Source organism: Shewanella sp. MF05913 (assembly GCF_059758095.1).
Genome location: NZ_JCAYNT010000011.1, coordinates 57672 through 115342, shown reverse-complemented (window position 1 = coordinate 115342; position 57671 = coordinate 57672). Strand labels below are relative to the sequence as shown.

Sequence of the window (57671 nt, the reverse complement as noted above, 5' to 3'; positions counted from 1 at the left end):
AAAAATGTCGCAGAAACGTTGAATTCAAACTTATTAAAGTCTAATTGCTTAATCACCTCCCAGCCAGATTGGGGCAGTGTGATGATCCGCTATCAAGGCCCTAAAATTGATCGTGAAAAACTGCTGCGTTATTTGATTTCTTTCCGTCAGCATAATGAATTTCACGAGCAGTGTGTTGAGCGTATTTTTGTCGACTTAAAAAAATACTGCCAGTGCACTAAGTTAACAGTGTATGCGCGTTACACTCGTCGCGGCGGTTTAGACATTAACCCATACCGCAGTGACTTTGAAAACCCGCCAGAATCTAACCGTCTCGCGAGACAGTAAAGACTAAAGCGCTAACGTAAAACGTTAAAAGCCAATCATCATCGATTGGCTTTTTTGTCTTTAAACCTAAGCATCTGCCAACAATTGTATCAGCGACAATTGATAAACCGTTAACGCACTATCGCTGCACTCAGCATTAGTCGACCCTAGCCCAATATCTTGTTTATTTACGCCTAAAGTGATGGCAAAACGATATTGCTGATCAAGCCGGCCCAGTTGCGTTTGCCATGTCATCGTATTGGCAATGTCTTCAATATCGGTAAAGTTAAGCTTAACCCCTTGATGTAAAAAAATAGATTGCTCATCCTTGCCCTGCAATTGCACATGCCCTTCATTCAACTCACTAAAATCAACGGCAAAGGATTTAAGTGACAAGGCTAAACCTAGCCCACGCGCTTTAATGTAAGACTCTTTTACCGCCCATAAATCAAAGAAACGTTGCCGCTGCTGCTCAATGGGTAACTGCAACAATGTGTCGGTTTCTGTTTGAGTAAAATAGTGATTTAAAATTGGTACAATATCGGTACTGCTGCGCTCACGCTCAATATCGACGCCAAAACACAGAGAGGGAAGAAGCTCAGATTGAGTGCTTTGGGTTAACTCAACACTACGCTCAGACGTAGGGTTAACGTTATGCTGACAGCTCGTAGCTTCAATCACACCAATCATTAACCACTGGCCACTGTGACTTAAATTAAAATGTAATCCCGTTTGCGCACATAAATCATGGCTTAATGCCGGTTTGCCTTTAGCACCATAAATAAACTGCCACTGTGCAGGCTCAACATCGCTGTGGCGCGATAATATTGCTCTTAGTGCCAGTCTAACTTGCAGGGCATTATTACGCGCCGACAGGCTTTTATAACGGGCAACTTTTGCCTCTTCATCATTGCTTAGCCAACCCAGGGCTAATCCAGAATCAAAGTCTACAGGGGCAAGTTCTGCATCAAGTGGCACAAAGTAAATATGCGGCTTTATGGATGATATGAATTGATTGATATCGGCAATAATGGGCATTAAAACAACAAGACTCGAATAGACAATAATAAGGTTAAATTACCGTAATATGGGCAACGCAGCGAGTAATTTGTCGATTAAGCACTTATTTTCATCATAGCGGTTGCCGATTACAGCCATTTAATCAACAATCAGCGCTACCGTCTTACAGGAAACAAACGATTCATGGGTAAATTCAGCGCCGTTATTGTCATCATGTTGTTTGCATTTAATTCGCACTCGGCCTTTGCCCAGTGGCACCAAAAGAGCTTCCATGTCATGGGAACCCTCGCCCATGTTGAATTTTGGTTAGATGATGGCGCAGTCCAAACAACAGCAGATAAACTCATAGTGGCGGTTGAACAAGAAATGCAACGCATTGATCAAACCATGAGCCCTTATATCGCCACCAGTGCACTGAGCGTGATTAACCGTGATGCGGCCAGCCGCCCTGTTATTGTTAGCCAGGAATTGTTTGATTTACTCACCGATGCGCACGACATTGCAGTATTAACCCATGGGACGTTTGACATCACCTATGCCTCTATCGGTTATCAATACGATTACCGCAAGCATCAAAAACCCAATCAAGCCGCAATCAAACAGGCGCTAACCGCCATTAATTATCAAACGGTTATCTTAGATAAACCTAGCTTATCCGTTAAATTTACCGATGCTGATGTTAAAATTGATTTAGGCGGGATCGCCAAAGGCCATGCGGTTAAAAACTGTATCGCCATTCTTAAAAATGCCGGCATTGAGCATGCACTCATTAGCGCTGGCGGCGACACCACGTTACTTGGCGATCGTATCGGTCGCCCGTGGTTTGTTGGCATTAAACACCCTCGCGCCGAAGAAAAAACCGCGGTGCAATTACCTCTTAGTAACGAATCGATATCCACATCTGGCGATTATGAGCGTTACTTCATCGAAGATGGCGTGCGTTATCATCACATCATTAATCCCAAAACTGGCGACTCCGCCCGCAATGTGGTGAGTGTATCGATTATTGGTAAAAACCCAACTTACGTAGACGCCCTCTCCACCGCCATTTTTGTGATGGGATTACAACAAGGTATGGCGCTAATCAATGAGTTACCTGAATACGAAGCCATCATTATCGATAACCAACAAACCCTGCATGTATCAACAGGGTTACAACAAGATTGATGATTAACAATCTTCTCGTCGTGGTGGCAAGCATTATGATGTTGCCAACATCATAATGACTGTTACAAAACCGATATCGGTCAGCTCACGGATTAGGATAGAAATAGCCTAATACGCATGAGTGTTTCAATTGACTGGCAAAGTGGTGCTAATTTAAATAGCGGCGCAGCATGACTGTTAAGTTTGCCCTTTATTAACATCAGGGCAGTACAACCGCTTCTAGCGGTAAATGAGCACATCGAAAGCAACGATAAGAGTGAGAATGTTGTACAAAAAACTAAGGCCAAAAAGCCTTCGGTGAGCAGAGTATTATCTTGACTCACCGGGAGCGTCCATATATGGCCATTTTTAATTGATTGTTAATTATAGAAAAGATCAACGGTTAGTGTTTAAAATGGCCAATATAGATACTCCTCATCTCTATTGTCATCAACGGGTGGTCGATTTTCTTCGGGAAAAGAACTATACCGATATTATTTTTGTAAAAGCGACAGATGACAAGCTAGGTATGGAGTACCAGCCTGATTTTGCTGTGAGTTAAATTGATACGGTTAATTTAGCCTACTTTCATTTATCCAAAGAGAGCAGAATACATGATGTCTTTGCCCTTTAAGGCTTTTTTATTATTTATGACGCGTTTATAAATAAAAATTGAATAGCCTCTATAAAAATTGATACAGCATAGGCAAGTTTCTTCACCATAGAATAGCGGTATTAAATAGAGTCAAAAGCCTGACAATAGGATTTTAACATGTCACCAAGAAAGATTAGAGATAAAGAAACCATCAATTTATCTGGGCAGGTAAACTTTTCAGATTTGTCCGTATTGAGCGGCTTCACAAAAATGGAACGCTTGTATTTAGAAGATACCGCCGTGGTCGATCTATCACCAATTGCGAACTGTCGACAATTAAAAGTACTTCGGTTAAGCCGATCTGCGGTGAAAGACCTTTCGCCTATTGAGCGATTAACAGAGCTAGAAGAACTACAACTACAGCAGACGGAGGTGGATGACATTTCACCCTTAACGTCGCTGGTGAAGCTAAAGAATTTAGAGGCGAGTTATTGCCTGATTACGAATATCGAAGCGCTTATTGATAAGCCTAATCTACAGAGGCTTAAATTAACGGCTTGTCCTATCAAGGATTTTACGCCATTAGCCAGATTAAACTCTTTAATGCTACTCGATTTGAGTCATACAGATTTCAACGATTGTCGCCTGTTATCAAGTCTTCTTGATTTAAGAAACCTTAACTTAGAACGAACTGAAATTTCTGATTTGAATGGGCTGTCCACACTCAAACTACTTTGGTGTTTAAAGTTAATAGGGACCCACATAACAGATTACAGCAGGTTGTCTGAGTTAACCCATTTAACCGAACTGACTATTGGCGAGTATCTGTCAAAAGAAGAATACGGTGCTTTGCGTGGAGTGTCGGTGACTGAGCTGAATTTGAATTGGAAAACATTGTCTGATGAAGGCGATATACAGGCATTTATTAATCAGAAAAACGAACGGACTGACTGAATGCTGATTGTCTGACACTTAACGCTTCACTAAGGGACTAAGTGTTGTGGAGACAATCATCGAATCATGAGTAATTGAAAGCTACTTTAGTCACGCTTGAATAAAGCGTGACTATTTAATCAACAAAAAAATCTAAAAACGCACTCTCTTTTTGTCCATAGCAACATCTTATCAATCATTATCGGCATAACTTAGAATCCATTCCCATACACTAGGAAAGTCATAGGTTGCTTGTTCATCTTGTAGGTCAGACAAACTCTGCAACAAATCAGTCGCCTCTGAAGCTCCGAACTCAGTAACAAATCGAGCTTCTTTATTGGTCGCACTCGCCATAGCCGCTTGATAGGTTTTCAACAATGCGACAAACATATTTATATTGTTAGCGACGGAAAACGGTGAAAACGTCCTATCGATACTATTGTGGTGATAAGCAATAATGTCACCCGTCGCAATATCCATACACACACGGGCAGGATACGTCTCAGGAAAAGGCGCAAAGGTACCAATAATAAAGAGCGCCCCATCAGGCCCAATTAAATCTTTTCGAAACTTAACAGACTCTACCGGTGGGTTCTGCACTTTAAATCCAAAGTCTTCCATACCGCTAAGCACCTCCAGATCGTTTATAAATTCAGGGGTTCTTAATACATCAGGCACCGAATAATAAACAGCACGGCAGGATGTCAGAACAAAATCTTGATTCACTTTAGCATCATACACTTCAAGCATGTCGCCATCATGGCTGTAGGCTATAGGTATAGAGTGATTGGAGGATAAGCGATAAATTTGACCTGTCATCAAATCAATTTCCACTAGAATCATCCCACTGTAACTGTCGGCCATCGAGCAGAACAGTCTCTTTCTATCTGGATCGGTAACAAAAGGCCCCGCAAACCAACCATCTAACAGAACACCATTAAATACCAGTTTAATTAATGCAATATCATCATGGAAAAAAAAGTGTTTACCAAGCTCTCCAGATATCTTTATATCAATGCCTCTGTCGTGGAGGTCTTGAAGTACTTTATCGGTGTAATTCCAGGGATTCTCCATCTTATGTAAAGAGATACATCGACTTGTTATGTAACTAATGTTGCCATTAATTGAATTAATATCAATTCCTAATCTACAGATAGATTCATCTCTCATTACTTTATGAACAGAGTATCTTTCATAACAGTGTTTCCATATTACTCTATGACGCTCTGTGGCAGAAAAAAAGTGATAATTTAACGTTAACAAACTGGCTAAAGTTTCAATATAAAAACCGTCTTCGTCTCTGTGTTCAAGGTAATAGCCCCAAGTACGATCATCATTTAAGTACTTGAAAAAAATCTGTTTCTTTAGTATTAGTAAGTCTTTATTATTAACGGTTTCTAGCCAGTTATAAATCAATTCGAAAACACCAATTGAATAAAGTGCACCACAAGAATTAATTGATTGATGGTAGAAATTTCTAAGGATTTTTTTACGGATAGACGGACTGCCATGAGCAATCATATTAACGAGAAAGGCTTTGTTTTCATCACTAAAATTAAGCTGGCAATCTTCTCTTGTAAGTAACTCATGAAACCAACGCTCTGCTATTTTAATCAGCTCTTCTTTACTAGAAGAAGAAAAGCGTAACTCTCCACTATGAATAACCTCTTCTGAAAGATTAAGGAAAGCGTACAGTTTCTTTTTTAAAGGGGTATTTTTTAATAGTGACGTCATTTCAAACCTTATAAAATGTCATTAAATAGAAAATTAAATGCTGTCTAATAACTACAAAAAAATTACGATATTTTACCATCTGTAATAGGATTTTTATCTTCTAATTTTAAACATAACATTAAAAAAATGATATCCACTAAATAAAATAACCGCGCGAAACTAAAGAATGACATTTAATCGATTTCACTATAAGCATTTGAAAAGGTAACAATTTAATGCAAATTCAGTACGTATCACATAAAAATATACATACTGATTTTATTTTTAACACTTTTAATTTTTTCACATGTGCAGCATGTGATAATTGGGGGTAATCTCCCACTTTGTTCAGGGGGACTCTGCCGCATCCATGAGCCAATAATATCTTCACATCTGTGCCGATACACAGCCAGCAACGCAGAAATAGAGCCTCGAGTACAAGCGCGGCTGTGACCGTCCATGACATGGACGTCATGGCCGAGCTTACAAGGATGTACTCGCAGCGTGTCACAGAAGCGTTTGCACTTGAGGTGATTTTGCCGAATCCATGCGAGCTAGCGATATATCAAAAAGTGTCTTTAATACGCCAGTACAAAATTCTGGCGCTGTCACACTCCCTACACTATCGGTTGAAACGCGGTTAGCGAGTCGAGCATAGTGGCATTACCTAACCCTTGCATTGGGGCTACGGAGGTAAATTGACCTTGTTCGCCGTGTAATGCCATGTAATTAAGCAGTACCGTTTCCACTAACAAATTCACGTTATTAGCAGACGGCGCAGACGCTGTATCGACTGACGCATCAGAGCGCATAAAGCCAATTTGTTGTTTTTGGGCCATTTGCGAAGTAGTGCCACCCATTAATTGGGGTTTACCAGACGGGTTATACACCAAAAAGAACGAGGCTCCGGTTGAAGAATTATCACCCGTCCATTCGCCTTTACCACGTCCTTCCATTGAGTCATCAATCCGGCCATTACTTGAAACTGAGCCATCACTAAACACATACAACATTAGCGGCATATTACGACGTGAAGCATACTCTAAGCAGGCTCCCATACAGCGCCCTGCTCGTAAATCGCGTAACTCACCGGTTGCACGCTCGCCTGTATGATAATCAAACCCGCCCATGGTGACCGTACCCGCGCCAGAAAAGCCATTCACCACTAGCTTCATAATCGATGCTGTTTTTTGAAACTCTGATTCAGAATCAAACTCGTTAATGCCAAATATGCCACCTGGCCCCACAATATCTGGGTCTAATAACGGATTTAGGGTTGAAGGGTCGCCAAAGCGATCTGCTAAATCAGCGCTTTTAACATAACCGCAATTAACTAAATCTTTAATCACATCACCTCGGGTCACCTGGGTATTCACCGCCGCCATTTTTTGCGCGCTAATGCGTTGAATACTCTCCATTACTGCCACAGCATCACGTTGCGACAATAAACTAAATAAGTCGCCCACATCTACCAAACCGGTGACATCAGACGGTCTGTCAATTTTGGTCGGTCGCATGCTTAAATCAATAAAACTGGTTGGCGCCATTGAGTTGCCGCCCGAGTCAGAATTACGCGAGCCCACCAACGGCATTAACGAGCCATTCGCGCCTGCTGCCGCAATAGCATACATAGGATTGTGTGGATTATTACCGGTGTCGTTGTCTGAGCGATTTGGGATCACTGCACCGTTAATTCTTGATGCCGTGTCTGATGAAACCTTTTCTAAAATACCGCGTAAAAACGCCGAGTCAGAATGAAATGCTAGGCCTAAATCGGTATTGATAAAATCAGACATGCCAACATTAGGATTAGCAATTGAGGGCGCCATATCACCCGGTAAACCTAACTTGTTGTAACCAGCTGTAGATAAAAAGTCTTGCTGACCACCCGCGCCGCCAACGAGCACATTTGAGCCCGCAATGTTAGCGCCACCCGCTAAATCAAAACTAATAAACGGAATTTTACCCGCACCTTGAACGCTAATGCCGCAAGAACCTCTTAATGCTTCAAGGTCTGGCGACAATGCCGCATGAGCATTGTTAGGATTAGCAAACATGCTAAACAAGGATAATCCCGCAACCGCCGCACCACCTTTGTATAAACCCGTTGAAATAAACTCTCGTCGAGTCATGGGTTTACGGTGGTCGGCAAACAACAATGGACTGTCTGGATGAAGATGCTTTGATTTAGTCATTGTTGGATCCTTTTTGTCTCTGTTTTACGGCAACAAATGCAGTGCTGTTCAGTGGTGCATGCATCAATTGAACAAAGCTCAATTGCGCGGTTGTTAATATATTTATCATCTGCGGCCCCTATTGCACTAGCATAACAGCACTGGCCAATACCGCAGCACAGGTTGATTTAGCAATGGTTCGAGTGCGCTCTGCATTACACGTACCACTGCACACCGACAAGCCGGTCACCAAACTGTCTAATTCTGCATACACATCGCTTTGGCTAGGTTGGTTACTCAATGACAATGGCATCAATTGATTGATTAATGGATTGAGCAAGTTACCTCTATCAGCCGCACTTAATGCCACACTTGGCACAGCCGTAAAATCAACATCAGGGAACCAATTACTGCGTATTGTATTATCCTCAATTGCCGAGTCGCAGTAAGCGATTGCTAATTGGGTGATGCCCATTTGCTGTGCTGAAATAAAGGTTTCAATGTTTTCAAGGCTGGGTAATTGACGCTTTACCAACTCATAAGTGGCAAACACCTTGGTTGATTGCTGCGCCACTCCGGTTAGCACACTCATACTGTGATTAATTTCAGCAAAATTACGCACACCCACTTGAGCAGATTCAGTAGTGGCAGGCACCTCTGCTGGGGTAACAAATACGCCAGGTAGCACCACATTACTGTGCTCACCTAATTGCTCAAAGGTTAAGAAAAACTCATCCTGATTAGCGCCTTTTTCAAGCGCGATAATGGTGCCAAGTGCAGAGATTGAAAACGGCTCTGCAAGTCCCTGCCCTGCCGATACCGACAAGTCGAGATTTGCGTAGGATTGGCCTTGTGCGCTCTCTTTACCATTAATACCAATACGTAAGCCTTTTACCTCAAAGCTGTCACTCACTGGCGTGCCGTCAATATTTACAATCGCAGCATTGCTGAATAAATAACTGTAATTGTCGAACTGACTAACCTCAAACATCACATAAGTATTGGGTAAATCGATGAGATGACTTATTGAGAACAGTAAAAAGAACTTTTCACCAACGCCCACTTCATAATTTTGCTGCACTTGTTCAGGCGCTAAAACCCGATTGTAAATAGCTAATAAGCGGACATCGCCCTGCCATACATGTTGATTAGACGCTTCACGGCCTAAAATTAGCGCAAAGCTGTCATCCCAATTTGCTAATGGGGCAATATCTTCATCAACCACATCAATCAGCTGACCGTTCACATAAATACTGCGGCCGTTAGTGGCGTTATAAGTCATCACCACATGCTGCAACGTCGCTTGCAATACTTCATCGGCATCGGGCGTACTTAAGGCCGGCTCACCATTGGTACTTGATGCTTCAGTTCTGAGCATAAAGTCATAATTATATTGGGTTTGCCCAAGGGTAAAGTTACGCGCGTCATCACCAGCTGAATAAGTGACGATGCGGGCAGGCCCTTCTTGAGTCACATTATTGGGCGTCACCCAGGCTTCTATTGAAAATTCACCCGTTGCGGTAATTAAATCGTGCAATTTTTTGCTATTGGCGGTGCTAGCCTGCGCTTTACCATTGGTAAATGACAATCCCCAACCGCCTAGCCAATCAACATCACCCGTGAGCGTTAAATTTGCCGCAGGTGAAATACCCGAGGTGTCATAGGCAATGGCGCCCTCACCGGTTTTGAATTGGTACAGCGCAATCACGTCAGTTTCAAAACGACCACCGCTTGATGCGGTAATACCATCAGTTAATCGTAACGATTTAGACACCACCATATCCGGTGAGATCTCATCGAGTTCAATGCCGTCGCTTAAAGCAGTAATCGCATCGCGCATTACAATACTGTCGTCTGAACAGTTGCTCCAACAGTTATGAAACTCCGAACCTAGGCGAACCACTAATCGTGATTGTGCTGGGGTATCTAAATTCATCAACCCTTTTGCGGCTTCATACGCTTGCTCGATATCGTTGCTGGCAAAAAAAGGTGATTGCGCCGCTTGCACGCCTTCGCTATGGCAAGAAACACAATATTGATTCACAACCGGATAAACATGCTGACTAAATAAACTGCTGTCATCGGGAAAGTTTTTGCTTGATCCAGGGTCTCTAATGACAGGTGCTGTTAGCTCAATAGTATTGGCTGTGCTCACGCGTTCGTCTGCCCATAACTTAATCCACTGAGTCATGGTTTCGCCACAAGCTGAATCACTGGCCAACCAACAGTTATGGCCACCTGCGACTTTACTGACTAAACGCGAAGCTTTTGGGTCGGTTAAGTCAACCAACGGGTTGGTAGCGGCATAAGCGTCGTTAACATCATTACGGCTGGCAAAATAAGGGGCTTGGTTACCTTCGGTATGACAAGCGCCGCATTTATCCTGAGTCGATATATTGTCCCACAACGACGTTTTGTACTTTTGAATATCGGCGGTTGCCGCGGCAGGGCCAGTATATACGTTAGAGGTTGGGGTTTGCTGAGCGGGTGGATTTTTTTCTACATCCCCACCGCCACAAGCACTTAAGCCAAACAATAATGAGACAATAATAAGGCGTTTAATCATTAAAAATTTCATGCCTATTCTCCCATACAATAGTTGCCAACTTCAGCGAACACTCGCTTAAGCTGGTAAGCATTCTGCTTAAAAGAGGTTGTTGTTGCACTAATTTGCGCAATATCGGCCTGGCTTTCTGCATCACGCAAACATACTGACTTAAAGACTTTTTTCACCTGACATTGTGCAAATGCATTACTGTTAGCCAGCTCTTGCCCTAGCGACTTGGCGCCACTACCCTGCCCAGATAAGCTGTTATCCCAACCCAGTTTTTGATTAGGCCCTTGGCGCCAATAGTTTTGCCAATTATCATTTGGTGTCACAAAACCATAAGGGAAGCTTGTTGAGTTGATATGGTATTTACCTTGTACACGAGAGCCCGTGTCGGGATCGGTTTGACCGCTTGTGTTATAAGCGATTGCTCCGCTTTCACCACTTGGGTCCTGATCGAGGTTAAATTCATACTCATAATAGGCAAATGCTTGAGCTAATGGGTCCATGCCGCTGTGACAACTTGAGCAGTTATTAATAAACAAACGACTATCACCACCAGGGCTTCGGCTCACATCCTGGCGAATACGGTCAGTTGAACGGGTATTGTCTTTAAGCGGTTCTAAATCGGTACATAAATGATTCATTAGGGTAAAGCGGAACATGGCGCGATTAGTGCCTAAATAAAAGAACTCTTTGGCCGCGGCGCGGCTGGTTAGCACGCCGGCGGTGGCTGACGAAGGTAAACCGTTGAGACTTGATTGCGTGGTGCGCTCAAGGCCATCTTTTAAATCAATAAATTGATCTTCTAATGCTTGGTAATGGGCATTATCATTACGGTTATAAGCAGGTAAATTTAAACTATTTTTGCCTACATACACCATATCCGCCTGTAAAATCTCTCTAAAATCAACATCATCTCTAACAGCCCCAATGACAGTGGCAGAATAGTCATTTAATGGCGCAAAAATATCTTGTTCAATATTGGTCCACGGCGTAGCAAATAACTTAAGTGTGGTTGAATAAAATGCTGGGGTTTCCATCGCCAGATAAGCGGCTTCTATTGGTTTGCCATCATCTAATAACGTCGCCATGCTCTGTAACGTCGCTTCTGAGGCAGCAACACCGGCAATACGGTCGTGTAATTGTTTTGCCTGCTCTAAACTCCCTGCTGCCGCATTCACAGACAACAAGCTCAACACGCCAATAGTCAATGCATTAACGACGTGTTTCAGCGGCATGATTGTTCTAAAATTAGATAATAAGCTCAAGCTTGTTATCGTACGAAGCCGATCCTTCATACTGTCTCCTTGTTCACACTTAACTGCCTTGCAGTAAACTGACGTTGCGGTGCCGCACTGCTTATTTGTTTTATCAACATTCTCTTTTAATGAGCAAATGTTGTTACCCTCACTTGGTTTGAGTGTTTTTTAAGCAGTGATGGTGGCGAATGGTGCTGATTAAATCATTCAACGGGCCATATTAAAAGTTTTTATTTTGTTAAATTTTTTGACACTCTCAGCCAATAACTTGGCGCCAAAAAAGTGCCTTGAACCGTCAAAAAAAAGTATTGGAACTATTTCACAAAAAGCCTTGAAACACTGAGCCTACAAGGCAATAATGTCAAGCCTAATCGGGATTGGCTAAAACTCTTACAATAATAATGATGGTTAAGGAAAACAAATGAGGCCGACCTCAGGCTATAACATAATGATGTTTACAGTTATTGCATTGTTACTAGGATGTAATACTGAAACAGCAATTAAAGATGAACAGCCTGATCCCGTGCTTGTGGAATATCCGGTGGCATATATTGAGCGCACTTTAGCCGCTGTCGATCAAACCCCAGCAGAATTTGACACTTTCAATCCAGCCCATTTTAATCCGGGCGCTCAGTTACTGATAAAACGTAATGCTTTCGCCGACTCACCAGCCACCAACTTAACGGCCAGTTTATTTGGTGAAGATAAGCTTATTGATATCCGTGATATCTCTGTGTCAGACGACGGCCAGCAATTGCTGATGGCCATTCGTGCGCCTGAAATTGACGATGCCGACGATGATGAGCAGCCCAAGTGGAATATTTGGCGTTATCGCGTTGCCGATGAAACCCTAGAACGCGTGATAACTAGCGATGTTACGGCTGAGCAAGGTGATGATTTAATGCCAAGCTTTTTGCCTGATGGCAGAATTATTTTTGCCTCAACTCGTCAGCGTTTATCGCGCGCCATTTTACTCGACGAAGGCAAACCGCAATACACGGCTTTAGATGAAAGCCGCGCCAATGAAACCTTCAATATCCATGTGATGGACCCAGACGGCAGTGGCATCAAACAGCTTACATTTAATTTAAGTCACGACTTTTATCCGCTAGTGCTACAAAGCGGTAAAATACTTTATAGCCGTTGGGACCGAATGGGCGCAGACCATGGGGTCAATTTGTACCGCATGAACCCAGATGGCAGCGAAAACGAACTGGTTTTTGGCTGGCATTCGCACCAACTGAGTGTCGATGGTCAAACTGAATCAATTGATTTTGTTAAACCGCAACAATTACCTAGCGGCGACATTTTGATGTTGCTCACCTCACAAGATGATAGCGTGATTCAAAAGCGTCCTGTGATGATTAACATTGATGACTATATTGATGCAGAGCAAGCCACTGCCACATCAGGTGCTCAGGACAATGCCATTACTGACGCCGTATTGTCTGACTTTCAATTTTCATTCTCAACAGCGTTATCCGAAACCGGTCGATTGAATCACCTGTTTCCGCTTCCCGACAGCAGCCAACGTTACTTAATGAGCTGGGATTTATGCCGGGTCGTGGTCAACGATGTTGTCCGTGCTTGCGGCCAGTTAACGGCTGAACAACTGGCCGATGAAAACCTGATTCAAGCTGAACCATTGTACGAACTCTGGTTACTTAATAATGCTAATAATACCCAACAATTAGTCGCGACAACGACCCAAGGTACTGTGCTAACAGAGTCGGTCGTGATACAACCTAGCGCGCAGCCTAAAAGCTTTATTGCCGATAAAGTGGTTGGTAATGAACTCGACTCACAACTCAGCCAGGAGCTAGCAGGCTCAATCCACATTCGCAGCGTGTATGACTTTGACGGCATTGACAGTACAACCAATAGTGGTGGGATAAGCCGTTTAAGTGACCCATCTCAAACGCCTGCGGCTAATTTACCTGCGCGTTTTTTACGCATTGTTCGCGGCGTGCCGATGCCACCTGATGAGGTGCGTGATATTCCCAACACTGATTTTGGCCGCAGTAATAACCAACTCATGCGCGAAATCATAGGTTATAGCCCTATTCAACCCGATGGCTCGGTGAAAATTAAAGTGCCAGCCAATGTGCCACTCGCCATCAGCGTATTAGATGCTAATGGCCAGCGTATCGGCGGTCGTCATCGTCAATGGATTACCTTAATTCCTGGTGAAACATTAGAGTGTGTCGGTTGCCATACCGCCAACAGTCAATTGCCTCACGGCCGACTAGATGCACAAACTGCCAGTATTAACTCAGGTGCGATTGGCGGCTCAGCCTACCCTAATGCCAGCAGTAATATTATTCCTGAGCAAGGGCAAACCATGGCCGAGGCCGATGAAATGGTCAATGGCCTTGCAGAATTAAATGCGGGTCTTTCCTATCTCGATATATGGACCAACCCAGTATTGTCTGCGGTCAATCCAAGCATTGATTACAACTACAGCAATTTAGCCACGCCAGCACCAAATGGCAGCCAATGTTTTGATAACTGGACCGCGTATTGCCGCATACAAATCAATTATGTCGAGCACATTCAACCTCTGTGGGATCTTGCAAGGCCTGTTGTCGACACAGCAACTCAAATGATCGTTGCCGATAACACTTGTACCCGTTGCCACAATATTGTCGATGCCGACGGCGCAGCTCAGGTGCCTGCAGGGCAATTGTCATTAGTCAGTTCAGCGTCTAGCGACGAGCCAGCCCATTTAACCTCATACCGCGAACTGCTGTTTAACGATGTTGAGCAAGAAGAAGTCGACGGCATTTTAATCGACAGGTTAATTGAAGTGCTCGATGCTGACGGCAACGTGGTGTATCAGGTCGACAGTAATGGCGAGCTTATTCTCGACGCAGATGGTAATCCTATTCCAGTGTTAACCACGGTCAATGTACCCGCCATTTTGTCGACTAACGGCGCTCGCTCAAGCAACACATTTTTTGAGGTGATGAACAACACCACTCACCAAAACATGTTGTCGGCAGATGAGCTCAAATTGCTCAACGAATGGCTAGACATTGGCGCTCAATATTACAACACGCCTTTTTACTCACAGGACTAACAAAGCAAGCGCCAACCCTCATCGTTGGCGCAATAGACTTTGCGATAGGGAATTATGCTGACTTATATACGCAACACCTGGCTGCTATTGGCACTTTTGTGCTTAAGCCCATTATTACAGGCTAACGACAACCCAAGTTTACGTATCGACGTACCTTTTGTTGAACTCAGATCTGGCCCGAGCGCGGGTTACCCTGTGGTATCGGTTATTGAAAAAAACGAGATGGTCAGCGTGTTACTTAAGCGCACGTCTTGGTTAAAAGTAAAAGATAAACGCGGTGTTGAAGGCTGGTTTCATCAAGATGATTTATTGGGCTTATCTCAAGACGGTCAAGCGATTAGCGCCATGCAAATCACTGAACAAGATGTCATAAACCGTCAATTCGACGTTGGGGTGATGTACGGCGACCTAGAAGGCGCTAACTTTTATAATTTATTTGCCGGTTATGCCTTTACTCCCGTCTTTAGCGCTGAGTTATCAGCGGGTAAAGCATTGGGTAGCATTTCAGACAGTGATGTATTTGAAGTGATGTTATTAAGTCACCCAATACCCGATTTACTTGTTGTGCCTTACATCGGCGTTGGCGCTGGGATCATTAATACCGAACCTCATAGTGTTTTAGCCGACACCGAATCACGTCGCAGCACGCTAATGAGCGCCGCTGCAGGCGTTAAATATCACCTTGCTCGTAACTTTATATTACGCGCCGAATACAAACTCTCGTTAGCCTTAACCGACCGAGATGAAAATGAAGAGATCCAAACATGGAAAATAGGATTCAGCGTATTTTTTTAATGCCGTTACTGACCGCCAGCACCTTGGCGTTTAGCGCATTAACCCCAAGCTCAGTTGCCTTTGCAGCAGATGACACACCAAACACTGTTAAAGCGGATGTAGAGCGCCGCGATGTGCTTGACGACCTGCTCGACACAGAAAATTTTGAAGTGGGTATTCAAGGCGGCATTTTGTCGATTGAAGACTTTGAGTCAAGCCCGTGGGTCAGCGCACATGTGGGTTATCACATCAGCGAACATTTTTATGTCAAAGCGCGTTACGCCCAGGCTAAAGCCGGTGAAACCAGTTTTGAAAAACTGGCCAATGCCGCGCCATTGTTAACTGACGACGAGCGTGAACTGACTTATTACGGTCTTAACATTGGCTATAACTTGTTACCTGGCGAAATATTTTTCAGTAAAGATACCGTTTTTAACAGTGTCTTTTCCGTTGAGTTAGGCGGCGGTAACACAGAATTTGCCGGTGACGAGCAATTTACCGTTAACTTAACCGCCAATTATCGCGTGTTTTTAACCGACTGGATAGCGTGGGATTTAAGCATGAGTGATTACCTGTTTAACACCGAGGTTACCGGCGAATCTAAAACCACCCATAACCTCAATTTTGCCACGGGTGTGTCGTTTTATTTTTAAGTGTTATTGATGCCAAATTAGTACACAAAAGAAAAACCCAAAAGGAAACTCAATGTTGTTCAGTCGATTTAGCGGTAAATGTCTTATTGCCTTAGGTGCATTGTTATTGTCGGTACAGATGTTGTCGATGCAAGCACACGCGCTCACTATTGGTGACGCGGCGCCCGACTTCACCTTAAAAAACCAGCAAGGCACTAACCTTAACTTAGCCGAACAGCGCGGTGAGATTATCTTAATCAACTTTTGGGCCTCCTGGTGCGGCCCTTGCCGTAAAGAGATGCCTGTGCTGCAAAAGTTACAAGACAAATATCAAGAGTTAGGCGTGCAAGTTTGGGGCGTCAACGTTGAGCAAGAAAACCAGGCCGGTAAAGATTTTCTTGCCGATCTTGATTTGAGCTTCTCAATCTTTTTTGACCAAACCAACTCCTTGTCTAAAACCTATCAGGTTGAAGCCATGCCCACCACAGTGATAATTGATCGTGATGGTAAGGTGCGTTTTGTGTTTCAAGGTTATCAAGACGGTTATGACAAAAAATACGCCGCGGCCATTAAACAGCTGATCAGAGAGTAAATCGATGATGACATTCACCTTATCACCTCGCCTCACCGCCTTATCGCTAAAGTGCATCGCACTGCTAAGCATTGTCGGCCTGAGCGGTTGTTCGAGCATGGGCATTGAGCCCTGGGTTAAACCCTACGAGCGTCAAAACCTGGCTGATCCAATTATGCGCATGAATCGTCACCCTAGTGCCAGCATGCATGTGGCGCACGTGCTTGAAGGCCGTGAATCAGCTCGTGGCGCTGAAGGCACCGGAGGAGGTGGTTGTGGTTGTAACTAATATACTCAATAAAAGCATCAAACTATTTGCGGCACTGTGCCTGAGCATTAGCGCCTTAACTGCGCAAGCCGCTGTGCTCGATCCGGACCGCGCCGATATGCTTTATCACAGCTACGAAGGTGGCGGAATGACCATTGATGGTCCGTCCGTCATGCTGCGAAAAAAAGCCTCAGAATCGGTCGCGATTACCGCCTACTATTATATGGACAGCATTTCATCCGCCTCTGTTGATGTGGTCAGCACCGCCAGTCCGTACACCGAAAAACGCCATGAAGGCCAGGTCGGGGTTGAATACCTGTACGACAAAACCTTAATGTCACTCAATTTACGCAAAAGCAATGAAGACGATTATTTAGCCCAATCTTTTAGCATTAATGTGTCGCAAGACACCTTTGGTGATTTAACCAATCTTAATTTGGGTTTATCTTACGGCGACAATGAGATTAAGCGTAATGGCGATGACATCTTTGAAGAACAAAGCGAGCAATATCGAATTCGCGCAGGCATTAATCAAATTTTAACCCGTAACCTCACAGCCAGTTTCAACGTTGAGGCCATTGCCGACAGTGGTTACTTAAATAATCCTTATCGCACCGTGCGTTATGTCGACAACAGCATTCCATCGGGTGTGGGGTATCAAGCCGAAGTCTATCCAGAAACCCGCAATTCGTTTGCGGCAAAATTATCGGCCAGTTACTTTTTACCTTACCGCGCTGCGCTGTTTTTTCACTACCGCCATTTTAACGACAGTTGGGAAATCACCGCCAGCGACGTTGAAGTAGGTTATCGTCATCCCATTGGTGACAGTTTAGAACTAGAGCTAAAAGTGCGTTATTACCAGCAAACTCAAGCTGAGTTTTACAGCGATTTATTCCCCTATCGTGACGCGCAAAATTATATGGCGCGCGACAAAGAGTTAAGTGACTTTAGCGACATAACCTATGGTTTAGGGATCACCTATATGCTGCCCGCGTCGTTGTCATTTGGCGATACCCGTTCAGAGGCATCCTTACAGTGGGATTATATCGACTTTCAGTACAATAATTTTAGGGACCCCACCGCAGACGGCGGAGTCGGTAGCGAACCTTTTTATGGCTTCTCTGCCAATGTGATCCGTGCCTTTGTTAGCGTGTACTTTTAATGTCTGTGTTTAACGTTATCGATAAAATATTGATCTTACAACGAAATTACCAAGGCCTTAACCCTATGACTACCGTGCGTAAATCTTGTGCATTTTTAACCCGCTTATTTGCTGTCACTGCACTGCTTACAGGCTTATTGTCTATACCAGTGCATGCTGAAGACGCTAATAAAGGCGCGCTGGCATCAGAGCTTGAAGACATTAAAAGCCAGGTGCTAAAGCTCAATCGCGATTTGTTTATTTTAGAAGAAGATTTACTGTTTCCGGCCAGCACTCAAATTGCGGTTTTTGTGTCAGTTGATGTAGGGCGTTTTCTTAAACTCGACAGTGTTGAGCTTAAAATTGACGACAATAATGTTAGCGGTTTTTTATATACCGAACGCCAACGTAAGGCCTTAGAACAAGGCGGCATTCAACGCATCTATTTGGGAAACATAAAAATGGGCCCGCACCTGCTTACCGCCATTTTTACCGGTAACGATGCAGAAGGTCGTACAGTACAACGCGCCATTACCCATAACTTCGATAAAACCGATGAAACCGTAATGATTGAGCTTAAAGTTGAAGACAGTGAATCAAGCTATCGCGCTGATATCAAAGTCGAACAGTGGGTGTTGTAAATCATAATGGTCGTTATCACTGCATTATTTAAGATTAGTCTTACTCAACTAAGCAATCAATTTGCACGAGGTTTAGCTTGTGTCGTTATGCTATCTGGCAGTTTGCTCATGTTCAATACAGCAGACGTACAGGCCGCAGAAACAGTAAGCCAATCAGCAAAAACCACAGATTTAGAAGACAAGTTTTATCGTCAAGCCTTGTACTTTTACTTCGCTGGTGATTATGGGTCTGCACTGAGGCAAATTAGTTTAAATCGTCAACGCCAAGGGGTTGATTCTGATCGCAGCCAACTGTTTGAGGCAGGCCTGCAGGTTGCGATTGGATTACACGACCAAGCAACACAAACCTTAACGCGTTTTGAGCAACGCCAAGCCAATGCGACGACCCATAACAGCAAAGCAAAATCGGCCACCTCCCCTGGAGAATTATTGCTAATTGCTTTACTGCAATTAACCGAGCAACAAATTGATCAAGGCGACGTTGAAACAGCTAAGCTGACCCTAGGCAGAATAACCACAGTATTGCCTGCCTATGTTGAGCAATATCATGTATTAAGCCAATTAGCTTATTGGCCCGACACGCCGCCGTTAACCGCCCAGGTACAGCAAAAAACCAATACAGAAGAAAACACTTTACCGACTAATTCATCTGCCGCTTACATTGCCTTAAACCAAGCGTTATTGCACATGGATCAACAACAATACAACGCAGCTCACCCCATATTAATTGAGCTTAAAGAACAGCAATGGCAGGCTCCTGAAGTTAACTTTTGGCAAAAACTGTTTAACCCTTTTGCACAGCCCGATATTTTTGACGCCAACGACGAGCTCAAACCTGAAGTGCAAGACGCCCTATTGCAACAGCAAGCAATTAACGACTACGCCAAATTACTACTGGCACAATTGTATGTAGCGAACCAACAATACGATTTAGCCTATAACGAATTAAGCGATTTTCCGCAGCAAAGTCCCTATGCCGAATCGGCATTGTTTTTGTTTGCTTATTCAGCCCAGCAGCAACAGCAATACGACATGTCATTTAAATTACTGGCGTTATTGCAACAACAATACCCCTATTCAAATTTAGCCTGGCAAGCCGCGTTGCTCAACGCCAAGCAAGTGAGCGAACAACAATCGTTAGCACAGGGCTTAACCTTGTATCAGCAAGCTGAGCAATTATATTTGCAAAAAATTGCTGAGATTAAACAATTCGGCGAGACCTTCAACGACAGCAAAAACATCATGGAGTTTGCCACTAAGGCTAACGATGAGCAAAACCCGTTATTAACACCAAAGTCAGATGTGCTAGCGCTTATCTTAACCCAGCGCTTTAACACCGACGCCCCTTGGCTTAAAAAAGCCTTACAAGATCCTTTGCTAACAAACGATTATCAAACCCTGCTTAGCCTTGAGTTACTCAGCGACAATGTCAACACTCAGCAAGCTAACAGCCAATGGCTTAAAGACACATTAACGTTAAACAGCCAGCGTCAAGCCAAGGTGATTGAACAACAAAAACAACTGGCTTATCACGATATGCTTCTAAGCTTAACAGCGCAAAAACAACGTATAGCGGAAGTGATCGCCCAGGCGGAAGTTGAACAAAACCCGCAGGTATTTGCCGATCCAAATCAACAACAGTGGTTAACACGGATCGACGCTAGCCAAACAACGCTTAATACATTGTCAAAACAACGCAATACAGATGATGAACAGCAACGACTTGATAGAGTAAAAGGCGTGTTGCAATGGCAGTTACAAGGCTCATTCCCACAGCGACTTTGGCAGCATAAGCAAAGCCTCAAACAATTAACTGAACAACTCGAATTACTTGAGCTGCAAGCTAGTCGGTTTAGTGACTTATCCACTAATAAACGTTTGTTGTCTGACTTTGACGTGCGCCAACAGCAAACACAAACCGACATCAACAAAATGACCTTTAATATCGAAGCGTTGAATCTCAAAACCAGCCGAGAAATCCGCGGCAAGATCAGTATATTTACCCAGCAACAGCAATATACTTTACAACAACTGCTTCTCACCACCCGCCATCAAATGGCCAATGTATTAGAGCAAATGTCGCAAGCTGACCGAGCACCAATAAATCCATCGTCTGCGGTTGATACAGCTTCACAAGGAGCGCACTAATGTCTGCCTCATCTAATGTATCAAGCGCACTCATTGTGATGAGTGGCATGCTGTTGTCGGGTTGCTTTAGCAGTGGTCAATCAGATTATACCCAGCAAGCTAAACGGGCCAGCTTGAGCGATTTAGCCAATAAAAGCACTAGCAAAAAAGTCGCCGCCGTTGAAATGAGTCAACAGCAACGAAGTGCCGCTTTGGCTGGGATTTATCAACAATTATTGACCTTAGAGCCCGATCCAGAAGTGCGTACTCATGTGGAATATCGCCTGGCGCAAATTAACACCGAATCCTTTGAAGCCCAATCTTATGCAGACTTAGATGATGAGCTAACGGATCCATCGCAAGCTGACAGCCAAGTATTGGCCCAACTGAGCCAAAACGATGCGGCATTACAGCAATTAATTGAGCAATACCAACAGCTATTACAGCGTTATCCGCAACGAGCAGAAAACGAGCACATTCAATATCAGTTAGCTAAAGCGCTGGATTTACAAGGTAAATTAGACGCCAGTTTGGCACAGGTTGAGTCGCTATTGCGCCAATACCCACAAACAGAGTATTTGGCCGAGCTCAACTTTAGGCGCGGTGAGATTTATTACAATTTACAAAATTACTCAGCGGCCATTCAAGCCTACAAACAGGTCTTAACCGCCAGTAGTAATCAAAAATACCAGCTTAATAGCCTGTACATGCTTGGTTGGTCTGAATTTAAGCTCAACCGACTTGCCAATGCCGATAACGCGTTTTTACAAGTGTTTGAAGCACTGGTTGCTAGCCAACAAAACAACCCCGATATAGCTAGATTAACGGCTGATAATTTTGCCTTTGAAAAACTGGGTAGCCGCGCGCAAAACTTAGCTATCGATACCCAAAGAGTGCTGAGTATTTCATTAAGCCAACAACTGCAATCTCAGTCATTAGTCACTTTGGTTAAAGACAATCAGTCACTGCCTTATATTGATTTATACCAGCATGTATTATTTGCTAATTTGGCCACTTTTTTGCTCAACAAAAAGCTCGACTACGATGCGGAGCTAACTTACCAGGCTTATATCGACTTTGCCCCTAATCATATTTGGGCGGCGCGATTTTCGCTGGACTTGCTTGACCTTTATCAGCGTCAAGGCAAATTTGCCGCCATGCATAAGCTCAAAAATGATTATGTAAACCAATATGGCTTAAACAGCGCATTTTGGCTAAATGCTTCAACAGCTCATCAAGGTGAATTATTACCTAATTTACTGAGTTTTAGTGATGAGCACAGCCGCCGTTTATATGCCGAGGCTCAAACTCAGAAAGGCAATACTCGTATCAGTGCCTTTGCGCAAGCGGCCACTGCGTTAAACACCTATTTACAACTGGCCCAATTGCCTCAAGCTAAGCCATTACTCAGCAAAGACATTATTCATGACCAATACTTATTTGCCGACGCTAACTTTGAGGCCGAGCAATATCAAGCCGCGCTAGACAGCTACTACAGCATTGCATATAGCTCAACACCCGCTGAGGCATCAACAGCCTTAAGCCAAATCCAGCAACAATCGGCCTACGCAACTACGGTGACTATCCGTGAGCTAATAACAAAGAACAGCCAACGCAGTCCAAGTGATCTCACGCCACTATTGACCAAGCGGAATCAATTAGATAAACAATTTATCAATCAATACCCACAAGATGAACGCGCCTTGCAATTGGCCAGTAATGCCGCGCAATATTCATTTGATAACCAAGATTTCGGCGAGTTGGCATACTTTACTGATTTTGTCCTACAAGCTCATGGCATTGCACCACTGACTGCAAGCTCTAGCGCAGCACAAACGGCCATTCCCTTGCCAGACTCAGCCCGTAAACAAGTGCAGTTTGTCAGCCAACTTTATGCCAACAGCCTGTACCAACAAGCGCAATATGTTCAAGCAGAAGACGGCTATGTTCTAGCGTTGCAATACACAGATAGCGGCAGCAGTGCCTGGACAGAAATGCGTAACTTACTCGCATCAAGTATTTACTTCCAGGCGCAAGCCGTTAAACAAACCGAGCCTCAATTAGCGGTTAGCCAATTATTACGCGTCGCGCAAGTGGTACCAGAATCAAAATATGCGATGAACGCCGAACTCGACGCCGCGAATTTATTGCTTGAACAACAACGCTGGCAAGAAGCAGTAGACGTATTAAAGCCATTTCAAAGCCAACATCCAAACCATGAGTTTAGTGCGGTCATTCCAGCAAAGTTAGCTCAATCTTATGAAGCATTAGCGCAGTGGGATTTAGCCGCAGAGCAGTTATTAATTATTGTGGCTAACGAGCAACCGGGAGCATTAAAGCGTGAGGCACAATACACCGCTGCTGAATATTATTTAAAAGCGGGCGATCGCGGTAACGCTCTTACCACCTTTAGACACTATGCAAAAACCTACCCGCAACCGTTTGATGTGGCTCAAGAAGTACGCTTTAAAATGAGCGAGTTCTATCGCCAAAGTGGTGAAGCCAATAAACAATATTATTGGTTTAGGCAAATACTCAGCTTTGATCGCCAGCAACTGCAAAGTGATGCAAACGCCATTCAAGCACGCCAGGTCGAGCTAGCCTCAATTGCTGCATTTGCCCTAGGCGAAGCTGAGCAACGCAGTTTTGCGGCGATTAAGCTCAATGCGCCACTGCAAAAAAGCTTAAAAAGCAAACAAGACGCCATGAAAAAAGCCATTGGTTATTATCAACAAGTGCTCGACTTTCAATTAGCTAAATATGTGCCGCATGCTACTTATAATTTGGCAGAAATGTATCGTCAACTGGCAAGCGACATGATGAATTCTCAACGTCCGAGTGATTTAGATGAGTTAGCTTTAGAAGAATATGAGATTTTACTTGAAGAGCTTGCTTACCCATTTGAAGAAAAAGCCATCGACATTCACATCAGTAACACCCAGCGAGCATGGGAAGACATTGTGGATCAATGGATAGACCAGAGCTTTCTGCGTCTAGCAGAGATGTCACCTGCCCTGTACCAAAAAACAGAATTAACACACGAGGTTATCGATGCGATTCATTAATTCATTATCAATCTCATCACGCATGCAAAACGCATTACTTGGGTTGTTCAGTGTGGTTTTATTAGCAAGTTGCAGCTCCGCGCCAAACAGCAATAATTCGAGTACTCAAACACGCTCTGAACCTTCTGTGAATGCGGCGGATAAAGACATCGTCGATTTAGTCAATTTGGATAGCAAAGGTGCTAATAACAGCCTAAGTGATATTGCTGGTAGCACAGATACACGCAATGCCTACCTAGAGCAAGCGCCGCAACGCTTAGCCGAAGTACCCATAGCGGTATTAGCACAATACCAACAAGCCATTAATGCCATGAAAAACCAGCAATGGCAAAGCGCCAATAGCCTGTTTGACGATGTCATCGCAGCCCAACCGCAGTTGTCGGGTGCTTATGTCAACAAAGCCCTTATCGCCATTAATCAACAAGCGTTTGCTCAAGCTGATACTTTGTTAGATCAGGCGATTAAAGCCAACAGTAATAATCCATACGCGTACCAAATTAAGGCCAACCTTGCCAGAAAAAATGGCCAATACGCTCAAGCTGAGCAAGGTTATATCAGCGCATTAACACTGTGGCCTCAATATCCACAAGCTCAACTCAATTTAGCGATTTTATTAGAGCTTTATCGCGGTAAATTATTACAAGCAAGGCAATTTTATTTGGCTTATTTAGCCAATCAACCAGACGATGAACAGGCAAAACGCTGGCTTGCTGGCGTCGAAATTAAAATTAAACGTGCAGGGTTAACCCTACCCGGTAACACCAACGGAGCAGGCTAAGATGAACACAATAAAAGTGCTGCAACGATTACCTTTGATGTTCATTTTGGGGGCTATGGCGATTCAATCTAGCTCAGCCAATGAGGTCGACACAAACAACATAACGCCTGCGGATAGTCCATCAAAAACGACGAGCTCAGCGGCTGCGAATAACAAACCTGTGGTGATCCAAAGCCAGGTGACGGGCTCTCAAGAACAGCCTAAAGTGCTGTACATTATGCCGTGGCAAGGAATAACCAATCCAATAGATATTAATAACAAAGATATGCGGCTCACCCTGCCTCAATTTAAACCCATTAACCCCAAAGCATTTAGGCAACAGGTGAGAGACTTTGCCAATAGCAGCAAAAACAGTGAGAAATAAATAGACAGCCCTGAGTCACCACGCATTACATTAAAAACAGAATCATCAGCAAACAAAATAACTGAGCTCATGAAGCCATCAATGCCATGAGCTCAAACAACAAAAATAGAAGGAACATCACATGAGTTTTACCGACCATATCATTGCGTTTTTACAAAATGGCGGCCCATTTATCTACCCTATCGCGTTAGTGTTAGTGGTCGGTTTGGCCATTACCATTGAACGCTGGTTATATTTAAGCTCAGCGCATCGCACTAACCAAAAAGCATTTTCGTTGATAAAAAATGCCCTCAAAACAGGCGACGTTAATACCATTAGTCAACATGCACAAAACCATAAAGCACCAGTGTTTGACGTATTACAGTCAGGTATTGCGCGTATCTCAAGTGCTAGCCGCCGTGAAGATGTTGAATACGCCATGGAAGAAACCGTGATGGAATACATGCTGCGCCTTGAAAAACGCACGCCATTTATTGCCACACTGGCGAATATCGCAACGTTACTCGGTTTGTTAGGTACCATTATGGGTCTGATTGCGGCGTTCTCTGCCGTTGCCAGCGCCGACCCTGCTGAAAAAGCGAACTTATTGTCATCGAGTATTTCGGTGGCGATGAACACCACCGCATTTGGTTTGATCACCGCTATCCCACTGATTTTATTTCACTCGAGCCTACAAACTAAAACGGCCACCATTGTCGACTCAATTGAAATGGCAGGCATCAAATTGCTTAATTCGTTGTCATTTAACCAGCAAACGGATAACAACCGAGGCTAATGAGTATGAGACGCCACCGTCGCCCAAATACCCAAGATGCAGAACTGGATATCACCTCATTTATGAACTTAATGATCGTGTTAGTACCCGTGTTACTGCTGAGTTTGGTGTTCTCACAAGTGCGCATTCTTAACTTACAGCTACCGGTATTGTCAGAAGCTGAACAAGCACAAGATGAACTAGAACCCAAAATACTCGAATTAGTGATTACCCCACACCGCTTAACCCTTAACTATCCGGCGGGTATGGCACTTAAACAATTTGACATAACAGAGACCGGCTACGACTTCGCAGCACTGTCGGTTTACCTGCAAGATTTAAAGCTGACATTTCAGCAACAAGGTATTGAGAAAAACGACATCGTACTACTGCTCGACCCAGCAATAGACTATCAAACCATCGTGTCGGCCATGGACACAGTGCGATCGTTTAAAGCCGTAGTTGCAGCTAATTTGGTTGATGCTGAGTTATTTCCAATGATCTCGCTTGGTGATGCTCCGGCTGTTAGTGACTCAGGGGCACAGGCCACTATTGGACAACCAATAGGAGCTAAGCAATGATGAAGCAATCGGCCAGAAGCCGCAGATTAGTTAAACATCACAAACGCCTAAAAGCAGGTAGTAAGCTTAACCTTGTCGCGTTAATGGACATTTTCACGATTTTGGTGTTTTTCTTAATTGTGAATCAGTCTGAAGTGCGCGTATTGCAAAATATCGAAAAGCTCACCTTGCCCGTATCTGTAGCTGAAACCCTGCCCGTTGAAAACCTTGTTATCACTGTCATCGCAGACACAGTGTTAGTGCAAGAGCGCGCAATTTGGCAAAAAAGTGCTGAAGGACAAGGATTAACTGAGCAAGAAAACCCTGAGTTTATTAACTCCTTAACCACTGAGCTGACCTATCAAGCCAGTAAACGCACCGAGCTGAGTGAAACCGAACAACAAAACGGCCGCGCGGTCACCATTATTGGCGATGCAGCAACACCTTATGTGGTGTTAAAGCAAATAATGGCAGCCTGTGCAGCAACCGGTTATCGTGATATTTCGCTAGCGGTTGAACAACAGGCTAAACAAGCCGATGGGGAGAGCTAACATGACTACAGCTACCCTTGGAACCGCTCAATTTAATCAGCACACCAGTAATAGCTTTAATGATTTAGGCGACTTATTTAAGCCCAGCAAACAAGACAAACTGTTTAAACAGATCTTGTGGCTATTGCTGCTGGTTTATTTGGTGTTTGCCGTTGTAGTGCCAATGCTTGAACAAGTTGAACAGCCACGTGAAGTAAAAGAGCAAGTGCCGCCACAACTGGCGAAAATCATCTTACAAGAAAAGCAGCTACCGCCACCGGTTAAACCTGAAGTGAAGCCACCAGAGCCGGAGCCTCTGCCTGATCCAGAACCGGCTCCGCCAGAAGAAAAGGTAGTCGAGAAACCGGTAGAACCCGTGGTAAAACCTCAAGTTGTGCAGCCCACAACCCGTGAGGCAGCCAAAGAAAAAGCCAGCGCATCAGGCTTAGCCGCCATGAAAGATGAGCTATTTTCAATGCGCGAAGCTTTTGATGTTACCCCAACGGCGCAGCGTAAGCTTGACCAAACCACCAGCCAAGAAGTCAAAGTAAAACGTGACCTATTAGCTGGGGCGGCCAATAAGCAAACCGACAGTTTGGCAAAGTCAGCTATTACCCAAACGATATCATCAGGGGCACTTAGCGGTAACGAAACTCAACAAATTCGTCTCGCTAAAGAGGAAGTGTTAGCCAGTCAGGGCGCCGCAACAGAGAAAGCCAGCCAGACCAGTCAAGGTGGGCAACGTTCTGAGGCGGCATTGAGGCGCACATTAGAAGCGAATAAATCTCGGCTTTATTCACTCTACAACCGCGCCTTAAGAAAAGATCCGTTCTTAAAAGGCAAAGTGATGTTTGAAATTGTCATTCAACCCAATGGCAGTATCAGCAAGGTGACCATTAAATCTAGCGAGCTAAATGACGCTAAACTAGAGCGCCAGTTAACCTTGGTATTACGTTCAATCACTTTCCCAGCTGAAAGTGTTGCGGTAATGACCACCATTTGGGCCATCGACTTCTTCCCAAGTTAAGCAGCGTTACCCGCTGACTTTAGACAATAAAAAAGCAGGTGATGACAGACTCATTACCTGCTTTTTTTATCTGTGATGTTTTTTTAGACATTACCAATGCCTCATACATTATACCAATTCCATTAATTATGTGACCAATCAGAGACACTCAGATTGTTCAGTTTGAGGCGCATTGTTGAAATAATGGTTATTCCCTTCTAAGGCAATGCAACAAAGAAATGGACAGTCTGAGTGCCTCCTGCAAGGCGGGTTTCTGTGCCTTCTATGCTGCTTAATAGCATTTTGACGTAGAACAACTATGCCTACAATTCTATTACTTGCCTAGAAGACACAGAACTCCCGCTGAATGACCAGATAATTAATGGAATTGGTATTAATACCGACTAAATACCCTCGGCATACATAAACATCACCATCAACATCAACATCGCTTTAGGCACTCATTCATGTTGGTATGCTAATGGCTGCTTGAGAGCGGTCTATTATCGCGAAATTAAACAATTTATTTACATGGTTCACGCTTTTTAGTCTCGGGTGATTGTATCGAGGTGAAACCTCAGGTAATCTGCTTGTTCTTAATACGCATAAATGGATATTTGAGCTAACTTGAGTGAGTCTAGCGAGCGAACGTCCCAATAATGATTTGGAACCCCTGTCTAGATGACAAAAAAGGTAAATTCACATCCAGAACCCAACTCTCTTGAGGTTCGGCCACGTCCAAAAACGGTTAACCACCGTAATGCGACGACCACGCCAGAGATGCGTCAATTTATTCAACAATCCGATTATAGCGTCAGTCAACTCTCTAAAATTCTAAATATCAGCGAAGCCACTGTGCGCAAATGGCGTAAGCGTGACTCAATCGATAACACCCCAAATACTCCGCATAAACTCAATACCACGTTGTCACCTATGGAAGAGTACGTGATGTTAGGGCTGCGTTATCAATTAAAAATGCCATTAGACAGATTGTTAACCGTCACGCAAAAGTTTATTAATCCTAATGTGTCTCGCTCAGGCCTAGCACGCTGTTTAAAGCGTTTTGGGGTATCAAAACTCGATGACTTTGATAGCCCTTTTGTGCCAGAAAAATTCTTCAATCAGCTCCCTATCACCCAGGGTGCCAATATTCAAACGTATACCGTAAACCCTCAGACTTTAGCTGACACCTTGGCACTACCGAGTCCAGATCATGACAACGTAGTACAGGTGGTGTCCTTGAGCATCCCCCCGCAACTCACAGAACAACAAGCCTATTCTGTTCTATTAGGGGTCGATTTTAAATCTGACTGGGTTTACCTAGATATTTATCAAGACAGCCATACCCAGGCGAGTAATCGCTACATGGCTTATGTGCTAAAGCACGGACCGTTTTATCTACGAAAATTATTAGTACGTAACTATCACACTTTTCTTGCTCGTTTTCCTGGAGCAAGTCAATCAGCCGCGAATGCAGCTGCATCCCAACACCAGATAACTGAACCTCAGTTGTCCAACGGAGACTCATATGAGCCAATCCAGTAATATTGACAAGCGTTTAAATAAACGCTTAAAAGACATGCCCGTCGCCATTGTCGGCATGGCGAGCATCTTTGCCAATTCACGTTATCTGAATAAATTTTGGGATTTAATCAGCGAAAAAATTGACGCGATTGTGGATATTCCAGACACCCATTGGAATGTAGATGACTATTACCATGCCGATAAGTCTGCGCCAGATAAAAGCTACTGTAAACGAGGCGGTTTTTTACCTGAAGTCGATTTCAATCCAATGGAATTTGGCCTGCCACCTAACATCTTAGAATTAACCGACACCTCACAGCTATTGTCATTAGTGGTTGCCAAAGAAGTGTTAGCCGACGCTGGTGTCGATGCGCAATACGATACAGACCGTATTGGTATTACGTTGGGCGTGGGCGGCGGACAAAAAATCAATCACAGCTTAAGTGGTCGCTTACAATACCCTGTACTCAAAAAAGTATTCAAAAACAGTGGTATTAGTGACGCAGATAGCGAAATGCTGATTAAGAAGTTTCAAGACCAATACATCCACTGGGAAGAAAATTCGTTCCCAGGGTCGCTCGGTAACGTGATTGCTGGCCGTATTGCTAACCGTTTTGACTTAGGCGGCATGAACTGTGTGGTCGATGCGGCTTGTGCTGGCTCATTAGCGGCAATGCGCATGGCCATTACCGAACTGGTTGAAGGTCGCAGTGACATGATGATCACTGGCGGCGTGTGTACCGACAACTCACCGTCGATGTACATGAGCTTCTCAAAAACTCCAGCGTTTACCACCAATGAAACCATTCAACCGTTCGATATCGATTCAAAAGGCATGATGATTGGTGAAGGTATTGGCATGGTCGCGATTAAGCGCCTTGAAGATGCTGAGCGTGATGGCGACAAAATTTATGCAGTCATTAAAGGTATTGGTGCCTCATCAGACGGTAAGTTTAAGAGTATTTATGCGCCCCGCCCTGAAGGCCAGGCTAAAGCACTTAAACGCGCTTATGATGATGCCGGTTTTGCCCCACATACAGTCGGACTCATTGAAGCACACGGTACAGGTACCGCTGCGGGTGATGTTGCCGAATTTAATGGCTTAAAATCGGTATTTGCTGAAGACAACGACAACCTCCAGCAAATCGCCCTGGGCTCAGTTAAATCTCAGGTGGGTCACACCAAATCAACCGCAGGGACGGCTGGCTTAATTAAAGCGGCATTAGCATTGCACCACAAAGTCTTGCCACCAACGATTAACGTGAGTGAGCCACATCCTAAACTGGGTATCGATGATTCACCATTTTATCTCAACACCGAAACTCGCCCATGGTTGCCTCGCCCTGACGACACACCGCGCCGCGCCGGAATTAGCTCGTTTGGTTTTGGCGGCACTAACTTCCACATCGTGTTGGAAGAGTATCGTCAAGATCACGCCCGCAATGACAAATATCGTCAACGCGCGGTACCACAAAGCCTGTTAATTCATGCTGATAACAAAGCCGCTTTGCAAAGTAAACTGGCTGCGCTGCAAACTGAAATCAACGCCATTGATATTAGCCAAGCCAATACTCAAGAGCTGGCACTAAACGAGCTTGGACAGCGTTTTGCTATATCTGACATTGCGCCAACAGCCGCGCGTTTAGGGTTAGTCGTTGCCTCCATTGCAGACTTAAGCACGCAGTTAACACAAGCATTGGCGCAGTTAAGTAGCAACACAGCTCTACAGTGGCAATTGCCGTCTGGCACAAGCTATCGTAGCGCCAGTTTAGTGCACAAAGGCGCTAAGCCCAAAGTGGCGGCACTGTTTGCGGGTCAAGGCGCACAATACGTCAACATGGCCACCGAGCTTGCGTGTTTCTACCCTGAAATGCGCCAACAAGTCATGCTTGCAGATAAAGTATTTGCTAAACACAAGCAAACACCATTGTCGCAAATTATGTACCCTATTCCGGTGTTTTCGGCCGATGGTATTGCTGCGCAACAAGCCGCCTTAACCAACACTGCCTATGCACAAAGCGCCATTGGTGCTGTCAGCATGGGTCAATACGCACTCTTCACTCAAGCTGGTTTTAACCCAGACATGGTCGCAGGCCACAGTTTTGGTGAACTGTCAGCCTTATGTGCCGCAGGAGTTATCAGCCAGGATGATTATTATCAATTAGCCTTTGCCCGTGGCCAAGCCATGGCAGCGACGCCAGCCGATCAAGACCCAGGCGCCATGTACGCTATTATTGTTCCGCCGCAATCAGCAGAACAAGGAGTAAGCCAATTAGAAAAATGCATCAGTGCATTTGACGGGGTAAAAGTGGCTAACTACAACGCGCCAACGCAATTAGTCATCGCGGGTCCTACTGATGCTTGTGCTAATGCAGCTAAAGCCATTACTGCAGAGTTAGGCTTTAAAGCGATTGCCTTGCCAGTGTCTGGTGCATTCCATACCCCGTTAGTCGCCCACGCGCAAAAGCCATTTGCTAAAGCCATTAGCAAGGTTAAGTTTGCTAAGCCTAAAGTGGCGTTATATGCCAATGGCACAGGTCAACTTCACCCAAGCGATGGCAAAGCGATTCAAGCGGCCTTTAGCGAACATATGCTGCAATCGGTACGTTTTAGTGAGCAACTCGTTGCCATGTACGATGCCGGTGCACGTGTATTTGTTGAATTTGGACCTAAAAACATTTTACAAAAACTGGTTGAGGCGACATTAGGCAACAAGTCAGAAGCGGTCACTGTTGTCAGCCTAAATCCTAACCCTAAAGGCAGCAGTGATACACAGTTGCGTCAAGCGGCAACGCAATTAGCGGTATTAGGTGTGGCATTAACTGAGGTTGACCCTTATCAAGCACCAATAGCTGAACTTGCAAAAGTGTCTCCAATGAACGTTAAGCTCACCGCAAGCAACTACATCAGCCCAAGCACACAAGCCAAAATGAACAAGTCATTGCAAAACGGCGAAGTCACCAGCAAGACAGTGGAAGTGCCTGTCGAGAAGATTGTGGAAAAAATAGTGGAAAAACAAGTGATCAAAACCGAATACGTTGAAGTGGCCAGTGCACCTACAGCATCAGCTCAAGCGCCTCTTACACAAACGAATGCACCGCTAGCACACGCTAGCCAAACAACAGCTCAAGCACCAGTACACGCCAATGCCGCTGTTAACAATGACAGCTTAAGTGCATTTTTTGCCGCTCAGCAGCAAACGGCAACATTACATCAGCAGTTTTTAGCAATTCCTCAGCAGTATGGCGATACCTTTAATCATTTGATGACAGCACAAGCGCAAATGGCATCATCAGGGGTTGCTATCCCAGAAAGCTTGCAACGCTCAATGGAACTATTCCACCAGCATCAAGCGCAAACACTGCAAAGCCACACACAATTTTTAACCTTACAAGCACAAACTAGCCAGGCTGCATTGGCCATGCTGCAAGGTCAAGCACCAAATGCTTCAGTGGGCACGTTTGCCAATACCGCGGCCGTACCACAACACGTTGCTCAAGCTTCGGTGCCAGTAACACAACCTATAGTAACGCCAGTGATAGCCCAAACTCCTGCAGCACCAGCGGTTGTATCATCACGTCCTCAGGCTCAAGCTGCTCAACCGTCTGTCACGCCACAAGCGGTCACTCAATCAGCTGTATCGATACCTGCACCGGCAGCAGTTGCAAGTGCTTCTACAGGATTGTCAGCAGATAAAGTTCAACAGACTATGATGACTGTGGTTGCCGACAAAACCGGCTACCCTACTGAAATGCTTGAACTTGGCATGGATATGGAAGCCGATTTAGGCATCGACTCCATCAAGCGTGTTGAAATTTTAGGTACCGTACAAGATGAGTTACCAGGCTTACCAGAGCTCAGCCCTGAAGATTTAGCCGAGTGTCGCACCCTAGGTGAGATTGTTAATTACATGCAATCTAAATTATCAGCCTCGCCAGCTGCTGTATCAACGCCACTGGCTAGCGCACCCGCTACGCAAGTATCAGCAGCACCAACGTCAGGCTTAAGTGCAGATACTGTACTGAGCACTATGTTAACTGTGGTTGCCGACAAAACCGGTTACCCAACTGAAATGCTTGAACTTGGCATGGACATGGAAGCCGATTTAGGCATCGACTCCATCAAGCGCGTAGAGATTTTAGGTACAGTGCAAGATGAGCTACCAGGCTTGCCAGAACTCAACCCTGAAGACTTAGCGGAATGCCGTACTTTGGGCGAGATTGTTGATTACATGCAATCTAAGCTGTCAGCGGTTCCAGTGGCTGCACAAGTTCAAGCGCAAACGGTGCCAACATCTCCTGCTCAAGCATCAGCGCCAGCATCAAGCTTAAGCGCGGAAAAAGTGTTGACCACCATGATGTCAGTGGTTGCAGATAAAACCGGTTATCCAACTGAAATGCTTGAACTTGGCATGGACATGGAAGCCGATTTAGGTATCGACTCCATCAAGCGCGTCGAGATTTTAGGCACAGTGCAAGATGAGCTACCAGGCTTACCAGAACTCAATCCTGAAGATTTAGCAGAGTGCCGCACCCTAGGCGAGATTGTTGACTATATGCAATCTAAGCTAGCGCCAGTGGCTGCACAAGTTCAAGCGCAAACGGTAACAACATCTCCTGCTCCAGCATCAAGCTTAAGTGCAGAAACCGTACTCACGACCATGATGTCAGTGGTTGCCGATAAAACCGGTTACCCAGCAGAAATGCTTGAACTGACCATGGACATGGAAGCCGATTTAGGTATCGATTCAATCAAGCGCGTCGAGATTTTAGGCACGGTGCAAGATGAGCTACCAGGCTTACCAGAACTCAATCCAGAAGATTTAGCAGAGTGTCGCACCTTAGGCGAGATTGTTGACTATATGCAATCTAAGCTGTCAGCTACTCCAGTGGCTGCACAAGTTCAAGCGCAAACATCAGCGCCAGCATCAGGCTTAAGCGCGGAAATCGTGCTCACTACCATGATGGCTGTTGTAGCCGATAAAACCGGTTACCCAGCAGAAATGCTTGAGTTGACCATGGACATGGAAGCCGATTTAGGGATTGACTCAATCAAGCGTGTGGAGATTTTAGGTACCGTACAGGATGAGTTAGCCGATTTACCTGATCTGAACCCAGAAGACTTAGCCGAATGTCGTACATTGGGCGAAATCGTCAGCTATATGCAAGCAACCCTAGGCGCGCTAAATTCAACCGCAGCAGCCATGGCAGAGCAAAACATAACAGCTAAGCCAACACTTGATAGCTCTGACTTACCGCCACACAGCGGGGTAGCGCTAAAAAAGTTGCCAGCGGCGGATAAACTAGAAGCATGTTATTCAACAGACAGCTGCATTGTCATCACAGATGACGGTCATAATGCCGGTGTACTTGCTGAAAAACTGAATGCTAAAGGATTAACCGTCGCCGTTATTCGTAACCCAGAAACCATCAGCACCGCTCACTCGCCTTTAAGCAGCGACATCAGCAGCTATGCCTTAACCAGCATTGATGATGCAGCCATTGCCAAGGTGTTAAGTGAGATTAGCGCTAAACACCCTATTGCCGGTTTTGTGCACTTACAACCGCAGTTTAACGCTGACAGCAAAAAACTGGTCAGTTGCAATGAGGCAGCAAAAGCCGCTGTTGATAACGCCTTTTTATGGGCAAAACATCTGCATGCTGAATTTGCAAAAACACTGCAATCACGCTTAAGTTACTTTACCGTAAGCCGTATCGATGGTGGCTTTGGCTACCTTGATAGTGCAGCGCTCAGTAAAGCAGAGCTTAACCAGGCAGCACTGTCTGGGCTCACCAAAACTTTAAGCCATGAATGGCCAAATGTGTTCTGCCGCGCGCTTGATATCGCCAATGATATTGATGCCAAAACGTTTGCCAATGCCATTATTGCTGAACTGTTTGATGTTAATGGTGCAGCGCCAAGTGCTAAACGCATTACCGAAATCGGCATTAGCCAACAAGGTCGCGTAACGTTAACCGCAGCGAGCCAACCTAACACCAGTGCAAGCTATCCTGCTGCCCAACTGACACAGCAAGACAATGTGTTAGTGACTGGCGGCGCTAAGGGTGTGACCTTTGAATGTGCGTTAACACTGGCCAAACAGTGCCAATCGCATTTTGTATTAGCCGGTCGCAGTCAACACCTAGGCAATGACATGCCAGCCTGGGCTCAAGGTAAACAAGCCTCTGAGCTTAAAGCCGCAGCCATTGGTTACATTCAATCGCAAGGCGCTAAACCCACACCAAAGCAAATTGATGCGTTAGTGTGGCCTGTACAAAGTAGCTTAGAGATTGACCGTGCCCTCGCCGCCTTTACCAAGGTAGGCGCCAGCGCGCAATATGTTGCTATGGATGTCAGCAATGCTAAAGGCGTTATCGACGCACTGGCAGAGTTAACCGATGCTAACGGTAAAAAGTTAGTCATCAATGGTGTCATCCATGGCGCTGGAGTATTAGCGGATAAGCATATCCAAGACAAAACATTAGATGAATTGAACCGCGTATACAGCACCAAGGTGACTGGTGTGGCAAGCATTATTAATGCGCTTGAACCACAACAAATCAAATTGGTTGCCATGTTCTCGTCGGCGGCTGGGTTTTATGGCAACACAGGTCAAAGCGACTATGCGATGTCGAATGAAATCCTTAATAAAACCGCATTAAAATTGGCTGTGCAATTGCCACAAGCCAAAGTCATGAGCTTTAACTGGGGCCCATGGGACGGCGGCATGGTGAGTTCTGCGTTGAAAAAAATGTTCGTAGAACGTGGCGTGTACGTAATCCCGCTTGAGTCCGGAGCCAATTTATTTGCTCATAGCTTACTCAGCACGCAAGGCGTGCAAATGTTGATTGGTTCAGACATGCAAGGCTCAGCCACACAGGATGCAACTGCAAAAAAGCCTAATGCGAACACTTTGCCGCACGCAGAGGGTTCGCTGACGTTTTCTGCTCCATATTGGGCTGCAGACACCCAAACCATTACGGTGACACGGGTACTGCAACCTAATGAGCTTGCATTTGTAAACGATCACCGCATTGCCGGCAACCCAGTGTTGCCGACCGTGTGTGCTATCCAGTGGATGCGCGAAACTGCACAAACCTTATGCCATGTGCCTGTGAGTATTGCTGACTATAAATTGCTTAAAGGGGTTATTTTTGACACCGACCAGGCACATTTACTGCAACTGCAACTCACCCACACTAACACAGGCTTAACTGCATTGATTTCGAGCTGTGTGTTAGACGAGCCTGACAGCACAATGAAGCCGCAATATCAGGCAACATTAGTCGTCAATGATGCGCTAACGCCCACCGCGGTAGCTCAGTCATCGTTACTGGCAACCGTGCTGCAAAAGCTAGCACAGATGCCCGCAATACACGCTGGCAAGACCTTGTATCAAAACGGCACCTTGTTCCATGGACCGCGCTTGCAGGGTATTAAGCAAGTGTTGAGCTTTGATGATGCCGAGCTGTTGTGTCAGGTTAAGTTACCGCAAATTGACCCAGTCGACTGCCCAGGCTTTGCGCCATCGCCAGTATCCGGTGGTAGTCAGATATTTGCCGAAGATTTGCTGTTACAGGCCATGTTGGTTTGGGCAAGACTCAAATACGATGCTGCCAGTTTGCCATCATCAATGGGGCAATTTATCACGGTAGCGCCTTTTGCCAGTGGCGATCAGGGTTACATCCAACTTGAGGTGTTAAAACACAGCGGCAGAATGTTAATGGCCAATGTGAGCTTGTATCATCAAGATGGACGTTTAAGCTGTCAAATGCGTGATGCCAAAATCACCATTAGCAAAACGCTTAATCAGGCCTTTATCAATCAACATGAAAATCAGCACAGCAAGGATACCGTGTGACCTTTTCAGTAAACGCGATGTCCGCAGACCAACAAGCAGCGTTAACCGAAAAGTTAACCGCTGATCTCAAACAACAACAAGCCAAGCCAATGCGCCTGGCCTTGTTGTTGGCTACGCCTGATGCAAAAAGCAAGAGTAATTTATCCATAATGCGTCAGCCGTTAGATGATCGGTTGTTAGAGGCTCAGTTGCTAGAAGTCCTGTTGTTAGACGCGGCAGGTCTACTTGGCAATCACAGCTGCGATATTGTGAGTCTTAACGATAAACTGTGGATTATGCCGGCAATTACTGCGGCTAAAAATGGCTTACATGCTCATGCCTATTTAAACGGAATAGGTTGTGGTAATAACACCGAGCAAGCGATGGCTCAAGCACTCGCTCATGCCAAAAGACAGCATACCCAACCTCAAGCGGTAGCGTTAACTCAGGCCAATAATGCACTCAATGCATTGGTCGCGCTTATCGAAGACATTGCCTATCGACGTGTGCCCAACAGCCAAGATTTTTGGTTTACGCCAGCACACCAAAGCCGCGTGGCAAGCTTGTGTTACCCAAGTAACATCGGTGTACTCGCACTCGTGCTCACACAAGGCAGTCAATTACTGAGTGCTAAACCATTATTAGCAGCAAACCGATTAATGCTGCCAGTATCAGCACAAAATATTGCCCAGTTACACACACAGTTAACCGCCGTTTGCAACGCACTTAGCGAGCCATGCGATGAGCTAGGCCTGCTTAAATTTATCCACCAGCAATGGCAACAATACCAATCGCAAGCGCCTTATGCCTTGGTGTTAATGGCGACGAGTCAAAGCGGTTTACATCAAGAAGCATGCGCCATGCTCGCGGCACTTGATACTCAACAAACACAAAACAGCACAACGCTTAACAACAAAAAGTTACACTACAAAACACCTGCAGGCAGTTGCTTTACCGCTTCACCATTAGGAGCTTCAGGTCTGAGTTTTGTCTACCCAGGTGTCGGCACGGTTTACCCGCAGATGTTTAGCCAGCTCGGTCATGTTTTTCCTAAGCTATTTGTTAAGTTAGAAGCGCAAGGCGACTTGCCAGCCATGCTGCAAACTCAAGCGATTTATGCCACAGCAGAGAAAAACAATAACCACATGAGCCTCAGTGAGCTTGCCATTGCGGGTGTGGGCGCAAGTTACATGCTTAGCAAAATATTGCAGGATGAATTTGAGATAATACCGGCCTTCGCCTTAGGCTATTCGATGGGCGAAGCCGCCATGTGGGCCAGTTTAGGTGTATGGCAAGCCCCGCACCAGTTAATCGATTCAACCCAAAATAGTAGTATTTTTAATCAAGATATTTCAGGTGAGCTGCGCTGTGTGAGGCAAGCCTGGCAATTAGCAAACGATGAACCGATAGTGTGGAACAGTTTTGTGACCCGCGCGACCGTTGCCGACCTTAGCCCGCATTTAGTCGATTACCCACGGGCTTACATTGCCATTATTCAGGGCGACAGTTTAGTGTTAGCTGGCTGCGAGCAGAGCTGTAAAGCATTACTCAAACAAGCCGGTAAACGTGGCATTGCGGCCAATAGAGTCACGGCAATGCATACCCCAGCGGCACTCAATATTGTTGACGATGTAAAGCAGTTTTACTTGCAGCCATTAGCTGCAACGCTGCCCTCATCGACTCAGTTTTTATCGGCAGCCCAAAAACAGCCAGTTGAATTAACGTCACACGCTATTGCCCAGTCAATTGCCGACACCTTTTGTCATCCACTGGACTTTAGCCAGCTTATCAGCGACTCAATTAGTCAGGGCTGTCGTTTATTTGTCGAAGTTGGCGCCGACAGACAAACAGCCACCTTAATCGACAAAATTATTGGCCAACAAACCACAGATACTCAAGCTCAAGCATTAGCCGTCAATGCCAAAGGCGCTGACGACATCAACAGTTTATTGAAATGTTTAGCCCAGTTAATGACTCACAGAGTACCCATGTCATTAACCCCGTTTATGCAAAGCTTAAACGAAGCCATCGAACAACAAACCTTATTCATTGCCGCCAACAGCCTTGCTGTTGAGCATGGTGACACTTTATTAGAAGGAGAACCTCATTGAGTTCTCAAGCTACTCCCAAGATAGCCATTGTAGGCTTAGCCAATCAATATCCCGATGCCGATACCCCGGCAAAATTTTGGCAAAACTTAATTGATAAAAAAGATTCGCGTAGCCAAATAAGCGCACAAAAACTTAATGCATTGCCTAGTGATTACATCGGTGTTCAAGGGCAATCAGACCGTTTTTATTGCGATAAGGGCGGCTACATTCAGGATTTCAGTTTTAATTCTGATGGTTATCATATTGATAGCAGTGCTTTTAAAGGCCTAGACGAGAGCTTTTTATGGGCCACAGATACGGCACGCAATGCGTTAGCCGATGCTGGGATTACTGATCTTAATCATCCTAGCTTACAGCGTACCGGTATTGTGATGGGCACCTTGTCGTTCCCAACGGCTAAGTCAAACCAGTTATTTGTACCGCTGTATCACAGCGTGGTCGAAAAAGCCTTACAAACCAAATTACAACAACCTAATTTTGTATTGCAAGATTTTGGTTTAACCGCACAAACCGAGCAACATAATTGGCGCAATGGCGCAGTGGCTCACAATGCCTCAAAGCTAGTAGCTGATGCCTTAGGGTTGGGCGGCGCGCAATTAAGCCTAGATGCCGCCTGTGCTAGCTCTGTTTATGCATTAAAGCTTGCTTGTGATTATTTGCATACTGGCAAAGCGGACATGATGCTGGCTGGCGCGGTATCGGGCGCAGACCCCTTTTTTATCAACATGGGCTTTTCGATTTTTCACGCCTATCCAGACCACGGAATTTCAGCGCCGTTTGACAGCAACAGCAAAGGCTTGTTTGCCGGTGAAGGTGCAGGCGTCTTAGTGCTTAAACGCCTTGAAGATGCTCAGCGTGATGGCGACCATATTTATGCCCTCGTCAGCGGCATTGGTTTATCAAACGACGGTAAAGGCCAGTTTGTGCTTAGCCCAAACAGTAAAGGCCAAGTGCAAGCATTCGAACGAGCATATCGTGAAGCCGCCTCATTAGACTCAAGCATTACCCCTGCCAGCATTGAAGTGATTGAATGCCATGCCACGGGGACGCCATTAGGCGACAAAGTTGAGTTAACTTCAATGGAGCGCTTTTTTGAAGACAAACTCAATGGCAGTGCCACGCCATTGATTGGCTCGGCTAAATCTAATTTGGGCCACTTACTCACCGCTGCAGGCATGCCAGGCATCATGAAAATGATTTTTGCCATGCGTGAAGGTGTGTTACCACCGAGTATTAATATCAGCGCACCTATCGCCTCTCCTAATGGCTTATTTGGTCAGGCAACCTTGCCCAATGAAGTGCTACCTTGGCCAGATAAAGCCGGTAATCGCGCCCGTCATGCTGGCGTGTCAGTCTTTGGTTTTGGGGGGTGTAATGCTCACCTGTTAATAGAATCGTACTGCGATAACACGGCAACATCACAACAACCGACTCAGGTGATCAACGCCAGCGAAAAACCGATGCACATTACCGGGATGGCAGCTCACTTTGGCCAGTGCAGTAACATCAACCAACTGGCCGAACGTATTCGCGCCAAACAGAATCTATTTACCCCATTGCCCACTCAGCGCTGGAAAGGCATTAACAAACATCCAGAATTGTTGGCCAAATACGGTATTGAGCAGGCGCCTCATGGCGCTTACATTGATCAATTCGACTTTGACTTTTTACGCTTTAAAGTGCCGCCGAATGAAGACGACCGATTAATATCGCAGCAGTTGTTACTGATAAAAGTCGCCGACGAAGCCATTGTGAATGCCAGCCTCAAACCCGGTAGCAAAGTGGCCGTGTTAGTGGCCATGGAAACGGAATTAGAATTACACCAATTCCGCAGCCGAGTGAACTTGCACAGCCAGCTAGCGCAAAGCCTCGCCGCTCAAGGCGTTAAGCTCAGTGAAGATGAATACCAGGCCCTTGAAGCTATCGCCATGGACAGCGTGCTCGATGCCGCCAAATTAAACCAATACACCAGTTTTATTGGCAATATTATGGCGTCGCGGATTTCATCGCTATGGGACTTCAACGGCCCGGCCTTTACGATTTCAGCCGCTGAACAATCAGTTAATCGCTGTATTGATGTAGCGCAAAACTTGTTTGCCATGGGCTCGTTACAAGAACCGCTCGATGCGGTGATTATTGCTGCGGTTGATTTGTCTGGCAGTATTGAAAACTGCCTACTCAACAATGCACACTTGCAAGCAGCAGGAATGCAGACAAGCACAATCCACTTAGGTGAAGGTGCTGGTGCGATTGTATTACAACAAGATCATCCAACCGACAGCTTTGCCAGTATTGATAGCGTGCTATTTGCCAAGCAAGATCAGCTCAAACTCGAGCAAACCTGCGATATTAACGAACTTAATATCGCACCACTTTGCCAACAGTCTGATTTTGGCCTGCAGTTAGCGAGTCAGTTAACTCAAATGGCTAAGCCACATAGCATTACAAGCGCCCAACATGTTTTAGGCCATACCTTTGCCGCCTCTGGCATGGCAAGCTTGCTTAATGCACTTATCCAAAGCCAGCAATTACAACAAGCGGACGTTAATGCACAGGTGATTAGCGCCAGTGAAAACCAATACTCACGCATTGGTTTATCGCTCAATCAACTGCAGCAGCAGGCGCTTGCAAGTCGCTTAAGTCAGCCACTGACAGAACAGCTAACCAAAAGTGCCAAACTGAGTTTAATTAAACAAGTCAGTTTAGGTGGCCGCGATATCTATCAACATATCGTCGACAGCCCAGTTGCTGCTATCGATAACATTGTTAGCCAATGCGCGTCGATTAAACCAGTTTCAGTGGAACAAGCCCCGAATAAAATCAATAATAACGAGCCTATTATGCCCGCAAGTCATTCAGCACAGATTCCAGGTTCGCAGCCTCAATCAACAGACAATCACATTAATCCAACTCAAAGGATTAACTCGGCGATACCACCAGCACATTTAACGGCTTTCCAGCAAAATCAATGGCTAGCACAACAAGCCCACTTAGCATTTTTAGCCAGTCGTGAGGCTGGGTTAAAAGTCGCCGACAGCTTGTTAAAATCACAACTAGCTTCGATGACGTCTGCCGCAACAGCGCAAACAATAGCACCAACGATAACAATCAATGCGCCAACGCAGCATTACGTTGAAGCTCAACCGGTACTTGCAGAGCGTAAGCCTAATCATGCGCAGGTTCCGGCTTACACCGCCCCCACTCCGGCAGATAAACCGTGCATTTGGAATTACGCCGATTTAGTGGAATATGCCGAAGGTGATATCGGCAAAGTATTTGGCCCAGACTACGCCATCATCGACAGCTATTCACGCCGTGTGCGCTTACCCACCACCGACTACTTATTGGTATCTCGCGTAACCAAACTTGATGCCACTATCAATCAATACAAACCTTGCTCAATGACCACAGAGTACGACATCCCAGTTGATGCACCGTATCTGGTTGACGGGCAAATTCCCTGGGCAGTCGCAGTTGAGTCAGGCCAGTGCGATTTAATGTTGATTAGCTACTTAGGCATCGATTTTGAAAACAAAGGCGAGCGAGTTTATCGCTTACTCGACTGCACCTTGACCTTCCTAGGTGATTTACCGCGTGGCGGCGACACCCTACGCTATGACATTAAAATCAATAACTTTGCCCGCAATGGCGACACCTTATTGTTTTTCTTCTCGTACGAATGTTTCGTCGGCGACAAGATGATTTTGAAAATGGACGGCGGATGTGCTGGCTTCTTTACTGATAAAGAATTGTCTGATGGTAAAGGCGTAATCCAAACCGAAGATGAAATTAAACTGCGCCAGCAAGTGCTTAACAACCCGAATAAACCGACATTTTCACCGTTACTACACTGCGCACAATCAGCCTTTGATTATGGTCAAATCCACCATTTATTAACCGGCGACATTGGCAGCTGCTTTGGTGGTGAACATGTTGGCCACCAGCTGCAAACGGGCATGCAAAAATCGCTGTGTTTTGCGTCTGAAAAGTTCTTAATGATTGAGCGCGTAAGCAACTTACAAGTGGGCGGCGGCACATGGGGCCTAGGGTTAGTTGAAGGCCACAAGCAATTAGCGCCAGACCATTGGTATTTCCCGTGTCACTTCCAGGGCGACCAGGTGATGGCCGGCTCATTAATGGCTGAAGGCTGTGGCCAATTACTGCAATTCTTTATGTTGCATATTGGTATGCATACGTTAGTTGAAAACGGCCGTTTCCAACCGTTGGAAAATGCCACGCAGAAAGTGCGTTGTCGTGGCCAGGTGTTACCACAATACGGCGAGTTAACTTACCGTATGGAAGTCACCGAAATCGGTATTTCGCCACGTCCATATGCTAAAGCCAATATTGATATTTTGCTTAATGGCAAAGTAGTAGTCGATTTCCAAAACCTCGGGGTGATGATCAAAGAAGAAGCGCAATGCACCCGCTACCTTGGCGACTCAACGGCTAATACAAGCACCAAGCCAACAGCAGACACAACAAATCAAACACCAACTGGCTTAAACAACTCAGCCAGCCAGCAAGATGTCGCCCCGTTAATGGCGAAAATAGCCGACACCAATGCAGCAACCAATAAAGGCGTTATCCCGCTTAAACACGTTGCAGCACCGCAAGTCAGCGCTGATTCTAAATACGCTAACCGCGTGCCTGATACTGTGCCTTTTACGCCGTATCATATGTTTGAGTTTGCTACTGGTGATATCGAAAAATGCTTTGGGCCAGACTTTAGCATTTATAAAGGGCTGATCCCGCCGCGTACACCTTGCGGTGATTTGCAATTAACCACCCGCGTTATCGACATTAACGGTAAGCGTGGCGAATTGAAAAAACCATCATCGTGTATTGCTGAATATGAAGTGCCAACAGATGCATGGTATTTTGCCAAAAACAGCCATCAGGCGGTAATGCCATACTCGGTGTTAATGGAAATATCATTACAGCCTAATGGCTTTATTTCTGGCTATATGGGTACTACATTGGGTTTCCCTGGGCAGGAGTTATTTTTCCGTAACCTCGACGGTCACGGCACCTTATTGCGTCATGTCGATTTACGCGGCAAAACCATCGTTAACGATTCGCGTTTATTGTCGACCGTGATTGCAGGCAGCAATATTATTCAGAACTTTACCTTTGATTTAAGTGTCGATGGTGAACCGTTTTATACCGGCGGCGCAGTGTTTGGCTACTTTAAAGGTGACGCGCTAAAAAACCAGCTTGGCATTGATAACGGTAAAATCACCCAACCCTGGCATGTCGACAATAATGTCGCAGCCGACACCATTATCAACTTGCTCGATAAGCAGTCGCGAGTATTTAATGCGCCTGCTCACCAGCCACATTACCGCTTAGCCGGTGGTCAGCTTAACTTTATCGACACGGCAGAAATCGTTAATAACGGCGGCAAATATCATCAGGGTTATTTGGCAGCTTCACGCACCATCGACCCGAGTGATTGGTTCTTCCAATTCCATTTCCATCAAGATCCGGTGATGCCGGGTTCATTAGGCGTTGAAGCTATCATCGAGTTAATGCAAACTTACGCGATTACTAACGATTTAGGCGCTGGTTTTACCAATCCTAAGTTCGGCCAAATTTTGTCTGATATAAAATGGAAATATCGCGGCCAAATTAACCCGCTCAATAAACAAATGTCTTTAGATGTGCACATCAGTGCAGTGAAAGACGAAAACGGTAAACGCATCATCGTTGGCGATGCCAATTTAAGCAAAGATGGTTTACGCATTTACGAAGTAAAAGACATCGCTATTTGTATCGAAGAAGCCTAGCTTTTCAAGGAAAAAAATAATGACAACTCAATTAAAAAACGAAAAGCTTTCTCCATGGCCTTGGCAAGTCAGCCAGCAGCACGTCAGTTTTGACCCTGCTGGAATGAACAAAAAGCTCAAAGACTTATCGCAAGCCTGTTATGTGGTTAATGATAACCAACAAGGCCTTGGCGTCGCGCAACAAGCACAAGTGGTAACAGATGCAATTACTGCTGCCAATGAACTACCAGTCAGCGCCTTTGCTCCCGCCCTTGGCACCCAAAGTTTAGGCGACAGTAACTTTCGCCGTGTACATGGTGTTAAATACGCCTACTACGCTGGTGCAATGGCCAACGGTATTGCGTCTGAAGAACTGGTTATTGCATTAGGCCAGGCCGGTATTTTATGCTCATTTGGCGCAGCGGGACTCATTCCGTCACGCGTTGAGCAAGCCATTAAGCGCATTCAAACCGCCCTGCCAAATGGGCCATACGCCTTTAACTTAATCCATAGCCCGAGTGAGCCAGCACTTGAGCGTGGTAGCGTAGAGCTATTTTTAAAACACAAAGTGCGCAACGTTGAAGCCTCAGCCTTTTTAGGCTTAACGCCACAAATTGTCTATTACCGCGCAGCAGGGTTAAGCCGTGATGCACATGGTGATATTCACATAGACAACAAAGTCATCGCTAAAATTAGCCGCACCGAAGTGGCGATCAAATTTATGCAACCGGCACCGGTAAAAATGCTGCAACAACTGCTTGATGATGGCTTGATCAGCGCCGAACAAATGGAATTAGCCCAATTAGTGCCGATGGCTGATGACATTACCGCCGAAGCCGATTCTGGTGGTCACACAGACAACCGTCCATTAGTGACCTTGTTGCCAACGATTTTGGCGCTAAAAGATGAAGTCCAGGCACAATACAACTACAAAACCCCTATTCGCGTTGGCGCGGGCGGTGGCGTGGGCACGCCCGATGCCGCTCTTGCGACCTTCAATATGGGCGCAGCGTTTATTGTCACCGGTTCTATTAACCAGGCTTGCGTAGAAGCTGGCGCCAGTGAACATACCCGTAAATTATTAGCGACGACTGAAATGGCCGATGTCACCATGGCGCCAGCAGCTGATATGTTCGAGATGGGCGTTAAGTTGCAAGTGGTTAAGCGCGGCACCCTTTTCCCGATGCGCGCTAACAAGTTATACGAAATCTATACTCGCTATGACTCCATAGAAGCCATTCCGGCAGATGAACGTGAAAAGCTTGAAAAACAAGTGTTTCGTTCAAGTCTAGATGACATTTGGGCCGGCACAGTGGCGCATTTTAATGAGCGCGACCCGAAACAAATCGAGCGAGCTAAAGATAACCCTAAACGTAAAATGGCGTTAATTTTCCGCTGGTACCTTGGCTTATCAAGCCGTTGGTCAAATACTGGTGAAACTGGCCGAGAAATGGATTATCAAATCTGGGCTGGCCCAGCACTTGGCGCATTTAATGCCTGGGCAAAAGGCAGTTATTTAGATGACTACACCCAGCGTCATGCAGTAGACTTAGCCAAACATTTAATGCACGGCGCAGCTTATTTGGCACGAGTGAATCTATTAACGGCTCAGGGTGTTAGCCTACCCGTTGCATTACAGCGCTGGCGCCCGGCAGATCAAGTTAAATAGCCTGCATAGGAACCATAATGAGCGACACACAAAAACTCGATTTTTCAGCGGTAAATGGCCCAACATTGGCGTCATTTAACCAGCAGAAAAACCTGATTAAACGCATGTTAAAAGGCAACAGCGCGACTTGTGCCGACTGCAATAAACCACTGACATTGCAATTGCCACCTAACAGCAAAAATGCCAAGCCAAATACTAAAGCGCCTGGCATTTATTGCGCTAAAGGCTGTACTGATATCGAGCTCGATATGGAAGCCGTTGCATTAATGAAATAACCCAAACTGATTTGGATTATGAATAAAAAGACCCTCTTAGCTAAGAGGGTCTTTTTGCTTTGAACACACCTTCACTCAAACTGCTTGCCACTGTTTAACTAACATGGCTGGGCCACAAAGCTGGGTCATTGATTTATCGCCAGACAGTGCCGTTTCAAATATATCAAAGGGTACATTTGGCCACAGGCTGATTTCAAAAGAAGTATTAGCACAGACAGCGCCAACGCCTTTTGGGGTACCGGTCATCACAATATCACCGTCATTTAAGCTCATAAACTCATTGATTGCAGCAAACATGGCGTTGGGTTGATAGGTCATTAATTGTTGATGCCCAAGTTGGGTTATTACGTTATCAATGGTTAATTGAAAACACCAATCTTGTTGCACCGACGTCATTGGAATGAACTCACTGAATAATGCTGAACCATCAAACGCTTTACTTCGCTCCCACGGTAAGCCCTGCTTTTTGAGTTTTCCTTGCAACTCACGTTTAGTCATATCGAGCCCAACGCCTACTGCGCTGAATTGGCCATCTTTAACCATAAAACACAGCTCAGCCTCATAATGTAGCGTTTCACCCATCTCACTGCACAAAGTGTCAGTAATGGATGAATTAGGCTTTAGAAATACCACCATTTCATCTGGCACGTCATTGCCCAGTTCATGAATATGATCTACATAATTACGCCCAATACAGACAATTTTTGATGGTGTAATCGCTATATCGTTACCTTGTTGCTTTAGTAAAACGCTGTGTGATCTCACATTAACCTCGTATTAATCTATTATTTATTTAGCATTTATCTTTATTGAGCCACCATTTATCACATAATTTGGTAAGCACAACACTGAAACAAAATGACATTGAAACTCAAGAATACTGAAACAGAACAATAATTCCGCAGCACGATTGCATTACCCCGCAACTAGATTTACATTTAATTAACAAAAGAGAATAAATCTGTCCTTAACAATGACTGTCATCACTGTACAAAAATAATAAGAGACACTTAATGACGATGTTAACATTAACAATTAAACAAAAAGTAGCACTGGGGTTTGCTTCTATTGGCATATTATTACTTGCTGGTAGTAGTTTTTTTTACCGTTCGCTCAGCCAAATTCAAACAGCGAACAACAATATTGAAGTGTTAGCCGTACCCGTTCAAAACCAATCTAATGCCTTACAAATTACCTTGCTCAAAATGGCCAAAACAGAAAGTTTGGCCTATTCGCAAATTGGCAACGACAATATTACGATTAGTTTTAAGCAATTTAATACTTTACAGCAAGATTTTTCGAGTGCGTTAGCGGATTTATCTGCCAAAGTGGCCAATCATCCTCAAATGAATCAAGCACTCAACCAGGCTAAAAACGTCTACTTGCAATATGCCGAAGCGTCGCAAACCATGTTTAGTGCCAAGCTGGCAATCGAACAAAGTAAAAATGATTTCAGTACACTCAAAAATCAATTTGATAATCTTAACATTGATGCCAGTAACAACATGATTGATCTAGAAATTGTAGAAGTACCCGCCTCAGAAACGCAATTACTAGAAGCCGTTATTGGCTCAGGTATTCGCATTGATGACATGTTATTTACCCTGGGCAACACCGTCACCGAACTGGGTCGCTTAACCACGGCAGATGCCGTTGAAATCCATAAGCAGGATGTGGCGATGTTGCTTGGCAATATCACAACTAATAATAATTACCTCAAACAACAAGCCTCCGCGCTCCCAGTAACACAATTGTTAGCCGACTTTGATGCCAATTTAGAAAAGATCTTGGTGTTAGTTGATAACCCAGGTGACTTGTACAACGCACAAATGAAAGTGGTAAAGCAATTTCAGCAAGCGGAATCCAGTTATACACAATCGAATCAACTATTTGAATCCACAAACCAACAATTAGATCAGCTGGTGCAATTAGCCAACCAAGGCTTTAACGATATGCAAATGCTCGCTATCGATGAGGTGACTACCGCTAAAACATTAGCCATATTAATGGCCGTTGTATTTGTGTTGATGGCAGGCTTTATTTATTACTTCACTTCTAACGCCATGTTAGGGCCGCTAAAGGCCAGCAATCGTGCATTGTCACGCATTGCCAGTGGCGATTTATCGCGGCGCTTAACAAAGCGCAATGACGATGAGTTTGGGGAACTCATGGATAACATTAATAAATTAACAGATGATCTTACTGAGTTATTACAAGACATTAACCGCGACGCCCACTTACTGGATGACGCGGCAATTCGATCGCAAGATCAAAGTCAAAAAATATCGACATCAGCATTAGGGCAAATTAGTCATATTGAGCAAGCGAAACAACTGGCAGAACAGATACATCACAGCTCAATGACCGTAAACGAGCAAGCGTTAGAGTCTGAACAACACGTGAAATTAGCCTCAGCCCAAGGCGAGCAAGTTAAAACCATCGCCAATGATAACCGTATTCGGATTGATGCTTTATCAAAAGGGTTGGGTGACTCGGTGATTATTATGACTAAGCTCAGTCAGCACAGCGACAATATTGGCGGCATTTTGACCACCATCAGCGCGATTGCAGATCAAACCAACTTACTTGCATTAAATGCAGCTATTGAAGCGGCTAGAGCGGGCGAACACGGCCGAGGCTTTGCTGTTGTGGCAGATGAGGTTCGTTCCCTTGCCTCGCGTACTCAATTATCGACTGCTGAAATTCAAACGATGATCACTGCGCTTCAACAAGAAACCACTAACGCGGTTAATGCGATATCTCAGGGCCAAAATCAAGCCAATGAATGTGTAGAGCAAAGTGTGTCTTTACACGATGCTATCGAACAAATAGAAGCTGCATTAGGGATCATTAATGGCATGAGTCAAAGTATTACTCAAGCCGCTGAGCAGCAAGTGAGTTACAGCCAACAAATAGAACAAACCATGACAGAAACCTCAGAAGCAGCTACACAAAATGCTGATGAGTCGACCACAATGGCGCAACGTAGTGAGCAGCTAAATCAACTGGCTCATTCATTAACCGCTTCAGTAGAACGGTTTAAGCTTTAATGTCTAAGGTGCAAGATGCTAGATGCTAGACGGTAGATGGTAGATGGTAGATGGTAGATGGTAGACATTAATAAACACGACAAGCACTGACAAAAAGTATAAATCCCCACAAACAGTTCGCTAAAATTACCACCATAAAAAGGCCCGACAGATTAATGCCGGGCCTTTTTTAATGTTCAATAACTTAAAATCTTATTTTTTACCTAAGGTCCCGACTGCAAAACGGCGAATAATTGAACGCACCATTAATACAGACTTCCCTAGCTCGTTGCTATTAAGCTGTGACTTTTGCGATGATTCCTTGGTAATTTCGGCAGAATCTGCAATATCGATAATTTGCTGATTAATGTGTTCCGCCACGGCACTTTGTTGCTCAACCGCGGCAGACATGTCTAACGTTAATTGTGTAATCTGCTGAACAGATTGATTAATCGAAGCTAAAGCATTGCGGGTTTTATCTACAATATCCACACCATTCATTGCTGCTTGCTCGCCTTTAACCGACACTTGCACCGCATTTTCAGCTCGCTTGGTTAGCACACTGACAATGCCGTGAATTTTGTCTGTCGATTCACGTGTTTTTACCGCTAAAGAACGCACCTCATCGGCAACAACACTGAATCCGCGACCTTGATCGCCTGCTCTCGCCGCTTCAATAGCGGCATTTAATGCCAGTAAGTTGGTTTGGTCGGCAATACTGGAAATCAAGCTCGCAGCTTGGCCAATCTCAACTGTCGACGCTGATAATTCGCGTACCGTAGTGGCAATATCAGCAACTGAAATATTGAGTTCATCAATGGAATGTTTTGCTTGATCAGCAAGCATTGCGCCTTCATTGACGTTGTCTAAAGCATTTTTAGCGCTGTCGGCATTGCGTTCCACATTGGCAGACACCTCTTGAATCGCTGTCGACATTTGCGTAATCGCCGACGCAATTTGTTGCGTCGCAAGGCTTTGATGCGCAACCGCTTTTGCAGACGATTCGGCCTCAACTTGAGTGTGTTCAACAATACCATCTAATGACTTCGCGGCATCTTCAATGCGTGTCATTGCTGTACGACAACGAGCAATTTCACATCCTAGTGCTAATTTTGCCTGTGCTTTAGCACCAAAGTCGTCAAAATATGTTTCAGCAACGGTTAAGTCAGTAAATGAATTAGGGTTAAGCTTAACCACTTCAAACCAATCTTGTTGTTGTTTATATCCGCTCCACGCTGTCGAAATAATCAATGTCAGCAAACCAACACCACCGGCTCCACTCCCCCAAAGCTCAAATAATACAAAACTAAGAACAAGCATGGGTAACCAAGTAGGTAACAGCTTAATAGCATGGTGTTTTAGCTTCGCACTAAGAGGTTTAGGTGGTTTATTATTTCTAATCCGAGCATAAGCCGTTTCTGCACGGGCGATTTCACTGGGTAATGCGACGATACGCACAGACTCAAACCCGACCACTTTGTTGTGTTCAAAAATAGGCGTGACAAAGGCACTCACCCAATAATGATCGCCATTTTTACGTCTGTTTTTGACCAAGCCCATCCATACTTTACCACTTGATATGCATGCCCACATGGCTTTAAAAATATCACTAGGCATGTCAGGATGGCGCACAAGGTTATGCGGTTTACCAATCAACTCGCTTTTATCAAAACCACTGACCTCAACAAACGCATCGTTGCAATAGGTAATATGACCACGTAAATCCGTACCAGAAATGAGGCGTAAATCATCATCAAAATGATATTTCTTTTGGGTCACGGGTTGATTATTGCGCATAGGCACGGACTTCCTTGTCTGAGAGTAATGAAGATTTAATCGTTTGCACATTTCTAACACCACTCACTAAAGCGGCAATCTAGCTGTTCAAAGATTATAAGGCGAAGCTTAATTAATGATGAATAATATAGCGTTAAACGGTTAAAATACATAACCTTATTTTTTATAAGTTTAATTATGGTATCCACTTGAAATTTGTCAAATAAATAACGATTAAAGCCTCAGTTTACCGAACGACAAGCGTTAATATTATTTGGCAATTATTACATATGATTCAAACATCACCTGGGGATAAACTACACAATAAAAAAATGGCGTGGAATACGATTCCCCGCCATTTTTCACTCTAATCAAGCTGTTAATTCGTCAAGCTATTCACTCGTCAAACGAGTGACTCGGCAAGCTATGCGTATTCCTGCATAAAATCATCAAGATTGTCATTGATAATTTCAATTTCATCGCCACTAAATTGGGCTATATGAAACAGGGCTTCACCTTCATTGGTTACCGGAATATTACTGTTACCAATAATAATACCGTCAGACGGTGCCAATAATGGCCATGGTTCGCCACCTAAAGGGTTAACGATATTAGCCAATACTTGACCTTTTGATACCCGCTCACCCAGCTTTAGCTTGATGTTAACAAGTCCGTCGGCTTCACTGCGAACCCAATAACTGCGGCTAGCATTAACACTGGTTGTGGCTTTAATTTTACCTTTAAGCATACCAATACAACGCATCACATTAATCACGCCATTAAGGCCTGACTTAATCGACATGTCACTAAAGCGTAATGCCTCACCCGCTTCGTATAAAATACACGGAATATCAAGGCTGTTAGCGTAACCACGCATAGAACCTTCGCGCGCTTTAGAAGACATCACCACTGGTGCACCAAAGGCATTGGCCATCGCGAGCATGGTTTCATCGTCAGTATCACAACGGATTTGCGGCAAGTTCTCACGATGAATCGCACCGGTGTGCAAATCAACAATATGAGTTGCGCGCTTAACTAACATACTGCTAAACAAATGCGCTAGGCGACTGGCAAGCGCACCTTTAGCGGTTCCGGGAAAGCAGCGATTTAAGTCGCGGCGATCAGGCAGGTAACGCGATTGCTGAATAAAGCCAAATACGTTAACAATCGGGACCACTAATAATGTGCCGGTTAAGGTTTTAGCATTCACACGACCGAGCAAGCGTCGACATATCTCAATGCCATTTAACTCATCGCCATGGATAGCTGCACACACTAATAAAGTAGGGCCAGGTTTCGTACCGTGAAACACTTCTACATGCAAATCCATTGGCGTATCGTTATAGAGTTTTGCTGCGGGCAGTTTTACACTAAGCTGTGTACCTGCCGCTACGCTAACATCACCAATAACAAACGGTTCGTGCTTTTTTGCCATTAACCGACTCCTTTAGTCTTCGAGCTAGTAGGCTTAACATTCTTTTCAATAAATTGAATAATTTTTTCTGCCACATCAATACCAGTGGCTTTTTCGATGCCTTCAAGACCTGGCGACGAGTTTACTTCCATCACGAGTGGACCGTGCTTAGAACGTAAAATATCTACGCCAGCAACGTTTAGGCCCATTGTTTTAGCCGCACGAAGTGCAGTTGAGCGCTCTTCTGGGGTTAATTTAACAATGCTCGCAGAACCACCACGGTGTAAATTAGAACGGAACTCACCCGGTAATGCTTGGCGCTTCATTGCAGCAATGACTTTATCGCCAATCACAAAACAACGAATGTCGGCACCGCCAGCTTCAGCAATATACTCTTGCACCATGATGTTGGCTTTTAAGCCCATAAAGGCTTCAATAACCGATTCAGCGGCTTTACGCGTTTCGGCTAATACCACGCCAATACCTTGGGTACCTTCAAGTAATTTAATCACACACGGTGCGCCGCCTACCATATCAAGCAAGTCAGGAACATCGGCTGGTTGGTTAGCAAAACCGGTTACCGGTAAACCAATATTTTTACGTGACAAAAGCTGCAGTGAACGCAGTTTGTCGCGAGAACGTGTAATGGCAACAGACTCGTTTAATGGGTGTGTACCTAACATTTCGAATTGACGCAGAACAGCGGTGCCATAAAAAGTCACTGAAGCGCCAATGCGCGGAATAACCGCATCAAATTTCGGCAATTCTTCGCCGCGAACATGGATGCTTGGTGCATTCATGTTGATGTTCATATAACACTTTAATGGGTCGACAATTTTAATTGTATGACCACGAGCTTCGGCGGCTTCTTTAAGACGACTTGTCGAGTAAAGATTGCGGTTTCTCGACATAATGGCGATTTGCATTTTGCTATTCTCCTGCTAAAAACGACTCTGCTGAATTAACCAAAAAACGCCCTTCTAATGCGCGTCTACCGAGTAACATTCTAAATTTCATGTTATCTCTGTTTGTTAAGGTCAGTTCGATGTCAAATTGTTGGTCACCGATAATAATCGGCGTATTTATCACGTAGCGCTTCGTCACATGTCCGCCAGAGTCACTTACCGCTCGACGATCAAATACAGGGAATTCGCACACTACTTCACGATCTGAGTCTTGATCTGGATGAAGCCAAACTCGGACCCACTTTTGTTTTTCTTTTTGAAACGGTTTAATTTTAAACGCATGTAAACAGGACGTTTTTGCGCCAGTATCCACTTTGATTTTGACTCTTTCGTTGCCAATCTCAGGAAAAGTGCCCCACTCTCGCCAACCCACAATACCGAGGGAGTGTTCAGTCATGGTCAATCCTTTCTTGTAGAGGAATTTTCATTCCAGAGTGTAATCTATCAATAAAATCTATGTATGATTATGTACTGTAATATCGTCAATCTGTGACTTTGTTGCCATCAATGTGACATCGTTCAATATATTCTCACCCACTAATTGACTCACGACTGACTAATTTTTAACGTCAGCAAGTCGTACCCATTACATTAACATGTTAATCCAGAGGATGGATGAGTCATTATGAATGAATACGAATTAGGAAAGAGTGAACAAGATGCTGCACGACAAATAAAAACAACAAGACTGGGATAAAACAACCTTTGACTCAATTTTAACACTAACGCTTTATTTATATCAAACTAACATTAACGCTTAGAAGAAAATAAACATTAACTCAGTTAGTTACAACGTTAACACTTGACAATAAAATGACCAAAAATACACATTAACTTGAGATAAACACCTTAGATTCACTCAGTAAAAATAAAAAAGGTCAAATATCACTCACCTTTTAAATGGTTTAATTATAACTTCGACATTTAATCTTGGTTTCACTCGTCTGCCACATTGATTATGATGGTTGAGTTTCTTTTAAGTAAACCCGTTTAAAAGGTATTGCTATGTTTAGCCTACAAAGTTTTGATTTTTTACATAAGCTGGCCAACAACAACGACAGAGAGTGGTTTAAAGCGAATCAACCTGATTATGAAGATCGCGTGCGTACACCCGCATTGCAATTTATTGAAGCGATGCAGGGCCCGGTTCTAGGGTTGTCGCCTCGTTTTACTGCCGTTCCTAAAAAAGTCGGTGGCAGCTTAATGCGCCCGCAACGCGACAGCCGCTTTAGCAAAGATAAAACGCCATATAAAACCAATGTAGGTATTCAGTTTCGTCACTTTCAAGCAAAAGATGTGCATGCCCCAGGGTTTTATGTGCATGTAGCTAATGACGAATGCTTTATTGCGGCAGGTATTTGGCATCCCGAAGCTAAAGCATTAAATGCCATTAGACAGTGCATAGATGAAAATCCAAACGGTTACAAAAAAGCCTTAGCCGTATTGAGCCAAGCTGGTTTTGAACTCACTGGCGACAGCCTAATTAGACCGCCACGAGGGTTTGATAGCCAGCATCCGTTAATAGACGAGCTAAAACGTAAAGATTTTATCGCCATTAAACCCGTTTCGATTGAACAAGTGTGCAGTGACGACTTTGTCGAGTTTTGTACAAAGGAATTTGAGCAGACACGTTCGCTAATGGCTTATCTTTGCTTTGCATTATCTTTAGACTTTTAACGTCTAATGCTCTAAACACAACTCAATATCAAGCCAGTGAAGGCTTAACTAACTCCACTGGCTTATAATGATTTCATTTCAAGACATGGTAAACTACCGCCATATTGCATTAAGTTGCACCAACATCGTTGTTATATCGTCATATCAGGTCATTACATGAGTCAAACACGTTCTGCTCAACCCGCCCTTTCTGTGTTCAATGATACCCTCAACATTGAAGCCACTTCGCCAGCGCAAAAGCGCGCGCTCAGTTATGCAGCAACAATCGAAATGTTGTTTAATCAAGTGATGAGCAGCAAAATGCCTGCTGATAGGATTATTGGCCAATATTTTCGTGAACATAAAAAACACGGTTCAAAAGACAGACGAGTGATCCGCGAAAGTCTATTTGGTTTATTTCGTTGGTGGGGTTGGCTGAGCCAGTTACAAGCATCACAACAGCATGTGATTTGGTTTAGGCAATTAAGTGCCTGTGCAGCACTTGAACAACATACATGGCAAGATGTCACCCAAGCTTGGGACGATATTGCAGCATGGCACGATGCGACCAAAGCAGAGAAGGAAGCTCATGGAGATCAAGTTAACACAACTCAACGCACCGAGAGTGTCAATGATAAGTTAGCGCTATTTATTGACTTATCAGGCATGACACAGTGCCAAATCAGTGACTTATTACCCCAATGGTTTTGGCAAACCTGCCCTGTAACAGCAACAGAAAAAACAGCCGTTGTTGAAGCCATGAGCAGCCGCCCACCCATTTGGGCCCGAGTACAAAATATGACGACTAAACAAGCTTTAACGCAGTTGTCTAAAGCGGGTATTGAAGCCACTGCAAGTGAGTTTTTTACTGACGCCATGAGCCTGGGTCATAAAAGCATTAACCTCAATGAAGTCTACACGTATAAACTCGGGCATCTTGAGATTCAAGATCTTGCGTCGCAAGTGATTGGCCAGATCTGTCAGCCCCAAGCGAATGAACAATGGTGGGATGCCTGCAGTGGCGCTGGCGGTAAAACCTTGCAATTACGTTCGTTGATGCTGCAACAAGACCCAAATAATCGCGGCAGTATTATTGCCTCAGATATCCGTAACAAACCATTAGAAGAACTGAACAAACGGGCTAAGCGTGCTGGTTTTAAGCATATCTCGGTTTCAGCTTGGAAGTCAGATGCCCTTCCCGTTAACCCCAATGCATTTGATGGCGTATTAGTCGATGCACCTTGCAGCTGTACGGGCACGTGGCGCCGAAATCCTGATATGCGCTGGTTAGACGATGTCAGTTCAGTCAGCGATAAACCAGCGCTTCAATTGGATATTTTAACTCGAAGTGCTGCAGCTGTTAAATTGGGTGGGCAGTTAGTGTATGCCACATGTTCACTGTCGCCGAGTGAGAACGAACATGTCGTGGAGGCTTTTTTGGCGCAAACCAATGAATTTGAACTTATTCCAATTACACACCCGTTTACTGGTGAGTTATGCAACATGCTCACCATATGGCCGCAACTGGCAGACAGTGACGGTATGTTCGTCGCTAAAATGCGTCGAAAATAAGCGTGACTTCAAGCCTATTCTTATGCTTTCAATGACCATTAATTAGTCATTAGTTAGTAGTTAGTCTAATCATTAATTAGTCTAA

Annotated in this window: 38 protein-coding genes (1 of these 38 only partly in view); 28 read left to right on the top strand and 10 right to left on the bottom strand. The window is 44.7% G+C overall.

The window, feature by feature from the left end; all coding sequences use genetic code 11:
• Window positions 1-327, top strand: partial view of an NADPH-dependent 7-cyano-7-deazaguanine reductase QueF gene (queF, locus tag AC19MV_RS13935; protein ID WP_432401524.1) — the end only. 531 nt of this gene lie to the left of the window's left edge; the window shows 327 of its 858 coding nt (coding positions 532-858); its start codon lies off the left edge, out of view; its stop codon occupies window positions 325-327.
• A 66-nt stretch (window positions 328-393) separates the two neighbouring features.
• Here the strand turns inward: queF and AC19MV_RS13930 are convergent, their stop codons facing one another.
• Entirely contained in the window at window positions 394-1344 is a 951-nt protein-coding gene (locus tag AC19MV_RS13930) for a 4'-phosphopantetheinyl transferase family protein (RefSeq protein ID WP_498308275.1), read from the bottom strand.
• A 165-nt stretch (window positions 1345-1509) separates the two neighbouring features.
• Between AC19MV_RS13930 and AC19MV_RS13925 the strand changes: the two genes are divergently transcribed.
• The 3 genes from AC19MV_RS13925 to AC19MV_RS13915 all read left to right on the top strand — a co-directional run bounded on the left by AC19MV_RS13925 (window position 1510) and on the right by AC19MV_RS13915 (window position 4021).
• The gene (locus tag AC19MV_RS13925) at window positions 1510-2493 is read left to right on the top strand and encodes an FAD:protein FMN transferase (protein WP_498308273.1); all 984 of its coding nucleotides are present in this window, start codon (window positions 1510-1512) and stop codon (window positions 2491-2493) included.
• A 394-nt stretch (window positions 2494-2887) separates the two neighbouring features.
• Window positions 2888-3034 (top strand): hypothetical protein, encoded by a 147-nt coding sequence (locus tag AC19MV_RS13920; protein ID WP_498308272.1) that lies wholly within the window; start codon window positions 2888-2890, stop codon window positions 3032-3034.
• Window positions 3035-3244: 210 nt separating this feature from the next.
• Window positions 3245-4021 carry a leucine-rich repeat domain-containing protein gene (locus tag AC19MV_RS13915; RefSeq protein WP_498308270.1) on the top strand — a complete coding sequence of 259 codons (777 nt, stop codon included), beginning with the start codon at window positions 3245-3247 and terminating at the stop codon, window positions 4019-4021.
• 171 nt (window positions 4022-4192) lie between these two features.
• On the opposite strand, the gene AC19MV_RS13910 is transcribed toward AC19MV_RS13915, so the two are convergent.
• From AC19MV_RS13910 to AC19MV_RS13895, 4 genes are all read right to left on the bottom strand, one after another.
• On the bottom strand, window positions 4193-5734 hold the full coding sequence (locus AC19MV_RS13910) for a hypothetical protein (RefSeq protein ID WP_498308269.1): 1542 nt from the start codon (window positions 5732-5734) through the stop codon (window positions 4193-4195).
• A 596-nt stretch (window positions 5735-6330) separates the two neighbouring features.
• Window positions 6331-7908 (bottom strand): hypothetical protein, encoded by a 1578-nt coding sequence (locus AC19MV_RS13905; RefSeq protein WP_498308268.1) that lies wholly within the window; start codon window positions 7906-7908, stop codon window positions 6331-6333.
• A 118-nt stretch (window positions 7909-8026) separates the two neighbouring features.
• A complete protein-coding gene (locus tag AC19MV_RS13900) occupies window positions 8027-10465 on the bottom strand; it encodes a LamG domain-containing protein (protein ID WP_498308267.1) in 2439 nt (812 codons plus the stop codon).
• A gap of 2 nt (window positions 10466-10467) precedes the next feature.
• Entirely contained in the window at window positions 10468-11736 is a 1269-nt protein-coding gene (locus AC19MV_RS13895) for a hypothetical protein (protein ID WP_498308265.1), read from the bottom strand.
• A gap of 409 nt (window positions 11737-12145) precedes the next feature.
• On the opposite strand from AC19MV_RS13895, the gene AC19MV_RS13890 reads away from it, so the two are divergent.
• From AC19MV_RS13890 to AC19MV_RS13790, 21 genes are all read left to right on the top strand, one after another.
• Entirely contained in the window at window positions 12146-14776 is a 2631-nt protein-coding gene (locus AC19MV_RS13890; protein ID WP_498308263.1) for an HzsA-related protein, read from the top strand.
• 54 nt (window positions 14777-14830) lie between these two features.
• Entirely contained in the window at window positions 14831-15571 is a 741-nt protein-coding gene (locus AC19MV_RS13885) for an outer membrane beta-barrel protein (protein WP_498308262.1), read from the top strand.
• Entirely contained in the window at window positions 15541-16203 is a 663-nt protein-coding gene (locus tag AC19MV_RS13880; RefSeq protein ID WP_498308260.1) for an outer membrane beta-barrel domain-containing protein, read from the top strand. Before AC19MV_RS13885 ends, AC19MV_RS13880 begins: the two co-directional genes overlap by 31 nt.
• A 52-nt stretch (window positions 16204-16255) precedes the next feature.
• Window positions 16256-16774, top strand: a complete 519-nt coding sequence (locus AC19MV_RS13875; RefSeq protein ID WP_432403601.1) for a TlpA family protein disulfide reductase — start codon at window positions 16256-16258, stop codon at window positions 16772-16774.
• Window positions 16775-16781: 7 nt separating this feature from the next.
• A complete protein-coding gene (locus AC19MV_RS13870; protein WP_498308339.1) occupies window positions 16782-17042 on the top strand; it encodes a DUF4266 domain-containing protein in 261 nt (86 codons plus the stop codon).
• Entirely contained in the window at window positions 17029-18183 is a 1155-nt protein-coding gene (locus AC19MV_RS13865) for a DUF3570 domain-containing protein (RefSeq protein WP_498308258.1), read from the top strand. The genes AC19MV_RS13870 and AC19MV_RS13865 overlap by 14 nt, the downstream gene beginning before the upstream one ends.
• Window positions 18183-18803, top strand: a complete 621-nt coding sequence (locus AC19MV_RS13860; RefSeq protein WP_282109931.1) for an AraC family transcriptional regulator — start codon at window positions 18183-18185, stop codon at window positions 18801-18803. The genes AC19MV_RS13865 and AC19MV_RS13860 overlap by 1 nt, the downstream gene beginning before the upstream one ends.
• A gap of 108 nt (window positions 18804-18911) precedes the next feature.
• Window positions 18912-20951 carry a tetratricopeptide repeat protein gene (locus tag AC19MV_RS13855; protein ID WP_498308256.1) on the top strand — a complete coding sequence of 680 codons (2040 nt, stop codon included), beginning with the start codon at window positions 18912-18914 and terminating at the stop codon, window positions 20949-20951.
• Entirely contained in the window at window positions 20951-23995 is a 3045-nt protein-coding gene (locus AC19MV_RS13850; RefSeq protein ID WP_498308254.1) for a hypothetical protein, read from the top strand. The genes AC19MV_RS13855 and AC19MV_RS13850 overlap by 1 nt, the downstream gene beginning before the upstream one ends.
• Entirely contained in the window at window positions 23982-24773 is a 792-nt protein-coding gene (locus tag AC19MV_RS13845; protein ID WP_498308252.1) for a tetratricopeptide repeat protein, read from the top strand. Before AC19MV_RS13850 ends, AC19MV_RS13845 begins: the two co-directional genes overlap by 14 nt.
• Window position 24774: 1 nt before the next feature.
• The gene (locus AC19MV_RS13840) at window positions 24775-25137 is read left to right on the top strand and encodes a hypothetical protein (RefSeq protein ID WP_498308250.1); all 363 of its coding nucleotides are present in this window, start codon (window positions 24775-24777) and stop codon (window positions 25135-25137) included.
• A 121-nt stretch (window positions 25138-25258) separates the two neighbouring features.
• Window positions 25259-25912 (top strand): MotA/TolQ/ExbB proton channel family protein, encoded by a 654-nt coding sequence (locus AC19MV_RS13835; protein ID WP_188921965.1) that lies wholly within the window; start codon window positions 25259-25261, stop codon window positions 25910-25912.
• A 5-nt stretch (window positions 25913-25917) separates the two neighbouring features.
• Window positions 25918-26472, top strand: coding sequence for a biopolymer transporter ExbD (locus tag AC19MV_RS13830; protein ID WP_498308249.1), 555 nt, complete (start codon window positions 25918-25920; stop codon window positions 26470-26472).
• Window positions 26469-27002 carry an ExbD/TolR family protein gene (locus tag AC19MV_RS13825; RefSeq protein ID WP_498308247.1) on the top strand — a complete coding sequence of 178 codons (534 nt, stop codon included), beginning with the start codon at window positions 26469-26471 and terminating at the stop codon, window positions 27000-27002. Before AC19MV_RS13830 ends, AC19MV_RS13825 begins: the two co-directional genes overlap by 4 nt.
• A gap of 1 nt (window position 27003) precedes the next feature.
• Complete coding sequence (locus AC19MV_RS13820; RefSeq protein ID WP_498308246.1) at window positions 27004-28008, top strand: AgmX/PglI C-terminal domain-containing protein; 1005 nt, start codon at window positions 27004-27006, stop codon at window positions 28006-28008.
• Window positions 28009-28668: 660 nt separating this feature from the next.
• Window positions 28669-29532, top strand: coding sequence for a transcriptional regulator (locus tag AC19MV_RS13815; protein ID WP_498308245.1), 864 nt, complete (start codon window positions 28669-28671; stop codon window positions 29530-29532).
• Window positions 29516-37372, top strand: coding sequence for an SDR family NAD(P)-dependent oxidoreductase (locus AC19MV_RS13810; RefSeq protein WP_498308243.1), 7857 nt, complete (start codon window positions 29516-29518; stop codon window positions 37370-37372). Before AC19MV_RS13815 ends, AC19MV_RS13810 begins: the two co-directional genes overlap by 17 nt.
• Window positions 37369-39462, top strand: coding sequence for a PfaB family protein (locus AC19MV_RS13805; protein WP_498308241.1), 2094 nt, complete (start codon window positions 37369-37371; stop codon window positions 39460-39462). The genes AC19MV_RS13810 and AC19MV_RS13805 overlap by 4 nt, the downstream gene beginning before the upstream one ends.
• A complete protein-coding gene (locus AC19MV_RS13800; RefSeq protein ID WP_498308239.1) occupies window positions 39459-45251 on the top strand; it encodes a hotdog fold thioesterase in 5793 nt (1930 codons plus the stop codon). The genes AC19MV_RS13805 and AC19MV_RS13800 overlap by 4 nt, the downstream gene beginning before the upstream one ends.
• Window positions 45252-45270: 19 nt before the next feature.
• The gene (pfaD, locus tag AC19MV_RS13795; protein WP_498308237.1) at window positions 45271-46899 is read left to right on the top strand and encodes an eicosapentaenoate synthase subunit PfaD; all 1629 of its coding nucleotides are present in this window, start codon (window positions 45271-45273) and stop codon (window positions 46897-46899) included.
• A gap of 17 nt (window positions 46900-46916) precedes the next feature.
• On the top strand, window positions 46917-47174 hold the full coding sequence (locus tag AC19MV_RS13790; RefSeq protein ID WP_498308235.1) for a hypothetical protein: 258 nt from the start codon (window positions 46917-46919) through the stop codon (window positions 47172-47174).
• Window positions 47175-47249: 75 nt separating this feature from the next.
• Here AC19MV_RS13790 and AC19MV_RS13785 read toward each other — a convergent pair whose 3' ends face one another.
• Window positions 47250-47939: a fumarylacetoacetate hydrolase family protein gene (locus AC19MV_RS13785; RefSeq protein WP_498308233.1), complete on the bottom strand. Its 690-nt coding sequence runs from the start codon at window positions 47937-47939 to the stop codon at window positions 47250-47252.
• A 248-nt stretch (window positions 47940-48187) separates the two neighbouring features.
• On the opposite strand from AC19MV_RS13785, the gene AC19MV_RS13780 reads away from it, so the two are divergent.
• The gene (locus AC19MV_RS13780) at window positions 48188-50224 is read left to right on the top strand and encodes a methyl-accepting chemotaxis protein (RefSeq protein WP_498308231.1); all 2037 of its coding nucleotides are present in this window, start codon (window positions 48188-48190) and stop codon (window positions 50222-50224) included.
• Between the two features lie 192 nt (window positions 50225-50416).
• Here AC19MV_RS13780 and AC19MV_RS13775 read toward each other — a convergent pair whose 3' ends face one another.
• The 4 genes from AC19MV_RS13775 to AC19MV_RS13760 all read right to left on the bottom strand — a co-directional run bounded on the left by AC19MV_RS13775 (window position 50417) and on the right by AC19MV_RS13760 (window position 54755).
• Window positions 50417-52000 (bottom strand): methyl-accepting chemotaxis protein, encoded by a 1584-nt coding sequence (locus tag AC19MV_RS13775; RefSeq protein ID WP_498308229.1) that lies wholly within the window; start codon window positions 51998-52000, stop codon window positions 50417-50419.
• A 403-nt stretch (window positions 52001-52403) separates the two neighbouring features.
• Complete coding sequence (locus tag AC19MV_RS13770) at window positions 52404-53414, bottom strand: succinylglutamate desuccinylase/aspartoacylase family protein (RefSeq protein ID WP_432403561.1); 1011 nt, start codon at window positions 53412-53414, stop codon at window positions 52404-52406.
• The gene (gene rimK, locus AC19MV_RS13765; RefSeq protein ID WP_188958869.1) at window positions 53414-54319 is read right to left on the bottom strand and encodes a 30S ribosomal protein S6--L-glutamate ligase; all 906 of its coding nucleotides are present in this window, start codon (window positions 54317-54319) and stop codon (window positions 53414-53416) included. The genes AC19MV_RS13770 and rimK overlap by 1 nt, the downstream gene beginning before the upstream one ends.
• A 4-nt stretch (window positions 54320-54323) precedes the next feature.
• Window positions 54324-54755, bottom strand: a complete 432-nt coding sequence (locus AC19MV_RS13760; RefSeq protein ID WP_432403559.1) for an ATP-dependent zinc protease family protein — start codon at window positions 54753-54755, stop codon at window positions 54324-54326.
• A 608-nt stretch (window positions 54756-55363) separates the two neighbouring features.
• On the opposite strand from AC19MV_RS13760, the gene AC19MV_RS13755 reads away from it, so the two are divergent.
• Together AC19MV_RS13755 and AC19MV_RS13750 are read left to right on the top strand one after the other, a co-directional pair.
• A complete protein-coding gene (locus AC19MV_RS13755) occupies window positions 55364-56035 on the top strand; it encodes a DUF2461 domain-containing protein (protein WP_498308227.1) in 672 nt (223 codons plus the stop codon).
• Window positions 56036-56191: 156 nt separating this feature from the next.
• Window positions 56192-57586 (top strand): RsmB/NOP family class I SAM-dependent RNA methyltransferase, encoded by a 1395-nt coding sequence (locus AC19MV_RS13750; protein ID WP_498308226.1) that lies wholly within the window; start codon window positions 56192-56194, stop codon window positions 57584-57586.
• Window positions 57587-57671: the final 85 nt, after the last annotated feature.

What these genes read in the sequence shown, in the direction of transcription:
- AC19MV_RS13930 (WP_498308275.1), bottom strand. Translation starts at nt 1,344, where the DNA reads ATGCCCATTATTGCCGATATCAATCAATTCATATCATCCATAAAGCCG.
- AC19MV_RS13925 (WP_498308273.1), top strand. Translation starts at nt 1,510, where the DNA reads ATGGGTAAATTCAGCGCCGTTATTGTCATCATGTTGTTTGCATTTAAT.
- AC19MV_RS13920 (WP_498308272.1), top strand. Translation starts at nt 2,888, where the DNA reads ATGGCCAATATAGATACTCCTCATCTCTATTGTCATCAACGGGTGGTC.
- AC19MV_RS13915 (WP_498308270.1), top strand. Translation starts at nt 3,245, where the DNA reads ATGTCACCAAGAAAGATTAGAGATAAAGAAACCATCAATTTATCTGGG.
- AC19MV_RS13910 (WP_498308269.1), bottom strand. Translation starts at nt 5,734, where the DNA reads ATGACGTCACTATTAAAAAATACCCCTTTAAAAAAGAAACTGTACGCT.
- AC19MV_RS13905 (WP_498308268.1), bottom strand. Translation starts at nt 7,908, where the DNA reads ATGACTAAATCAAAGCATCTTCATCCAGACAGTCCATTGTTGTTTGCC.
- AC19MV_RS13900 (WP_498308267.1), bottom strand. Translation starts at nt 10,465, where the DNA reads ATGAAATTTTTAATGATTAAACGCCTTATTATTGTCTCATTATTGTTT.
- AC19MV_RS13895 (WP_498308265.1), bottom strand. Translation starts at nt 11,736, where the DNA reads ATGAAGGATCGGCTTCGTACGATAACAAGCTTGAGCTTATTATCTAAT.
- AC19MV_RS13890 (WP_498308263.1), top strand. Translation starts at nt 12,146, where the DNA reads ATGATGTTTACAGTTATTGCATTGTTACTAGGATGTAATACTGAAACA.
- AC19MV_RS13885 (WP_498308262.1), top strand. Translation starts at nt 14,831, where the DNA reads ATGCTGACTTATATACGCAACACCTGGCTGCTATTGGCACTTTTGTGC.
- AC19MV_RS13880 (WP_498308260.1), top strand. Translation starts at nt 15,541, where the DNA reads ATGGAAAATAGGATTCAGCGTATTTTTTTAATGCCGTTACTGACCGCC.
- AC19MV_RS13875 (WP_432403601.1), top strand. Translation starts at nt 16,256, where the DNA reads ATGTTGTTCAGTCGATTTAGCGGTAAATGTCTTATTGCCTTAGGTGCA.
- AC19MV_RS13870 (WP_498308339.1), top strand. Translation starts at nt 16,782, where the DNA reads ATGACATTCACCTTATCACCTCGCCTCACCGCCTTATCGCTAAAGTGC.
- AC19MV_RS13860 (WP_282109931.1), top strand. Translation starts at nt 18,183, where the DNA reads ATGTCTGTGTTTAACGTTATCGATAAAATATTGATCTTACAACGAAAT.
- AC19MV_RS13855 (WP_498308256.1), top strand. Translation starts at nt 18,912, where the DNA reads ATGTTCAATACAGCAGACGTACAGGCCGCAGAAACAGTAAGCCAATCA.
- AC19MV_RS13850 (WP_498308254.1), top strand. Translation starts at nt 20,951, where the DNA reads ATGTCTGCCTCATCTAATGTATCAAGCGCACTCATTGTGATGAGTGGC.
- AC19MV_RS13845 (WP_498308252.1), top strand. Translation starts at nt 23,982, where the DNA reads ATGCGATTCATTAATTCATTATCAATCTCATCACGCATGCAAAACGCA.
- AC19MV_RS13840 (WP_498308250.1), top strand. Translation starts at nt 24,775, where the DNA reads ATGAACACAATAAAAGTGCTGCAACGATTACCTTTGATGTTCATTTTG.
- AC19MV_RS13835 (WP_188921965.1), top strand. Translation starts at nt 25,259, where the DNA reads ATGAGTTTTACCGACCATATCATTGCGTTTTTACAAAATGGCGGCCCA.
- AC19MV_RS13830 (WP_498308249.1), top strand. Translation starts at nt 25,918, where the DNA reads ATGAGACGCCACCGTCGCCCAAATACCCAAGATGCAGAACTGGATATC.
- AC19MV_RS13825 (WP_498308247.1), top strand. Translation starts at nt 26,469, where the DNA reads ATGATGAAGCAATCGGCCAGAAGCCGCAGATTAGTTAAACATCACAAA.
- AC19MV_RS13820 (WP_498308246.1), top strand. Translation starts at nt 27,004, where the DNA reads ATGACTACAGCTACCCTTGGAACCGCTCAATTTAATCAGCACACCAGT.
- AC19MV_RS13815 (WP_498308245.1), top strand. Translation starts at nt 28,669, where the DNA reads ATGACAAAAAAGGTAAATTCACATCCAGAACCCAACTCTCTTGAGGTT.
- AC19MV_RS13810 (WP_498308243.1), top strand. Translation starts at nt 29,516, where the DNA reads ATGAGCCAATCCAGTAATATTGACAAGCGTTTAAATAAACGCTTAAAA.
- pfaD (WP_498308237.1), top strand. Translation starts at nt 45,271, where the DNA reads ATGACAACTCAATTAAAAAACGAAAAGCTTTCTCCATGGCCTTGGCAA.
- AC19MV_RS13790 (WP_498308235.1), top strand. Translation starts at nt 46,917, where the DNA reads ATGAGCGACACACAAAAACTCGATTTTTCAGCGGTAAATGGCCCAACA.
- AC19MV_RS13780 (WP_498308231.1), top strand. Translation starts at nt 48,188, where the DNA reads ATGACGATGTTAACATTAACAATTAAACAAAAAGTAGCACTGGGGTTT.
- AC19MV_RS13775 (WP_498308229.1), bottom strand. Translation starts at nt 52,000, where the DNA reads ATGCGCAATAATCAACCCGTGACCCAAAAGAAATATCATTTTGATGAT.
- AC19MV_RS13770 (WP_432403561.1), bottom strand. Translation starts at nt 53,414, where the DNA reads ATGGCAAAAAAGCACGAACCGTTTGTTATTGGTGATGTTAGCGTAGCG.
- rimK (WP_188958869.1), bottom strand. Translation starts at nt 54,319, where the DNA reads ATGCAAATCGCCATTATGTCGAGAAACCGCAATCTTTACTCGACAAGT.
- AC19MV_RS13760 (WP_432403559.1), bottom strand. Translation starts at nt 54,755, where the DNA reads ATGACTGAACACTCCCTCGGTATTGTGGGTTGGCGAGAGTGGGGCACT.
- AC19MV_RS13755 (WP_498308227.1), top strand. Translation starts at nt 55,364, where the DNA reads ATGTTTAGCCTACAAAGTTTTGATTTTTTACATAAGCTGGCCAACAAC.
- AC19MV_RS13750 (WP_498308226.1), top strand. Translation starts at nt 56,192, where the DNA reads ATGAGTCAAACACGTTCTGCTCAACCCGCCCTTTCTGTGTTCAATGAT.